Origin of the sequence: Actinoplanes sp. NPDC020271, from assembly GCF_044388125.1 — a bacterium.
Lineage (GTDB): Bacteria > Actinomycetota > Actinomycetes > Mycobacteriales > Micromonosporaceae > Actinoplanes.
The window spans coordinates 69,130-126,800 of sequence record NZ_JBIRWQ010000019.1 but is presented as its reverse complement, the minus strand read 5'-3'; the positions used below and the strand labels follow the sequence as shown (position 1 = coordinate 126,800).

Genomic DNA, 57,671 nt, shown 5'->3' with positions numbered 1-57,671 from the left:
CATTCGCGCGGTCCACCGTGTCGGCGAGCCGCTGCTGAGCCATGCGCCGGTTCGGGATCGCGGTGAGCTGGTCGGTCACGGCGAGGGCACGGTTCTCGCGCAGAGCCGCCAGCTGCCGTACGACCACCGCGCCGGTGACCACGACCGCGCCGATGATCAGCCCGCCCAGCGGGAACAGCGAGGTGTGCCGGGAAGCGACCAGCACCAGCACGTAAGCGGCGGCGACCGTCACATACGGCACCACGGTGACGCCCGAGGCCCGGGTGTCGGTCGTGGCCTCCCGCTCCTGCTCGTGGTCGGCGCCGGGCCCGGCGTTCCTCTGCTGCAGGTAGGCGCTGACCGCGAACAGCGTGTTGCCGGTCAGCCAGAACAGATCCGGCCAGTTCCCGCCGGCGAACGAGTTGTGCAGACCCTCATAGGCGTACGCGATGTCGGCGACCACGAAGACCAGCATTCCGGCGATCAGGACGCGCAGCGCCTGCCGGCTCGCCGGGACCGCCCCGCGCATCAGCACGATCGCCATCCCGCAGATCGCCATCAGATCCCCGCAGGGATAGGCGATCGACACCGCGGCCGCCAGCGGCTGCGCACCGGCGACGGCGATGGTCGGACCGAGCACGAAGTACCACATGATCATCGCGACGCTGACCGCCGTGACCACGATGTCGAGCATCAGCTTGGCCCGGCCACCACCGCTGCGCCGGTCGACCGGGGTCAGCATCAGCCCGGTCAGCAGCAGCGGGAAGAACGCGAGATAGCCGAGGTCGGCGAGCGACGGGTACGGACTGGTGTGCAGCACGGCCTCGATGACGAACCAGGCCGTGTTGGCGAAAGCCTCGCAGGCGAACGCCGCCGTGATGAACCACCACGCCCGCCGGGTCCGCCGACCCAGACTCCGGGAACGGCACACCCCGAAGCCCAGGACGACGCTCGCCAGGCTGATCGGCACGTACGTGAGATCGGTGACCCAGGTCCGCAGCTCCGCGCTGCCCAGCCCGGTCGCGTAGAAGACGAGGAACGCCACCAGCATCCCGCACGCGCCGAGGATCAGCGCCGTGCTCCCACGGGACAGCACGCCCGGCCGGGCACGACGCGGAGCGAGACGATTCGGCATGACCACGCCATCGTCACGCCGCCACCTCGGTCTGAGCGAAGCCGCGCGGGCGGGTGGGAGCAACCTGGTAGCGGTCCGCTGGTAGAAAGATCGGACGATCCGGCGGGAGGCACAAAGGTGGAGTCCGACTCACCGGGCCGGGCCGGAACCCGGACGACGGCGACCTGCTCGACGGCCTGACCGCGGTGCCGGTCGGGGACCGGGTCGCGCTGTTCGCCGCCGACAGGCACCACCTCTACCGCTTCGACACCGCCGACGGCGCTCCCTGGCCCGCCTCGGCCTGACCGGACAGCCTGCCGCGACCTCCGCGGCTTCCCACCTGACCAGCGCGGTATCAGCGGCAGATCCGTGCACCCGATCACGGCACGGCCACACGCGGCACGAGGCCGGTTCATCGCTACGCGCGTTCAACCGGCTGGTCGCGGTGACGCCCACACCAGGAGCGCGGGGGCGGCCAGGACGAGCAGGATGCCGGCGGCGGTCAACGCGACCGTGGAAGGTGAGGTGGCCGGCGTTCCGTATCCGTAGGCGCACGTCATGAACACGCCAGGCTCCGGCTCGGGAGACAGATGCTGCAACTGGACGATCGGGCCGGCGACCCGCTCGACGGCGAACAACGCGGGTACATAGGCGAGCGCACCGCCGGCCATGAGTGCTGTCATTCGTGCCCGACCGCCAGCAGTGCGGGTCATGCTCAGGACCGTCAGCGCGACCGCAGCAGCCAGAGTGAGTATCGCCGGCGTGGTGCGGTCCAGCAGCTCGGTACGGTCGTCGGCTGAGTAGATCGGGTAGAGGCCGATCAAGACCGCTGGGGTCGACACCAGCGTGACGAGCAGGGGCCGGTGCCAGCGATGCAGACCTGGTCGTGAGGGCAATGCTGACACCGCCAGAATCCCGCAGATCAGGGCGCCGAAGTGCAGTGCCGCCGCGAGCTGGCTCAGGCGCAGCCGGCCGGTCCAGTACTCGGTGACCGCCTCGTCTGCGACTGGGCAGCCGTCAGGAGCCGTGGGCGCCGGATTCGGATAGGTCATCCAGGTCGCGGCGAGATCGGCCAGAGCCGCGCCGGCCAGCAGCAGGCCGAGGAGGCTCAAGGCGCGGTGCCGGCCGGTCAGTGCTGCGCCTGCGGACAAAGCCAGCATCGCCACGATCTCGGCACCGTATCGGATCACCGGCAACTCCATGCCGGCGCCCGTTGCGGAGACGACAGCAGCTGTGCCGAAGACGGCGATCGCAGGGGTCGGTGAGTTCACGAACGAGGATTCTGCACCAGGCAGGTGTCCCGAAGCAGGGATCAGCCCTTCTCGGTTGGTTCGGTCAGCGGTGCCGCCGGGAGGGCCGGAGGCCAGAGACCACCATGCCAGATCAGCGCCCAGACGGTGTCGACCTGGCCGACGCCCAGGTGGCCGGGCCGGTGAGCGACGGCCCGGCCACCGGCTCACCGGTGGCCGGATCCCAGAGCTGCAGCTGGCCGTCGTTCTCGGCGACGGCCAGCAGGAGACGGCCGTCGCGGTCCGTGACGACGGCCGCCACCTCGGCGTCGACGTCGATCGTGAGGCGGGGCCGTAGCCTGCGCCCGGGCCGCGCCCACGAGTGGCGGACCCGGAGGTCGCCCGGCCGATCGATCTCCGCATCGTCCATACCGGCCGCCCCTCCCGATCCGCGCCGACCGCCAGGTCAACCAGTGGTCGCACCCCGACAGTTGCTCCGGTACCGGCCCGGCTGAGCGGCGCTCGGCGGCTCGGCGGGTTAATTTACGAGCATCTCTGGCCGAGATCCACCGACTCACTGGAGGACCCGTGTTCCGATCCCGTGCTCTGCGCGGCTTCCTGCTTTTCACCGCCGGCCTGCTCACCGTCACGGCCGCCGCACCCGTTCCGACCCTGGCCGCGATGCCGCACGAGACCGTGCCGACGGTCAAGGCCGTGGTGTCCGGGCCGGTCATCGACGAGAATTTCGCCGATCCGGACGTGATGAAGGTCGGGCGTACCTACTACGCCTACGCCACCAACAGCGACGGCCGGCACATCAAGTGGGCCACTTCCACCGATCTGGTCACCTGGACGGTGCAGGCCGGTGACGCGCTGCCGACGCTCGGTGCGTGGGCCGACTCCGACTGGACCTTCCCACCCGGCGGTACCGGTGATCACGGCGTCTGGGCGCCGGAGGTGTTCGCGACCGGGCCGAAGAGTTTCGTCATGTGGTACACGGCCCACGACCGTACCTCCGGAAAGCAGTGCATCGGGGCCGCGACCGCGACGTCGCCGGGCGGACCGTTCGTGCCGCGCGACGCCGCGCTGGTCTGCACCCCGGAGATCGGTGGCGCGATCGACGCCTCCTCGTTCAGCGAGAACGGGCGCCGCTACATCCTGTGGAAGAACGACGGCAACTGCTGCGCGCAGGACACCTGGCTGCATCTGCAGCAGGTCAGCGCGGACGGCCTGCGACGCACCGGCACCGAGTCGCAGCTGATCAAACAGAACAAGCCCTTCGAGGGTACGTTGGTGGAAGCGCCCACCCTGTGGAAGCACGGCCGGACGTACGTGTTGTTCTACTCGGCGAACTTCTTCGGCAACGGCAGCTATGTGAGCAGCTATGCGACGTCGCCGAGCTTGCGCGGGCCGTACACCAAATCGGATGTTCCGCTGATGACCACGGACGCGTTCGCGGGTGCGGTGCGCGGGCCCGGCGGGCAGGACGTGGTGACCGGGCCGGACGGGCGGGACCGGATCGTCTTCCACGGCTGGGATCCCACGTTCACCTACCGGGCGGTCTACTCGCAGCGGCTGGACTGGCAGGGCAGCCGTCCGATCGTGGCGGGCGCGCGGATCCGCTACGAGGCGGAGGACGCGGACTTCACGCGGGCCAACGCGCGGTACGCGGCCGGAGGTGCCAGTAACGGGGCCGTGGTCGGTGGCATCGACTTCGCCGACAGCCGGGTCACGTTCACCGTGTACGTGCCGCGGGCCGGGGTGTACCGGCTCTCGACGCGGTTCGCCAACGGCTCGGACGGCGGGGCGGCCGGCCACACCCTGGTCGTCAACGGCGTGGCGGCCGGCACCGTCGACTACCCGGTCACGGGGTGGGACAACTGGCAGACCAGTGAGCGGGACGTGACGCTCAAGGCCGGGACGAACACGATTTCGTACGGCAAGGGGGCGAATTACGCCGAGTTGGACGCCATCGACGTCGCCTGATCGTCCGCCGGTCACCGTCCTGCGGGGACGGTGACCGGCGTGACGCCGGGAGCCGGCTTCGTCACTGCAGTTGGGTGCGTTGGTAGAAGCCGCTGTCGATCAGCGCCTTCTCATAGTTGGCCTTGTTCACGATCGTGGTGTCGAGCAGCATCGACGGCACCACCTTCACCCCGTTGTCGTAGTCCTTGTCGTTGTTCGTGGCGGGCTTGCCGCCTTTCAGAATCGCGTCGGCCATCTGTGCACTGGTCTTCGCGAGATCGCGGTAGTCCTTGAAGATCGTGGAGTACTGCTCGCCGGCGATGATCGATTTCACCGAGGCGACCTCGGCGTCCTGGCCGGTGATCACCGGATAGGGCTGCCCGGCGGCGCCGTAGCCGTTGCTCTTGAGAGCGGAGACGATCCCGACCGACAGGCCGTCGTAGGGTGACAGCACCCCGTCCACCTTCAGGCCGGCCCGGTAGGTCGACGTCAGCAGGTTCTCCATGCGGTCCTGCGCGGTCCGGGCCTGCCACCGCAGGATCGCGATCGTCTTGAAATCGGTCTGCCTGCTCGGCACCTTGAGCGTGCCCTTGTCCAGGTACGGCTGGAGGACCGACATCGCACCGTTGTAGAAGAACGTGGCGTTGTTGTCGTCGGGCGAGCCGGCGAACAGTTCGATGTTGAACGGGCCCTTGGCGGATCCGGGCGTACCGTCGGCGTTGCGCAGTTTCAGGCCGACGAGCAGCGAGGTGGCCTGCTGCACGCCGACCTTGTAGTTGTCGAAGGTGGCGTAGTAGTCGACGTCGGGGGACTTGAGGATGAGCCGGTCGTAGGCGATGACCGGAATCTTCGCGGCCGCCGCGCTCTGCAGTTGCGAGGTCATCGCGGTGCCGTCGATCGATGCGATGATCAGCAGCTTGGCGCCCTTGGTGATCTGATTCTCCAGCTGGTTCACCTGGGTCGGGATGTCATCCTCGGCGTACTGGAGGTCGACCTTGTAGCCGAGCGCCTCGAGATCCTTCTTGACGTTCTCGCCGTCACCGTTCCACCGCTGCGACGCTCGCGTGGGCATGGTGACGCCGATCAGGGCTCCGGTATTGTCCGCGGCGCCGGCGGCCGCCTGTTTGTCGGCGTTCTTCTCGCTGGAGCCGCAAGCGGCGGGCGAGCAGGCCAGTAGGGCAGCCGCCGCCACGATGACGACGCGGGACAGTCGCATTCACAGCTCCTTGCTGTTCCGGGAGTTGCTGTTGTTCAGGGATGGAGAACGCCACCTCGGCGCGATCTACTGTGGAGAGGGGCGGCTTCCGACCTTAGGTAGCCGCGGGATGTTCAGCTTCGGCGCCGGGAACTGAACAACGAACACCGGACACGGCGCGGCGGTGCCGGCATGTGGTGGAGGTGACGTGCCCCGACAGGAACGCCCGCTGGAGTCCGAGGACACTCCGCTGCTCCGCTTCGCCGGTGACCTGCGCCGACTGCGCCTCGGGGCCGGCCGGCTCTCGTATCGGGAGCTGGGGAAGCGGACGAACTATTCGGCGGCGGCATTGTCCGACGCGTTGTCCGGCCGTCGTCTGCCCAGCCTGGCCATCACCCGTGCGGTCGTCCGGGCGTGCGGCGGCGACGCCGGCGCATGGACCGAGCGGTGGCGGCACCTCGCCGCGGCGCTACCGGGCAAGGACTCCGGCGCAGCCGCTCCGTACGTCGGGTTGGCCGCCTATCAGGTCGACGACGCCGATCGGTTCTTCGGCCGCGAGGCGGTCACCACGGCCCTCGTGACGCTGGTCGGTGAACGGCCGTTCGTCGGGGTCTTCGGCTCCTCCGGTTCAGGTAAGTCGTCGTTGCTCCGGGCCGGGCTGGTCGCCCGCACCGAGAGCACCCCGATAGTGGTCACACCGGGGGCGGATCCGATCACCGAGCTGGCGGCGGCCGTGGCGCAGCTCGCCGACGAGCCGGTGGCCCGGGTCCGCGGCGACCTGGCCGCCGGCCCCGAGGCGTTGCGCGGCTGGCTCGCGAAGGCCGGCGGCGACGTGCTGCTGGTGGTCGACCAGTTCGAGGAAGTGTTCACGGTCTGCGGTGAAGCCGGCCGGCTCTGGCTGATCCGGGCACTGACCGGGGCCGCCGGGCCGAAGGCTCGCATCGTGATCGGGGTGCGCGCCGACTTCTACGGCCATTGCGCACGGTATCCCGAGCTGGTGACCACGCTGCATCGCGCGCAGATCCTGCTCGGCCCCATGTCGACCGAGGAACTGCGGTCGGCGGTCACCGAGCCGGCCGCGCACGCCGGGGCGACGATCGAGACCGCGCTGGTCGCCCGCCTCATCGCTGATGTCGCCGGGCAGCCGAACGCGCTCCCGCTGGTGTCGCACGCGCTCGCCGAGACCTGGCAGCGCCGCCGGGGCGTGGTTCTCACCCTGACCGGTTACCAGGACGCGGGCGGTATCGACCACGCGCTCGCCCGGACCGCCGAGTCCACCTTCGAGCAGCTCACCCCGGACGAGCGGCAGGCTGCCCGGCTGTTGTTCACCCGTCTGGTGACGCCGGGCGACGGCGTCGAGGACACCAGACGACGGGCCCGGCGGGCCGACCTCGCCACGCCCGGCGCCCTGCTCGATCGCCTTGCCGCCGCCCGGCTGATCACCATCAACCGCGACAGTGTCGAGCTGATCCACGAGACACTGCTGAGCGCCTGGCCGCGGCTGGCCGGCTGGATCGCCGCCGACCGGGAGAACCTGCGCGTCCAGCATCGGCTCACCGAGGCGGCCCTGGCCTGGGAGGAACACAGCCGGGACCCCGACCTCCTCTACCGCGGAGCGGTCCTCGACCAGGCGGGTGCCCTGCGGGATCGGCTCAACCCGCACGAACGCGAGTTCCTCGACGCCGGCCTCCGCGCCGACCGGGCGCGGGCGCAGGCCGGCCGGCGCGCCGCCCGCCGCCTGCGCCGGCTCGCGGCCGGGCTGGCCGCCCTGGCGGTCCTGCTGGCCGGCACGACGGTGGCCGCGGTGGCCGCGCAGCAGCGGGCGACCCGGCAGCGCAACGAGGCGCTCTCCCTGCGGGCGTCCGCCACCGCCCGCGACATGATCGCCGGGCGGCCCCGTGAGGCCGCCGGACTGGCCCTGGCGGCCTATCGGCTCGCACCCACCACCGAGGCCCGTGACGCGCTGGTGCTGGCGAACGCGGCCGCCGGCGCCACCACCCTCGGGCGCGGATTCGTCGAGCCACCCGGCCGGTACGCGGCCACGTACGCCGCTGAGTCCGGCGACGAACAGCTCTGGCGGCGTGACGGCCGGGCGTGGCTACCCGCGGGCCGGCTGCCCACCGCGAGTAGCTACCGGTACCTGAGCAGCGGCGACGAGCAACGCGCGATCTATCGGAGCGGGCCGGACCACTCCGAGCTCTGGGATCTGACCGACCTCGACCACCCGCATCGGATCGCGGCGCCGGACGGCCTCGGGAGGTTGGACGGCATGGACCACCACGGCTCCCTGCTGAGCGCGGTCGGTGCCGACGGGTCGGCCCGGGTGTGGCGGCCGGCCGATCAGGTGGCACGCCGGCTGCCGGTCGTCGGCGTCGTCGGCACCGCCGTGCTCGCCGACGGCTCCGGCATCATCGTCAGCCGCCGCGACGGCGACCAGGACGTCATCGAGAACTGGACTCCGGACGGCCACCTGACCGCGACCGTGCTGCGCGTTCCGCACCCGGCCGTCGTCCGGGCCGGGCCGGGCCAACTGATCGCCGTCACCTCGTACCTGGGCAACGCCACCATGACGATGGTGAACGTCGCCGATCCGCTGGCGCCACGGGTCGTGGCTCGCGCCGACGGATTGGACGAGACCGCCGTCGCGGCCTTCGACGCCGGCGGGCAGACCGTCGCCGTCGTCGACGGTGCCGAGGCCCGGGTCTGGGACGCCCACAGCGGCCGGCGACTGCTTCTGCTGCGCGTGCAGGGCCTGCGCCTGAGCTCACCCCGCCTCGACGGCGACAGGCTCTCGCTGCTGGACGGCAAGTCGGGGCTGTGGCACATCGACAGTGACCTCGACGCCGTCATCCGGCGGGCCTGCACCGACCCGGTCAGCGTCGATTGGAGCCGGGACTTCCCCGGCGCGGAACCGGTGCCGGTGTGCACCCGGCGATGACCGATGCTGATCAGTCGCACGCGGTGCCGTCGCCGTCGGGGTCGAGGTGCTGGTCGTCCCGGCCGGCGACGAGCAGCTGGGTGAAGCCGTGCGCCGCCAGCCAGGCGCATCTGTCGGTGACGCCGGGTGGGAAGGTCAGCGGGACGCACTGGGTGGGCGTCCCGTAGTTGTGGTCGCAGCCGTCGACGAAGGCGGGCACGTCGACTGTCGCCGTCGGTGACTTCCGCCGGGGCAGCGGGCCGGCGGTGGCGCCACTGGCGAAGTGCTGCACGAACGGGGCCGGTGCGGCGGCGGGCACCGGGTTCGCCGGGGGAGTGGCCGCGGGGACCGGCTTCCCGGGTGGCGGAGGCGCCGGCTCCGACGGGACCGGTGCGGGTGGTGAGGAGGGCTCGGCGGCGGCGGCGAGCGGCGAGGGCGGGTCACCCGGTGTGAGGGCGGCCCGCCCGAGCAGCACCAGCACCGCCGCGGCGGCCGCGACCAGTGCGACCACCGCGGTGAGGGAGAAGAGGCGACGGGCGGTCATCCGAGGTGCACCCACTGGGCGACGGACGGGACGCCGTTCGTGCCGACGACGAACAGCATGTACCAGCCGGGCGGGGCGATGTTCGGGTTGCTGGTCACGTTGAGGCCGATGGTGGTGCCGTTCACCGACATGGGAAGGTCGACGAACCGTTGGTTGGGGTCGCTGGAGTGGGTCACGGCTTCGGGGCGGATCAGTTCGGCCTTGAGGACCGGGCCGTCGACGGTGATCGACTGCGTGGACCCGTACGCCCAATCGGTTGGTGGGATCGTCAAGATCTGCGGACGGGCGCCCTGGAACAGGTAGGGCGGTGAGTAGACCGACAGCCGCATGTCGAACGTGCCGTTGCCCGGGTTGTCGCCGACGGCCATGACCCGCCCGTCGGGCAGCAGGAACGCCGACGAGTGGTAGGTGCGGGGCACCGGGTCGGTGGCCATGCCGGCGATGAACGTGTTGGCCGCGGGGTCGTACATGGAGGCTTCGTAGACCGGGTCGGCGCGGTTGTGCAGGCCGCCGCCGGTCTCGAAGACCTTGCCGTCGGGCAGCAGCACCGCGGAGACGTACATCTTGGCGGCCGGCAGCGGCGGGCCGGCGATGTGGACCGGGTCGGGCTGTTTGAGGTCGATGATGTCGGTGAGCGGGTTGGCGTCGACGTTGGTGTTGATGTTGCCGCCGCCCATGGTGATCACCTTCTGGTCCTGGGCCGGTGGGAGCAGCACGCTCATCGACTGGTCGCGCTGGTCCTTGTTCTGCAGGCCGCGGACCGGGGTGATGGTGCCGGTGCCGTAGTCGTAGATCGACGAGCCGGTGCCGGGCAGTCCGTCGCCGAACACGTGGCTGCCGGAGTAGAACAGCCGCCCGTCCTGCATGAGGATCATCGACGGGTACAGGCCCCAGAAGTTCCACGTCTGGTGGGCCTCGTTCAGGCTGAGCCACCGTGACTCGCTGGTCTTGAAGTACTGGGTGGCGACCGTGCCGGACGAGTCCTCGCCGAGGCCGCCGAGCGAGATCACGTCGCCGTTGCCCAGCACCGTGGCCGACGGGTACCAGCTGCCCGCGGTCATGTCGTTGACCCGCGAATACGAGTTGGTCGCCGGGTCGAAGACGTAGGAGTTCTTCAGGCCTTCGTAGCCGTGGCTGCCGTCGGCGGCCGGGTACGCCTTGTTCCCGCCCATGATCAGCACCCGCCCGTCGGGCAGTTGCACGTGACCGGCGCAGAACAGGTCGGCCGGGGTCGGCACGGTGGTGAACGTCCCGGTCGACGGGTGGTAGACGGCGGTGGTGAACGTGCCGGCCGCGAACGCGTCGGGATCGTTGCCCGAGCCGGCCACGAGCAGCACGTCACCGTTCTTCAGCACGACCGTGTGGATGCCGCGGACCGGTGAGGTGAACGGCATCACCTGCCAGACGCCCTTGGTGCAGGCGTCCCCGGCACTGCACGAGGTGCCGGGGGCCGGGGCGGTGACGTCGTCCATGGCGTAGTCGTCGGTCCGCAGCGTGCCGACGCCGTAGACGGTGACGCCCCAGACGATCTGGTCGGTGCCGGCCGGGACCGGCGGGGTGCGGACGGTCTTCCGCGTCCACGTCGCGGTGACCGGCAGGGTGGCCAGGTCGGTCCAGTACACCCAGCCGTGCGCGACGTCGTGCCGGAACATGGTCATGACCGTGTTCGCGGTGGTGGTCGTGTACCAGGCGGAGAGGTCGTACTGGTGTCCCGGCGTGACGTTCGGTGCGCACGACGGGTTCTCCAGCATCATCGCCTTGCGGTCGCCGTTCGACGCGGTCACGAGCGTGATCTGCATGGCGTTGGCGCCGGTGTGCCCGGGGTGGGACAGGCCGAAAGTGAAGTTCTGGTCACCCCAGCCGGACCTCTCCCAGCAGACCGGGAACCCGTTGCCGGCGAGTCCTTCGACGCCCGGGTTGGCGACCAGGTTGGCGCCGGCGTGCGCCGCGGTCGGCACCAGAGCGGCGAGGAGGGCGACGACGAGAACCTGGGCGATGCGCTTGCGGTCCGTTCTGCTCACCCAGGGCCGTGGCGCCGTCATGCCGGCACTGGCTTCAGCGCTCGGGCCCGGTAGATGACCTTGTCGGAGACGGCGAACCGGGCTGCGAACGAGATCACCAGCGTGATCAGGTTCGCCCAGAGGACCCCGAGGTGGGCGCCGTCGACCAGCAGCGCCAGCAGCGGGATGCGCAGCAGCAGGTCGGCGTTGCCGAGCAGGAAGAAGCGGGTGAACCGGCCGGCGAAGGGCCGGTCGCGGCGACTGCGGTACAGGAGCCGGTCGACCAGCGCGAAGTTCCAGCCGACCGCCACCATGTTCGCGATCACCGCGGCCGGCAGGTAGTGCACGCCGGCCAGATGGGTGAGGGCCCAGAGCACCGCCTGGTTGGGCAGCAGCCCGGAGATGCCGATCAGCCCGAACAGCAGCATCCGGGCCCGCTGGGCGCCGAAGCGCAGCAACCCCAGGTGCTTGACGAAGCGCAGGCCCTCGGCCAGCGACGACTTCGACTCGCCGGCGTGCCGGGGCTGGAACGCGTACGGCACCTCGACGATCCGGCCGGGCCGGTTGCGGACCACCAGCTCCAGCAGGATCTTGTAGCCGAGCGGCCGCAGTTCCTCGACCTCCAGCGAGCTGGCGCGGATGGCGAACAGGCCGCTCATCGGGTCGCTCACCTGCAGCAGCGAGTTCCGGAAGATCAGCTTGGTGACGACCGTCGAGCCGCCGGAGACGATCCGCCGGTAGCCGCCGGCGAGGCCGTCGCGGTTGCCGCCACCGGCGTACCGGCTGCCGACGACCAGGTCGGCGCCGTCGCGGGCGCCGGCCCCGACCAGGCCCGGCACGATCTCCGGCGGATGCTGCAAGTCGGCGTCCATCACCACGATCCACTCGCCGCGGGCCAGGCGCATGCCCTCGACGACGGCGCCGCCGAGGCCGCCGGCGCCGTCCTCGCGGTGGTGCACGACGACCGGGATCGGGCAGTTGCGCGCCGCGGCCCGGATGACCTCGGGAGTGTCGTCGGTGCTGTCGTCGACGAACACGATCTCGGTCTCGCCGGCCGGCAGCGCCGCGGCGAGCCGGCCGAGCAGGGTGGCGATGTTGTCGCGCTCGTTGAAGGTCGGCACCACCACGGTCTGCCGCAGCGCGGTCCGTGCCGGCGGTTCGCCGATGGTTCCGCGCATCGTCGCGCGCACCTTGCTCCGGTCGGTGGTGACGGTCATGGCAGCTCCTTGTGCACGCGGCGGATCTCGATGCGACCGTCCTGCGGGCCGAACGAGGCGATCACGGTCGAATTCGTCAGCAGGGTCCGTACGGTCGGCAGGCTGTTCGGGTCCTGGCGCATGGCCGGGGTCGACACGACGTAGTCGACGTCGCGCCAGCCGTGAGGCAGCCGTTTCGCGACGGCCGAGTCCAGGTCGACCTTGTAGAACCAGAGGACTTCGTCGGGCGGGTAGCCGGCGTCCACGCAGTCGAGCCAGAGCACGTCGTCGACGACGACGGTTCCGCCCGACCGGCCCGGGAGCTGATCGTGGAGGTAGGCGGCGGCCTGCGCGTACGGGGCGTTGTCGTCGGTGGTCAGGGCGCGGCGGTCACCGACGTACCACTGCGGGGCGATCACCGCGACGGTCAGCGCGACCGCCGGCGTGAGCACGGCCCACCGCCACCGGACGTGCGCCGGGGGGAGGGCGGCGACGACGGCGGCGAGGACGCCGGCGATCGCGATCGCGAAGAACGGGAGGACCTGGACGACGTACATGGCCGGGAGGTAACCGCCCGGCCGCAGCGCGACCAGGACCAGGATCGTGCCGGCGAGGGCGACCGGCCGGACCTGGCGCAGCGCGAGCCCGGCGAAACCGGCCACCGCTCCGGCGATCAGGATCACCGGGTCGTAGTAGAGCCATGAGTGCAGCAGCGACGACGCGCCCGACCCGGCCGAGAAGACGCTGCCCGACCCGGACCGTGAGCCGAGCTGGAACTGCCAGGCGCCGATCAGCGACACGTGCCCGGCGCCGGGGAACAGCTCCCCGCGCAGCACCGCGTAGAGCGGGTAGAAGCAGCCGACCAGCACCAGGCCGCTGGTGAACGCGCCGAGCGCCCACGGCCGGGTCGAGCTGCGAGCCGTGCTCTGCCAGAGCGCCACCAGCACGGCCGGCAGGACGACGGCGATCGTCTCCTTCGACAGCACGGCCACCGCGGCCGCGCCGCCGGCCGCCGCGAAGTGCCACAGGTGTCTGCGCGGCGAGAGGGCCAGCGCGAGCGCCCCGAGCATCCACACCACCGCGAACGAGTCGAGGTAGATCTGCCGGCCCATGGTCAGATAGAGCGGCGACAGACCGTAAGTGATCAGGGCGAGCGACGCCGTCCAGCGCGACCGGCCGAGGCGCCGGGTCACCAGGTACACCAGCAGCAGGCCGGCCGCCTGGACGGGCAGCATCGCGATCCGTCCGGCGGCGACCGCGGTCAGGCCGGGGGCAAGCCACGCCGGGATCCACGCGAGGCCGGCCAGCTGGATCCAGGCCAGCGGCGGGTGGTCGTACCAGTAGGTGTAGTGCGCCAGGCCGCGGCCGTGCTGCACCGCCCAGGCCTGCGCCAGGTAGGTGCCCTCGTCGTCGCTGGCCGACGGGAATCCGGTGATGTTCCAGGCCAGCAGCGTCACGATCACCGCGGTCAGGCCCAGAGCAAGAACAAGATCCATTCTTGCGCGTACGTCGTGAGCCGCGGCCGGCACGACCGAGATCGGCTTGGCGAGTTCAACAGTGGTCATGCGGTGCCTCCCTCGGCATGCCCTTCTGGCCCTCGCCTGCGGCCATGCTGATCGGCGCGAGGTGGGTGCCGCTCGGTGCAGGCGGTCATGCTGTGCCCTCCTTGGCATGCCCTTCTGGCCCTCGCCTGCGGCCATGCTGATCGGCGCGAGGTGGGTGCCGCTCGGTGCAGGCGGTCATGCTGGGGCCACCTCGTTCAGATGCGCCCCGACGTGGGAGGTCAGTTCCCAGTTACGGCGGCCGGTGTACTCGCGCCAGACGGCTCGCAGTGCCGCCAGGGCCAGGACGATCGCGTACGGGAAAGCTCCGATGATCAAACGGGCGTAGTGATGCCACTTGATCGACAGCTGGTACTCCTGACCGAAGTCGCGCAGGCCGATCACCTGGAACAGCAGCGTGGCCACCATCGGCAGCACCGGCAGGAAGGTGAACAGGGCGACGAGCACCGGCAGGTCGGCCCAGAGCGCGATCGCCACTCCGACCGGGATGACCACCCCCGAGAACGCCTGCAGGAACGGGCTGGTCAGCGTGTAGCGGGCCAGGGTGCGCTGGCCCAGCGTGGGCAGCCGACGCCACTCGCCCTTGCGCAGCACCTGCAGGAAGCCCTGGTGCCAGCGGGTGCGCTGCTTGAGCAACCCGTGCAGTGAGTGCGGGGTCTCCTCGCGGGTGACGATCGTCGAGTCGTACGCCACGACCACCTTGGATCCGCGGCTCGACAGGCGCACGCCCAGGTCGCAGTCCTCGGCGAGGCAGGTGCCGTCCCAGCCGTTGGCGGCGCGCAGCACGTCCGTACGGACGAAGACGGTGTTGCCGCCGAGCGGGATGAACCCCTTCTTGGCGTGCAGGTGCAGCCGGCTGCGGAACCAGAAGAAGTATTCGAGGCAGTTGTGCAGGCTGTACCAGCTCGAGTGGAAGTTGATCAGCTGGACGCCGCCCTGCACGACGTCGGCGCCGGTCGCCCGGAACGCGTGGTCGACGTGTTCCAGCAGGTCGGGGTGGACCTGGTCCTCGGCGTCGAACACGCCGACGACGTCACCCCGCGCGTACGGCAGCGCGGTGTTCAGGGCTCGCGGCTTGTTCTTCACCTCGTTGTGGTCGGTGACCACGAGGATCCGTCCCGGTGCGGTCGCCGCGACCCGGTGCGCGACGGTGGCGGTGTCCGGGTCGTCGTGCCCGACGATGATGATGATCTCGAAGGCTTCGTGGGTGGACCGGAGCAGCCGCTCCACGGTGTGTTCCAGGACGGCCTGCTCGTGCCGGGCCGGGACCAGGAGCGAGAAGGTCAGGTGCTGTTCTCCGTCGGGCGGTGCGAACCGGGTGGCGGCCAGGGTTTCCGGCGTGCGCCAGGCGTGCATCGTCCACCACAGCGTGACTGCTGCGAATGCCGAGAGAACCACCGAGACGAAAACCATGACGGCGGCAGCCAATGTCTTATTCCTCTTCCCCGCAAATCGACGGGCTCTGGTCCCGCCGTTCCGAAAGACACTAACCGCCGGACGTCGATCCCTTTCAAGTCCGCTGTCGGCAATTTTGCAATGCGGGCCGAGACGTTTTCGAGGCGGAAACGCGGCCGCAACACCGATTCGGGCATGCCGGAAATGGCTGTCGAAAGGTGCAGGTGAACCGTGTTTTGGATAATGGATCACCGATGATGAACTGGGATCATGGGCCGAACGGATGATCGGGTGTGGACATTTCAGTGGATCCTGTGAGGGAGTCGTCGGGGCATTGATGTCAGGAATGTTGCGCGCGATGGCGCAGTCATTTACCACCGCAACATTCGATGAATACAAGTGGCAGAGACAAGTGAGCGATTCGGGATCATCCGGCCTCTCCGGCCGTGGTGGGGTGCGTCTGTGCGATTGGCGTAACGGCCAGTGCATACTTACCGCCGGCCATGACCGCGGTGATCAAGCGGTGTGGCGGTGACGCGACGAGTGGTGGAGACGCTGTGGGCGACGATCTGACGGTACGGTCCTCCGGAGCCGGTGCGGCGGTGGCCGACCGCGACCTGCGTCAGCTGCTGGCCGGGCTGACGGCGGTGCGCGACGGTGACTTCGGCACGCGGCTGCCCGACGACGGCGAGGGACTGCTCGGCGAGATCGCGACCGTCTTCAACGGCATGGTCGATCAGCTGTCGCTGTTCACCTCCGAGGTGACCCGGGTGGCCCGGGAGGTCGGCACCGAGGGGCAGCTCGGCGGTCAGGCGGAGGTGCCCGGGGTCTCCGGCACCTGGAAGGACCTGACCGACTCGGTGAACGCGATGGCCGGCAACCTGACCGACCAGGTCCGGGACATCGCCCAGGTGGCGACGGCGGTGGCCCGGGGTGACCTGTCGCAGAAGATCACCGTCGACGTGCGCGGCGAGATCCTGGAGCTCAAGAACACCATCAACACGATGGTCGACGAGCTGTCGTCGTTCGCCGACGAGGTGACCCGGGTCGCCCGTGAGGTCGGCAGCGAGGGCCGGCTGGGCGGGCAGGCCGAGGTCCCCGGCGTCGCCGGGACGTGGCGTGACCTGACCGACTCGGTGAACTTCATGGCCGGCAACCTGACCAACCAGGTCCGCAACATCGCCCAGGTGACCACGGCGGTCGCCCGCGGTGACCTGTCGCAGAAGATCACCGTCGACGCGCGCGGCGAGATCCTGGAGCTCAAGTCGACCATCAACACGATGGTGGATCAGCTGTCGAGCTTCGCCGACGAGGTGACCCGGGTCGCCCGGGAGGTCGGCACCGACGGCCGGCTGGGCGGTCAGGCGCAGGTCAGCGGCGTCGCCGGGACGTGGCGTGACTTGACCGACTCGGTGAACTTCATGGCCGGCAACCTGACCGACCAGGTACGCAGCATCGCCCAGGTGGCGACCGCGGTGGCCCGCGGTGACCTGTCGCAGAAGATCATCGTGACCGCCCGGGGCGAGATCCTGGAGCTGAAGAACACCATCAACACGATGGTGGATCAGCTGTCGAGCTTCGCCGACGAGGTGACCCGGGTCGCCCGGGAGGTCGGCACCGAAGGCCGGCTGGGCGGGCAGGCCGACGTCAAGGGTGTCTCCGGCACGTGGAAGGACCTCACCGAGTCGGTCAACGTCATGGGTGACAACCTGACCGCTCAGGTGCGCAGCATCGCCGAGGTGACCACCGCGGTGGCCCGCGGTGACCTGACGCAGAAGATCCGGGTCGACGCCCGCGGGGAGATCGCCGAACTGAAGGAGACCATCAACACGATGGTCGACCAGCTCTCCGCGTTCGCCGACGAGGTGACCCGGGTGGCCCGTGAGGTCGGCACCGAGGGCCGGCTCGGCGGGCAGGCCCGGGTGCTCAACGTCGGCGGGACCTGGAAGGACCTGACCGACAACGTCAACGTGATGGCGTCCAACCTGACCAACCAGGTGCGCTCGATCGCGCTGGTGGCGACCGCGGTGGCCCAGGGCGACCTGAGCCGCAAGATCACCGTCGAGGCCAAGGGCGAGGTCGCGGTCCTGGCGCAGACGATCAACACGATGGTCGACACGCTGTCCGCGTTCGCCGACGAGGTGACCCGGGTGGCCCGTGAGGTCGGCACCGAGGGCCGGCTCGGCGGGCAGGCCCGGGTCCCGAACGTCGCCGGCACGTGGAAGGACCTGACCGACAACGTCAACTCGATGGCGAACAACCTGACCGGTCAGGTGCGCAACATCGCCCAGGTGACCACCGCCGTCGCGCAGGGCGACCTGACCAAGAAGATCGACGTCGACGCACGCGGCGAGATCCTGGAACTCAAGACCACCATCAACACGATGGTCGACCAGCTCTCCAGTTTCGCCGCGGAGGTCACCCGGGTGGCCCGGGAGGTCGGCAGCGAGGGCCGGCTGGGCGGCCAGGCCGAGGTCGAAGGCGTCTCCGGTACGTGGAAGCGGCTGACCGAGAACGTCAACGAGCTCGCCGGGAACCTGACCCGGCAGGTCCGCGCGATCGCCGAGGTCACCAGCGCCGTGGCCACCGGCGACCTGACCCGGTCGATCACGGTGGACGCCTCCGGTGAGGTCGCCGAGCTCAAGGACAACATCAACTTCATGGTGGAGTCGCTGCGCGAGACCACCCGGGCCAACCAGGAACAGGACTGGCTCAAGACCAACCTGGCCCGCATCTCCTCGCTCATGCAGGGCCATCGGGACCTCGAGGTGGTCGCCTCCCTGGTGATGAACGAGCTGGTGCCGCTGGTCGGTGCCCAGCTGGGCACGTTCCTGCTGGTCGAGGAGGCCGGTGCGGGCGCGGACCTGAGAGTGGTCGGCAGCTACGGGCACAACGGCGCCGGCCGCCGCTACGCCCTGGGTGAGTCCCTGGTCGGGCAGGCCGCCGTCGGGAAACGGCGCATCGTCGTCGACGAGATGCCGGCCGAGTACTTCACCGTCTCGTCCAGCCTCGGCTCGGTCACCCCGATGCAGATCGTCGTGCTGCCCATCCTCGTCGAGGACCAGGCGCTCGGCGTCATCGAACTGGCCAGCATGACCCGGTTCACGCAGGTGCACCACGACTTCCTGGACCAGCTGATGGAGACCATCGGCGTCAACGTGAACACGATGGTGGCCAACGCCCGTACCGACGTGCTGCTGACCGAGTCGCAGCGGCTCGCCGCCGAGCTGCAGGCCCGCTCCGAGGAACTGCAGGCCCGCTCGGAGGAGCTGCAACGCTCGAACGCGGACCTGGAGGACAAGGCGTCGCTGCTGGCCCGGCAGAACCGCGACATCGAGACGAAGAACTCCGAGATCGAGCAGGCCCGCCAGGAACTCGAGGCCCGGGCCCAGCAGCTCGCGCTCGCCTCGAAGTACAAGTCGGAGTTCCTGGCCAACATGAGCCACGAACTGCGTACGCCGTTGAACTCGCTGTTGATCCTCGCGCAGCTGCTGGCGCAGAACCCGAACCGGAACCTGACCCCGAAGCAGGTGGAGTACGCGACCGTCATCCACTCGGCCGGCACCGACCTGCTGCAGCTGATCAACGACATCCTGGACCTGTCGAAGGTCGAGGCCGGCAAGATGGACATCGCACCGGAAGCGTTCGAGCTGCGCAACCTGCTGGACTACGTCGAGGCCACGTTCCGCCCGCTGACCACCTCCCGCGGCCTGGACTTCCAGGTGTCCACCGCGGCCGACGTACCGGCCGGGTTGTTCACCGACGAGCAGCGGCTGCGGCAGGTGCTGCGCAACCTGCTCTCCAACGCGGTCAAGTTCACCGAGCAGGGCGGGGTCCGGCTGCGCATCGACCGGGCCCGGCGCGACGAGCTGTCCCCGGCGCTGGCCGAGCAGGACACGGTGATCGCCTTCCGGGTGACCGACACCGGGATCGGCATCGCCGAGCAGCAGCTCACCGCGATCTTCGACGCCTTCCAGCAGGCCGACGGCACCACCAGCCGCCGCTACGGCGGCACCGGGCTCGGCCTGTCCATCAGCCGGGAGATCGCCTGGCTGCTCGGCGGCGAGATCCGGGCCCAGAGCGTGCTGGGGCAGGGCAGCACGTTCACCCTCTACATGCCGGTCCAGCGGGTCAGCGTGCCGGTCGCGCCGGTCGCGCCGACCCCGGTGATGACCGACCTGGTGATGCCGCTGCCGCCGGCCGGACCGGCCGCACCGCGCCGGCTGCTGGTCGTCGAGAACAGTCCCGAAGGGTTGCTGACACTGATCGCCCGGGGCGCCGCGATCGCCGTGGCCGAGACCCACGGGCCGATCGACGTGGTGACCGCGGTCGACCCGGACACGGCCGTCGCGGACCTGCGGGCGCAGCGCTTCCACGCGGTGGTGCTCGACCTGGCCATGCCGGCCGACAGCGGCCCGAACTTCCTCAAGGCCCTGCACGACGAGGCGGAGCTGCGCGACCTGCCGGTGCTGGTGTTCCGCACCCAGCACGCGCCGCTGGGCAACGACACCCTGCTGCAGGCCCTCGCCCAGACCCGGCCGCTGGAATCGCTGTCGAGCCTGGACGAACTGCGCGAGCGCATCACCCTGCACCTGTCGACCGAAGCCGGTCACCCGGTCCTGCCCCCGCCGATGCACGTCGACACGATCGCCGGTGTCTCCGGCATCGCGGAGAACCTGGCCGGCCGCAAGGTGCTGGTGGTCGACGACGACGCCCGCAACGTCTTCGCCCTGACCAACATCCTCGAACTGCACGGGATGGAGGTCGTCTACGCCGAGAACGGCCGCAAGGGCATCGAGGTGCTCGCCCGGCACGACGACATCGACCTGATCCTGATGGACGTCATGATGCCGGAGATGGACGGCTACGAGGCGACCGCGGCCATCCGCGCCATGCCCAAGTACGCCGACCTGCCGATCATCGCCGTCACCGCCAAGGCCATGCACGGCGACCGGGAGAAGAGCATCTCGTCCGGGGCCAGCGACTACGTCACCAAACCCGTCGACGCGGAGGACCTGCTCGCCTGCATCGAGCGCTGGCTCGACGCCCGCTGACCGGGAACGACCACACCGGCGCCCCGCCCGGCGTCCGTGCCCGGCCCGTCGGCACGACACCGGTCCTGGTGCCGTTCCGCTCGCGGGTCTGGGTCAGCCGGTGCGCGACGACGATCGCGGTGCGGCCGTCGTCGATCAGCGCGGCGGCCCCGGCCTCGAGGCCGGGGCCGCCGCGCTGATCGACGACGGCCGCACCGCGATCGTCGTCGCGCACCGGCTGACCCAGACCCGCGAGCGGAACGGCACCAGGACCGGTGTCGTGCCGACGGGCCGGGCACGGACGCCGGGCGGGGCGCCGGTGTGGTCGTTCCCGGTCAGCGGGCGTCGAGCCAGCGCTCGATGCAGGCGAGCAGGTCCTCCGCGTCGACGGGTTTGGTGACGTAGTCGCTGGCCCCGGACGAGATGCTCTTCTCCCGGTCGCCGTGCATGGCCTTGGCGGTGACGGCGATGATCGGCAGGTCGGCGTACTTGGGCATGGCGCGGATGGCCGCGGTCGCCTCGTAGCCGTCCATCTCCGGCATCATGACGTCCATCAGGATCAGGTCGATGTCGTCGTGCCGGGCGAGCACCTCGATGCCCTTGCGGCCGTTCTCGGCGTAGACGACCTCCATCCCGTGCAGTTCGAGGATGTTGGTCAGGGCGAAGACGTTGCGGGCGTCGTCGTCGACCACCAGCACCTTGCGGCCGGCCAGGTTCTCCGCGATGCCGGAGACACCGGCGATCGTGTCGACGTGCATCGGCGGGGGCAGGACCGGGTGACCGGCTTCGGTCGACAGGTGCAGGGTGATGCGCTCGCGCAGTTCGTCCAGGCTCGACAGCGATTCCAGCGGCCGGGTCTGGGCGAGGGCCTGCAGCAGGGTGTCGTTGCCCAGCGGCGCGTGCTGGGTGCGGAACACCAGCACCGGCAGGTCGCGCAGCTCCGCCTCGTCGTGCAGGGCCTTGAGGAAGTTCGGGCCGCTGTCGGCCGGCATGGCCAGGTCGAGCACCACCGCGTGGAAGCGCTGCGCCCGCAGGTCCGCGACGGCCGTGTCCGGGTCGACCGCGGTCACCACGTCGATCGGCCCGTGGGTCTCGGCCACGGCGATCGCGGCGCCCCGGGCGATCAGTGTCAGCAACCCTTCGGGACTGTTCTCGACGACCAGCAGCCGGCGCGGTGCGGCCGGTCCGGCCGGCGGCAGCGGCATCACCAGGTCGGTCATCACCGGGGTCGGCGCGACCGGCGCGACCGGCACGCTGACCCGCTGGACCGGCATGTAGAGGGTGAACGTGCTGCCCTGCCCCAGCACGCTCTGGGCCCGGATCTCGCCGCCGAGCAGCCAGGCGATCTCCCGGCTGATGGACAGGCCGAGCCCGGTGCCGCCGTAGCGGCGGCTGGTGGTGCCGTCGGCCTGCTGGAAGGCGTCGAAGATCGCGGTGAGCTGCTGCTCGGCGATGCCGATCCCGGTGTCGGTCACCCGGAAGGCGATCACCGTGTCCTGCTCGGCCAGCGCCGGGGACAGCTCGTCGCGCCGGGCCCGGTCGATGCGCAGCCGGACCCCGCCCTGCTCGGTGAACTTGACCGCGTTGGAGAGCAGGTTGCGCAGCACCTGCCGCAGCCGCTGCTCGTCGGTGAACAACCCGGCCGGTACGTCGGCCGCGGTGGACACCTGGAAGTCCAGGCCGCGGGAGGTGGTCAGCGGGCGGAACGTGGCCTCGACGTAGTCCAGCAGGTTGCGCAGCTCGAACGCTTCCGGTGCGATGTCCATCTTGCCGGCCTCGACCTTCGACAGGTCCAGGATGTCGTTGATCAGCTGCAGCAGGTCGGTGCCGGCCGAGTGGATGACGGTCGCGTACTCCACCTGCTTCGGGGTCAGGTTCCGGTTCGGGTTCTGCGCCAGCAGCTGCGCGAGGATCAACAGCGAGTTCAACGGCGTACGCAGTTCGTGGCTCATGTTGGCCAGGAACTCCGACTTGTACTTCGAGGCGAGCGCGAGCTGCTGGGCCCGGGCCTCGAGTTCCTGGCGGGCCTGCTCGATCTCGGAGTTCTTCGTCTCGATGTCGCGGTTCTGCCGGGCCAGCAGCGACGCCTTGTCCTCCAGGTCCGCGTTCGAGCGTTGCAGCTCCTCCGAGCGGGCCTGCAGTTCCTCGGAGCGGGCCTGCAGCTCGGCGGCGAGCCGCTGCGACTCGGTCAGCAGCACGTCGGTACGGGCGTTGGCCACCATCGTGTTCACGTTGACGCCGATGGTCTCCATCAGCTGGTCCAGGAAGTCGTGGTGCACCTGCGTGAACCGGGTCATGCTGGCCAGTTCGATGACGCCGAGCGCCTGGTCCTCGACGAGGATGGGCAGCACGACGATCTGCATCGGGGTGACCGAGCCGAGGCTGGACGAGACGGTGAAGTACTCGGCCGGCATCTCGTCGACGACGATGCGCCGTTTCCCGACGGCGGCCTGCCCGACCAGGGACTCACCCAGGGCGTAGCGGCGGCCGGCGCCGTTGTGCCCGTAGCTGCCGACCACTCTCAGGTCCGCGCCCGCACCGGCCTCCTCGACCAGCAGGAACGTGCCCAGCTGGGCACCGACCAGCGGCACCAGCTCGTTCATCACCAGGGAGGCGACCACCTCGAGGTCCCGATGGCCCTGCATGAGCGAGGAGATGCGGGCCAGGTTGGTCTTGAGCCAGTCCTGTTCCTGGTTGGCCCGGGTGGTCTCGCGCAGCGACTCCACCATGAAGTTGATGTTGTCCTTGAGCTCGGCGACCTCACCGGAGGCGTCCACCGTGATCGACCGGGTCAGGTCGCCGGTGGCCACGGCGCTGGTGACCTCGGCGATCGCGCGGACCTGCCGGGTCAGGTTCCCGGCGAGCTCGTTGACGTTCTCGGTCAGCCGCTTCCACGTACCGGAGACGCCTTCGACCTCGGCCTGGCCGCCCAGCCGGCCCTCGCTGCCGACCTCCCGGGCCACCCGGGTGACCTCCGCGGCGAAACTGGAGAGCTGGTCGACCATCGTGTTGATGGTGGTCTTGAGTTCCAGGATCTCGCCGCGTGCGTCGACGTCGATCTTCTTGGTCAGGTCGCCCTGCGCGACGGCGGTGGTCACCTGGGCGATGTTGCGCACCTGACCGGTCAGGTTGTTCGCCATCGAGTTGACGTTGTCGGTCAGGTCCTTCCACGTGCCGGCGACGTTCGGGACCCGGGCCTGCCCGCCGAGCCGGCCCTCGGTGCCGACCTCACGGGCCACCCGGGTCACCTCGTCGGCGAACGCGGACAGCGTGTCGACCATCGTGTTGATCGTCTGCGCCAGGACCGCGACCTCGCCCTTGGCCTCGACGGTGATCTTGCGGCTCAGGTCGCCCTGGGCCACCGCGGTCGCCACCAGCGCGATCGAGCGCACCTGGTTGGTCAGGTTGGACGCCATCACGTTGACGTTGTCGGTCAGGTCCTTCCAGGTCCCGCCGACGTTGAGCACCCGGGCCTGCCCGCCGAGCCGGCCCTCGGTGCCGACCTCACGGGCCACCCGGGTCACCTCGTCGGCGAACGCGGAGAGCTGGTCGACCATCGTGTTGATGGTCTCCTTCAGTTCGGCGATCTCCCCGCGGGCGTCGACCCGGATCTTCTGCGTCAGGTCACCGCGGGCCACCGCGGTGGTCACCTCGGCGATGCTGCGCACCTGAGCGGTCAGGTTGTCACCCATGACGTTGACCGACTCGGTGAGGTCCTTCCACGTGCCGGAGACACCCTTGACGTCGGCCTGCCCGCCCAGCCGGCCTTCGGTGCCGACCTCCCGGGCGACCCGGGTCACCTCGTCGGCGAAGCTCGACAGCTGATCCACCATCGTGTTGATGGTGTTCTTCAGCTCCAGGATCTCGCCCCGGGCGGTCACGATGATCTTCTGCGACAGGTCACCGCGGGCCACCGCGGTCGCCACCTGGGCGATGCTGCGTACCTGGTCGGTCAGGTTGCCGGCCATGAAGTTCACCGAGTCGGTCAAGTCACGCCACGTCCCGGCGACGCCGCTGACCTGCGCCTGACCGCCCAGCCGGCCGTCGGTGCCGACCTCCCGGGCGACCCGGGTCACCTCGTCGGCGAAGCTCGACAGCTGATCCACCATCGTGTTGATGGTCGACTTGAGCTCCAGGATCTCGCCGCGCGCGTCGACGGTGATCTTCTGCGACAGGTCACCGCGGGCGACCGCCGTGGTCACCTGGGCGATGTTGCGGACCTGGTTGGTCAGGTTGCCGGCCATGAAGTTCACCGAGTCGGTCAGGTCACGCCACGTCCCGGCGACGCCGGGGACCTCGGCCTGCCCGCCCAGCCGGCCCTCGCTGCCGACCTCACGGGCGACCCGGGTCACCTCGTCGGCGAACGACGACAGCTCGTCGACCATCGTGTTGATGGTGTTCTTGAGCTCCAGGATCTCGCCGCGCACGTCGACGGTGATCTTCTGCGACAGGTCACCCCGGGCCACCGCCGTCGCCACCTGGGCGATGTCCCGGACCTGGTCGGTCAGGTTGCCGGCCATCGCGTTCACCGAGTCGGTCAGGTCCTTCCAGGTGCCGGAGACCCCGGGCACCTCCGCCTGACCGCCGAGCTGCCCCTCGGTGCCGACCTCCCGGGCCACCCGGGTCACCTCGGAGGTGAACAGCGACAGCTGATCGACCATGCCGTTGAAGACGGTCGCGATCTCGCCGAGCAGTCCCTCGCCGTCGTCGGGCAGCCGCGTGCCGAAGTCACCGTCGCGCACCGCCGTCAGCCCGGCCAGCAGCTGACGCAGGTCGCGGTCGGCCACCGCCGCACCGGCTCCGGAGGACCGTACCGTCAGATCGTCGCCCACAGCGTCTCCACCACTCGTCGCGTCACCGCCACACCGCTTGATCACCGCGGTCATGGCCGGCGGTAAGTATGCACTGGCCGTTACGCCAATCGCACAGACGCACCCCACCACGGCCGGAGAGGCCGGATGATCCCGAATCGCTCACTTGTCTCTGCCACTTGTATTCATCGAATGTTGCGGTGGTAAATGACTGCGCCATCGCGCGCAACATTCCTGACATCAATGCCCCGACGACTCCCTCACAGGATCCACTGAAATGTCCACACCCGATCATCCGTTCGGCCCATGATCCCAGTTCATCATCGGTGATCCATTATCCAAAACACGGTTCACCTGCACCTTTCGACAGCCATTTCCGGCATGCCCGAATCGGTGTTGCGGCCGCGTTTCCGCCTCGAAAACGTCTCGGCCCGCATTGCAAAATTGCCGACAGCGGACTTGAAAGGGATCGACGTCCGGCGGTTAGTGTCTTTCGGAACGGCGGGACCAGAGCCCGTCGATTTGCGGGGAAGAGGAATAAGACATTGGCTGCCGCCGTCATGGTTTTCGTCTCGGTGGTTCTCTCGGCATTCGCAGCAGTCACGCTGTGGTGGACGATGCACGCCTGGCGCACGCCGGAAACCCTGGCCGCCACCCGGTTCGCACCGCCCGACGGAGAACAGCACCTGACCTTCTCGCTCCTGGTCCCGGCCCGGCACGAGCAGGCCGTCCTGGAACACACCGTGGAGCGGCTGCTCCGGTCCACCCACGAAGCCTTCGAGATCATCATCATCGTCGGGCACGACGACCCGGACACCGCCACCGTCGCGCACCGGGTCGCGGCGACCGCACCGGGACGGATCCTCGTGGTCACCGACCACAACGAGGTGAAGAACAAGCCGCGAGCCCTGAACACCGCGCTGCCGTACGCGCGGGGTGACGTCGTCGGCGTGTTCGACGCCGAGGACCAGGTCCACCCCGACCTGCTGGAACACGTCGACCACGCGTTCCGGGCGACCGGCGCCGACGTCGTGCAGGGCGGCGTCCAGCTGATCAACTTCCACTCGAGCTGGTACAGCCTGCACAACTGCCTCGAATACTTCTTCTGGTTCCGCAGCCGGCTGCACCTGCACGCCAAGAAGGGGTTCATCCCGCTCGGCGGCAACACCGTCTTCGTCCGTACGGACGTGCTGCGCGCCGCCAACGGCTGGGACGGCACCTGCCTCGCCGAGGACTGCGACCTGGGCGTGCGCCTGTCGAGCCGCGGATCCAAGGTGGTCGTGGCGTACGACTCGACGATCGTCACCCGCGAGGAGACCCCGCACTCACTGCACGGGTTGCTCAAGCAGCGCACCCGCTGGCACCAGGGCTTCCTGCAGGTGCTGCGCAAGGGCGAGTGGCGTCGGCTGCCCACGCTGGGCCAGCGCACCCTGGCCCGCTACACGCTGACCAGCCCGTTCCTGCAGGCGTTCTCGGGGGTGGTCATCCCGGTCGGAGTGGCGATCGCGCTCTGGGCCGACCTGCCGGTGCTCGTCGCCCTGTTCACCTTCCTGCCGGTGCTGCCGATGGTGGCCACGCTGCTGTTCCAGGTGATCGGCCTGCGCGACTTCGGTCAGGAGTACCAGCTGTCGATCAAGTGGCATCACTACGCCCGTTTGATCATCGGAGCTTTCCCGTACGCGATCGTCCTGGCCCTGGCGGCACTGCGAGCCGTCTGGCGCGAGTACACCGGCCGCCGTAACTGGGAACTGACCTCCCACGTCGGGGCGCATCTGAACGAGGTGGCCCCAGCATGACCGCCTGCACCGAGCGGCACCCACCTCGCGCCGATCAGCATGGCCGCAGGCGAGGGCCAGAAGGGCATGCCAAGGAGGGCACAGCATGACCGCCTGCACCGAGCGGCACCCACCTCGCGCCGATCAGCATGGCCGCAGGCGAGGGCCAGAAGGGCATGCCGAGGGAGGCACCGCATGACCACTGTTGAACTCGCCAAGCCGATCTCGGTCGTGCCGGCCGCGGCTCACGACGTACGCGCAAGAATGGATCTTGTTCTTGCTCTGGGCCTGACCGCGGTGATCGTGACGCTGCTGGCCTGGAACATCACCGGATTCCCGTCGGCCAGCGACGACGAGGGCACCTACCTGGCGCAGGCCTGGGCGGTGCAGCACGGCCGCGGCCTGGCGCACTACACCTACTGGTACGACCACCCGCCGCTGGCCTGGATCCAGCTGGCCGGCCTCGCGTGGATCCCGGCGTGGCTTGCCCCCGGCCTGACCGCGGTCGCCGCCGGACGGATCGCGATGCTGCCCGTCCAGGCGGCCGGCCTGCTGCTGGTGTACCTGGTGACCCGGCGCCTCGGCCGGTCGCGCTGGACGGCGTCGCTCGCCCTGATCACTTACGGTCTGTCGCCGCTCTATCTGACCATGGGCCGGCAGATCTACCTCGACTCGTTCGCGGTGGTGTGGATGCTCGGGGCGCTCGCGCTGGCCCTCTCGCCGCGCAGACACCTGTGGCACTTCGCGGCGGCCGGCGGCGCGGCCGCGGTGGCCGTGCTGTCGAAGGAGACGATCGCCGTCGTCCTGCCGGCCGTGCTGGTGGCGCTCTGGCAGAGCACGGCTCGCAGCTCGACCCGGCCGTGGGCGCTCGGCGCGTTCACCAGCGGCCTGGTGCTGGTCGGCTGCTTCTACCCGCTCTACGCGGTGCTGCGCGGGGAGCTGTTCCCCGGCGCCGGGCACGTGTCGCTGATCGGCGCCTGGCAGTTCCAGCTCGGCTCACGGTCCGGGTCGGGCAGCGTCTTCTCGGCCGGGTCGGGCGCGTCGTCGCTGCTGCACTCATGGCTCTACTACGACCCGGTGATCCTGATCGCCGGAGCGGTGGCCGGTTTCGCCGGGCTCGCGCTGCGCCAGGTCCGGCCGGTCGCCCTCGCCGGCACGATCCTGGTCCTGGTCGCGCTGCGGCCGGGCGGTTACCTCCCGGCCATGTACGTCGTCCAGGTCCTCCCGTTCTTCGCGATCGCGATCGCCGGCGTCCTCGCCGCCGTCGTCGCCGCCCTCCCCCCGGCGCACGTCCGGTGGCGGTGGGCCGTGCTCACGCCGGCGGTCGCGCTGACCGTCGCGGTGATCGCCCCGCAGTGGTACGTCGGTGACCGCCGCGCCCTGACCACCGACGACAACGCCCCGTACGCGCAGGCCGCCGCCTACCTCCACGATCAGCTCCCGGGCCGGTCGGGCGGAACCGTCGTCGTCGACGACGTGCTCTGGCTCGACTGCGTGGACGCCGGCTACCCGCCCGACGAAGTCCTCTGGTTCTACAAGGTCGACCTGGACTCGGCCGTCGCGAAACGGCTGCCTCACGGCTGGCGCGACGTCGACTACGTCGTGTCGACCCCGGCCATGCGCCAGGACCCGAACAGCCTGCCGACCGTACGGACCCTGCTGACGAATTCGACCGTGATCGCCTCGTTCGGCCCGCAGGACGGTCGCATCGAGATCCGCCGCGTGCACAAGGAGCTGCCATGACCGTCACCACCGACCGGAGCAAGGTGCGCGCGACGATGCGCGGAACCATCGGCGAACCGCCGGCACGGACCGCGCTGCGGCAGACCGTGGTGGTGCCGACCTTCAACGAGCGCGACAACATCGCCACCCTGCTCGGCCGGCTCGCCGCGGCGCTGCCGGCCGGCGAGACCGAGATCGTGTTCGTCGACGACAGCACCGACGACACTCCCGAGGTCATCCGGGCCGCGGCGCGCAACTGCCCGATCCCGGTCGTCGTGCACCACCGCGAGGACGGCGCCGGCGGCCTCGGCGGCGCCGTCGTCGAGGGCATGCGCCTGGCCCGCGGCGAGTGGATCGTGGTGATGGACGCCGACTTGCAGCATCCGCCGGAGATCGTGCCGGGCCTGGTCGGGGCCGGCGCCCGCGACGGCGCCGACCTGGTCGTCGGCAGCCGGTACGCCGGTGGCGGCAACCGCGACGGCCTCGCCGGCGGCTACCGGCGGATCGTCTCCGGCGGCTCGACGGTCGTCACCAAGCTGATCTTCCGGAACTCGCTGCTGCAGGTGAGCGACCCGATGAGCGGCCTGTTCGCCATCCGCGCCAGCTCGCTGGAGGTCGAGGAACTGCGGCCGCTCGGCTACAAGATCCTGCTGGAGCTGGTGGTCCGCAACCGGCCCGGCCGGATCGTCGAGGTGCCGTACGCGTTCCAGCCCCGGCACGCCGGCGAGTCGAAGTCGTCGCTGGCCGAGGGCCTGCGCTTCGTCAAGCACCTGGGGTTGCTGCGCTTCGGCGCCCAGCGGGCCCGGATGCTGCTGTTCGGGCTGATCGGCATCTCCGGGCTGCTGCCCAACCAGGCGGTGCTCTGGGCCCTCACCCATCTGGCCGGCGTGCACTACCTGCCGGCCGCGGTGATCGCGAACATGGTGGCGGTCGGCTGGAACTTCGCGCTGGTCGACCGGCTCCTGTACCGCAGTCGCCGCGACCGGCCCTTCGCCGGCCGGTTCACCCGCTTCTTCCTGCTCGGCAACGCCGACCTGCTGCTGCGCATCCCGCTGCTGGCGCTGCTGGTCGACGGCGCCCACCTCGGGGTCCTCTGGGCGAACCTGATCACGCTGGTGATCTCGTTCGCAGCCCGGTTCGCCGTCTCCGACAAGGTCATCTACCGGGCCCGAGCGCTGAAGCCAGTGCCGGCATGACGGCGCCACGGCCCTGGGTGAGCAGAACGGACCGCAAGCGCATCGCCCAGGTTCTCGTCGTCGCCCTCCTCGCCGCTCTGGTGCCGACCGCGGCGCACGCCGGCGCCAACCTGGTCGCCAACCCGGGCGTCGAAGGACTCGCCGGCAACGGGTTCCCGGTCTGCTGGGAGAGGTCCGGCTGGGGTGACCAGAACTTCACTTTCGGCCTGTCCCACCCCGGGCACACCGGCGCCAACGCCATGCAGATCACGCTCGTGACCGCGTCGAACGGCGACCGCAAGGCGATGATGCTGGAGAACCCGTCGTGCGCACCGAACGTCACGCCGGGACACCAGTACGACCTCTCCGCCTGGTACACGACCACCACCGCGAACACGGTCATGACCATGTTCCGGCACGACGTCGCGCACGGCTGGGTGTACTGGACCGACCTGGCCACCCTGCCGGTCACCGCGACGTGGACGCGGAAGACCGTCCGCACCCCGCCGGTCCCGGCCGGCACCGACCAGATCGTCTGGGGCGTCACCGTCTACGGCGTCGGCACGCTGCGGACCGACGACTACGCCATGGACGACGTCACCGCCCCGGCCCCCGGCACCTCGTGCAGTGCCGGGGACGCCTGCACCAAGGGCGTCTGGCAGGTGATGCCGTTCACCTCACCGGTCCGCGGCATCCACACGGTCGTGCTGAAGAACGGTGACGTGCTGCTCGTGGCCGGCTCGGGCAACGATCCCGACGCGTTCGCGGCCGGCACGTTCACCACCGCCGTCTACCACCCGTCGACCGGGACGTTCACCACCGTGCCGACCCCGGCCGACCTGTTCTGCGCCGGTCACGTGCAACTGCCCGACGGGCGGGTGCTGATCATGGGCGGGAACAAGGCGTACCCGGCCGCCGACGGCAGCCACGGCTACGAAGGCCTGAAGAACTCCTACGTCTTCGACCCGGCGACCAACTCGTATTCGCGGGTCAACGACATGACCGCGGGCAGCTGGTACCCGTCGGCCACGGTGCTGGGCAACGGCGACGTGATCTCGCTCGGCGGCCTCGGCGAGGACTCGTCCGGCACGGTCGCCACCCAGTACTTCAAGACCAGCGAGTCACGGTGGCTCAGCCTGAACGAGGCCCACCAGACGTGGAACTTCTGGGGCCTGTACCCGTCGATGATCCTCATGCAGGACGGGCGGCTGTTCTACTCCGGCAGCCACGTGTTCGGCGACGGACTGCCCGGCACCGGCTCGTCGATCTACGACTACGGCACCGGCACCATCACCCCGGTCCGCGGCCTGCAGAACAAGGACCAGCGCGACCAGTCGATGAGCGTGCTGCTCCCACCGGCCCAGGACCAGAAGGTGATCACCATGGGCGGCGGCAACATCAACACCAACGTCGACGCCAACCCGCTCACCGACATCATCGACCTCAAACAGCCCGACCCGGTCCACATCGCCGGCCCGCCGCTGCCGGCCGCCAAGATGTACGTCTCCGCGGTGCTGCTGCCCGACGGCAAGGTCTTCGAGACCGGCGGCGGCCTGCACAACCGCGCCGACCCGGTCTACGAAGCCTCCATGTACGACCCCGCGGCCAACACGTTCATCGCCGGCATGGCCACCGACCCGGTGCCCCGCACCTACCACTCGTCGGCGTTCCTGCTGCCCGACGGGCGGGTCATGGCCGTCGGCGACAACCCGGGCAACGGCACGTTCGACATGCGGCTGTCGGTCTACTCACCGCCCTACCTGTTCCAGGGCGCCCGTCCGCAGATCTTGACGATCCCACCAACCGATTGGGCGTACGGGTCCACGCAGTCGATCACCGTCGACGGCCCGGTCCTCAAGGCCGAACTGATCCGCCCCGAAGCCGTGACCCACTCCAGCGACCCCAACCAACGGTTCGTCGACCTTCCCATGTCGGTGAACGGCACCACCATCGGCCTCAACGTGACCAGCAACCCGAACATCGCCCCGCCCGGCTGGTACATGCTGTTCGTCGTCGGCACGAACGGCGTCCCGTCCGTCGCCCAGTGGGTGCACCTCGGATGACCGCCCGTCGCCTCTTCTCCCTCACCGCGGTGGTCGCACTGGTCGCGGCCGCCGCGGCGGTGCTGGTGCTGCTCGGGCGGGCCGCCCTCACACCGGGTGACCCGCCCTCGCCGCTCGCCGCCGCCGCCGAGCCCTCCTCACCACCCGCACCGGTCCCGTCGGAGCCGGCGCCTCCGCCACCCGGGAAGCCGGTCCCCGCGGCCACTCCCCCGGCGAACCCGGTGCCCGCCGCCGCACCGGCCCCGTTCGTGCAGCACTTCGCCAGTGGCGCCACCGCCGGCCCGCTGCCCCGGCGGAAGTCACCGACGGCGACAGTCGACGTGCCCGCCTTCGTCGACGGCTGCGACCACAACTACGGGACGCCCACCCAGTGCGTCCCGCTGACCTTCCCACCCGGCGTCACCGACAGATGCGCCTGGCTGGCGGCGCACGGCTTCACCCAGCTGCTCGTCGCCGGCCGGGACGACCAGCACCTCGACCCCGACGGCGACGGCACCGCGTGCGACTGATCAGCATCGGTCATCGCCGGGTGCACACCGGCACCGGTTCCGCGCCGGGGAAGTCCCGGCTCCAATCGACGCTGACCGGGTCGGTGCAGGCCCGCCGGATGACGGCGTCGAGGTCACTGTCGATGTGCCACAGCCCCGACTTGCCGTCCAGCAGCGAGAGCCTGTCGCCGTCGAGGCGGGGTGAGCTCAGGCGCAGGCCCTGCACGCGCAGCAGAAGCAGTCGCCGGCCGCTGTGGGCGTCCCAGACCCGGGCCTCGGCACCGTCGACGACGGCGACGGTCTGCCCGCCGGCGTCGAAGGCCGCGACGGCGGTCTCGTCCAATCCGTCGGCGCGAGCCACGACCCGTGGCGCCAGCGGATCGGCGACGTTCACCATCGTCATGGTGGCGTTGCCCAGGTACGAGGTGACGGCGATCAGTTGGCCCGGCCCGGCCCGGACGACGGCCGGGTGCGGAACGCGCAGCACGGTCGCGGTCAGGTGGCCGTCCGGAGTCCAGTTCTCGATGACGTCCTGGTCGCCGTCGCGGCGGCTGACGATGATGCCGGAGCCGTCGGCGAGCACGGCGGTGCCGACGACGCCGACGACCGGCAGCCGGCGTGCCACCTGATCGGCCGGCCGCCACACCCGGGCCGACCCGTCGGCACCGACCGCGCTCAGCAGGGAGCCGTGGTGGTCCATGCCGTCCAACCTCCCGAGGCCGTCCGGCGCCGCGATCCGATGCGGGTGGTCGAGGTCGGTCAGATCCCAGAGCTCGGAGTGGTCCGGCCCGCTCCGATAGATCGCGCGTTGCTCGTCGCCGCTGCTCAGGTACCGGTAGCTACTCGCGGTGGGCAGCCGGCCCGCGGGTAGCCACGCCCGGCCGTCACGCCGCCAGAGCTGTTCGTCGCCGGACTCAGCGGCGTACGTGGCCGCGTACCGGCCGGGTGGCTCGACGAATCCGCGCCCGAGGGTGGTGGCGCCGGCGGCCGCGTTCGCCAGCACCAGCGCGTCACGGGCCTCGGTGGTGGGTGCGAGCCGATAGGCCGCCAGGGCCAGTCCGGCGGCCTCACGGGGCCGCCCGGCGATCATGTCGCGGGCGGTGGCGGACGCCCGCAGGGAGAGCGCCTCGTTGCGCTGCCGGGTCGCCCGCTGCTGCGCGGCCACCGCGGCCACCGTCGTGCCGGCCAGCAGGACCGCCAGGGCGGCCAGCCCGGCCGCGAGCCGGCGCAGGCGGCGGGCGGCGCGCCGGCCGGCCTGCGCCCGCGCCCGGTCGGCGCGGAGGCCGGCGTCGAGGAACTCGCGTTCGTGCGGGTTGAGCCGATCCCGCAGGGCACCCGCCTGGTCGAGGACCGCTCCGCGGTAGAGGAGGTCGGGGTCCCGGCTGTGTTCCTCCCAGGCCAGGGCCGCCTCGGTGAGCCGATGCTGGACGCGCAGGTTCTCCCGGTCGGCGGCGATCCAGCCGGCCAGCCGCGGCCAGGCGCTCAGCAGTGTCTCGTGGATCAGCTCGACACTGTCGCGGTTGATGGTGATCAGCCGGGCGGCGGCAAGGCGATCGAGCAGGGCGCCGGGCGTGGCGAGGTCGGCCCGCCGGGCCCGTCGTCTGGTGTCCTCGACGCCGTCGCCCGGCGTCACCAGACGGGTGAACAACAGCCGGGCAGCCTGCCGCTCGTCCGGGGTGAGCTGCTCGAAGGTGGACTCGGCGGTCCGGGCGAGCGCGTGGTCGATACCGCCCGCGTCCTGGTAACCGGTCAGGGTGAGAACCACGCCCCGGCGGCGCTGCCAGGTCTCGGCGAGCGCGTGCGACACCAGCGGGAGCGCGTTCGGCTGCCCGGCGACATCAGCGATGAGGCGGGCGACCAGCGCGGTCTCGATCGTCGCCCCGGCGTGCGCGGCCGGCTCGGTGACCGCCGACCGCAGTTCCTCGGTCGACATGGGGCCGAGCAGGATCTGCGCGCGATGCAGCGTGGTCACCAGCTCGGGATACCGTGCGCAATGGCCGTAGAAGTCGGCGCGCACCCCGATCACGATGCGAGCCTTCGGCCCGGCGGCCCCGGTCAGTGCCCGGATCAGCCAGAGCCGGCCGGCTTCACCGCAGACCGTGAACACTTCCTCGAACTGGTCGACCACCAGCAGCACGTCGCCGCCGGCCTTCGCGAGCCAGCCGCGCAACGCCTCGGGGCCGGCGGCCAGGTCGCCGCGGACCCGGGCCACCGGCTCGTCGGCGAGCTGCGCCACGGCCGCCGCCAGCTCGGTGATCGGATCCGCCCCCGGTGTGACCACTATCGGGGTGCTCTCGGTGCGGGCGACCAGCCCGGCCCGGAGCAACGACGACTTACCTGAACCGGAGGAGCCGAAGACCCCGACGAACGGCCGTTCACCGACCAGCGTCACGAGGGCCGTGGTGACCGCCTCGCGGCCGAAGAACCGATCGGCGTCGTCGACCTGATAGGCGGCCAACCCGACGTACGGAGCGGCTGCGCCGGAGTCCTTGCCCGGTAGCGCCGCGGCGAGGTGCCGCCACCGCTCGGTCCATGCGCCGGCGTCGCCGCCGCACGCCCGGACGACCGCACGGGTGATGGCCAGGCTGGGCAGACGACGGCCGGACAACGCGTCGGACAATGCCGCCGCCGAATAGTTCGTCCGCTTCCCCAGCTCCCGATACGAGAGCCGGCCGGCCCCGAGGCGCAGTCGGCGCAGGTCACCGGCGAAGCGGAGCAGCGGAGTGTCCTCGGACTCCAGCGGGCGTTCCTGTCGGGGCACGTCACCTCCACCACATGCCGGCACCGCCGCGCCGTGTCCGGTGTTCGTTGTTCAGTTCCCGGCGCCGAAGCTGAACATCCCGCGGCTACCTAAGGTCGGAAGCCGCCCCTCTCCACAGTAGATCGCGCCGAGGTGGCGTTCTCCATCCCTGAACAACAGCAACTCCCGGAACAGCAAGGAGCTGTGAATGCGACTGTCCCGCGTCGTCATCGTGGCGGCGGCTGCCCTACTGGCCTGCTCGCCCGCCGCTTGCGGCTCCAGCGAGAAGAACGCCGACAAACAGGCGGCCGCCGGCGCCGCGGACAATACCGGAGCCCTGATCGGCGTCACCATGCCCACGCGAGCGTCGCAGCGGTGGAACGGTGACGGCGAGAACGTCAAGAAGGATCTCGAGGCGCTCGGCTACAAGGTCGACCTCCAGTACGCCGAGGATGACATCCCGACCCAGGTGAACCAGCTGGAGAATCAGATCACCAAGGGCGCCAAGCTGCTGATCATCGCATCGATCGACGGCACCGCGATGACCTCGCAACTGCAGAGCGCGGCGGCCGCGAAGATTCCGGTCATCGCCTACGACCGGCTCATCCTCAAGTCCCCCGACGTCGACTACTACGCCACCTTCGACAACTACAAGGTCGGCGTGCAGCAGGCCACCTCGCTGCTCGTCGGCCTGAAACTGCGCAACGCCGACGGTACGCCCGGATCCGCCAAGGGCCCGTTCAACATCGAACTGTTCGCCGGCTCGCCCGACGACAACAACGCCACGTTCTTCTACAACGGTGCGATGTCGGTCCTCCAGCCGTACCTGGACAAGGGCACGCTCAAGGTGCCGAGCAGGCAGACCGATTTCAAGACGATCGCGATCCTGCGGTGGCAGGCCCGGACCGCGCAGGACCGCATGGAGAACCTGCTGACGTCGACCTACCGGGCCGGCCTGAAGGTGGACGGGGTGCTGTCACCCTACGACGGCCTGTCGGTCGGGATCGTCTCCGCTCTCAAGAGCAACGGCTACGGCGCCGCCGGGCAGCCCTATCCGGTGATCACCGGCCAGGACGCCGAGGTCGCCTCGGTGAAATCGATCATCGCCGGCGAGCAGTACTCCACGATCTTCAAGGACTACCGCGATCTCGCGAAGACCAGTGCACAGATGGCCGACGCGATTCTGAAAGGCGGCAAGCCCGCCACGAACAACGACAAGGACTACGACAACGGGGTGAAGGTGGTGCCGTCGATGCTGCTCGACACCACGATCGTGAACAAGGCCAACTATGAGAAGGCGCTGATCGACAGCGGCTTCTACCAACGCACCCAACTGCAGTGACGAAGCCGGCTCCCGGCGTCACGCCGGTCACCGTCCCCGCAGGACGGTGACCGGCGGACGATCAGGCGACGTCGATGGCGTCCAACTCGGCGTAATTCGCCCCCTTGCCGTACGAAATCGTGTTCGTCCCGGCCTTGAGCGTCACGTCCCGCTCACTGGTCTGCCAGTTGTCCCACCCCGTGACCGGGTAGTCGACGGTGCCGGCCGCCACGCCGTTGACGACCAGGGTGTGGCCGGCCGCCCCGCCGTCCGAGCCGTTGGCGAACCGCGTCGAGAGCCGGTACACCCCGGCCCGCGGCACGTACACGGTGAACGTGACCCGGCTGTCGGCGAAGTCGATGCCACCGACCACGGCCCCGTTACTGGCACCTCCGGCCGCGTACCGCGCGTTGGCCCGCGTGAAGTCCGCGTCCTCCGCCTCGTAGCGGATCCGCGCGCCCGCCACGATCGGACGGCTGCCCTGCCAGTCCAGCCGCTGCGAGTAGACCGCCCGGTAGGTGAACGTGGGATCCCAGCCGTGGAAGACGATCCGGTCCCGCCCGTCCGGCCCGGTCACCACGTCCTGCCCGCCGGGCCCGCGCACCGCACCCGCGAACGCGTCCGTGGTCATCAGCGGAACATCCGATTTGGTGTACGGCCCGCGCAAGCTCGGCGACGTCGCATAGCTGCTCACATAGCTGCCGTTGCCGAAGAAGTTCGCCGAGTAGAACAACACGTACGTCCGGCCGTGCTTCCACAGGGTGGGCGCTTCCACCAACGTACCCTCGAAGGGCTTGTTCTGTTTGATCAGCTGCGACTCGGTGCCGGTGCGTCGCAGGCCGTCCGCGCTGACCTGCTGCAGATGCAGCCAGGTGTCCTGCGCGCAGCAGTTGCCGTCGTTCTTCCACAGGATGTAGCGGCGCCCGTTCTCGCTGAACGAGGAGGCGTCGATCGCGCCACCGATCTCCGGGGTGCAGACCAGCGCGGCGTCGCGCGGCACGAACGGTCCGCCCGGCGACGTCGCGGTCGCGGCCCCGATGCACTGCTTTCCGGAGGTACGGTCGTGGGCCGTGTACCACATGACGAAACTCTTCGGCCCGGTCGCGAACACCTCCGGCGCCCAGACGCCGTGATCACCGGTACCGCCGGGTGGGAAGGTCCAGTCGGAGTCGGCCCACGCACCGAGCGTCGGCAGCGCGTCACCGGCCTGCACCGTCCAGGTGACCAGATCGGTGGAAGTGGCCCACTTGATGTGCCGGCCGTCGCTGTTGGTGGCGTAGGCGTAGTAGGTACGCCCGACCTTCATCACGTCCGGATCGGCGAAATTCTCGTCGATGACCGGCCCGGACACCACGGCCTTGACCGTCGGCACGGTCTCGTGCGGCATCGCGGCCAGGGTCGGAACGGGTGCGGCGGCCGTGACGGTGAGCAGGCCGGCGGTGAAAAGCAGGAAGCCGCGCAGAGCACGGGATCGGAACACGGGTCCTCCAGTGAGTCGGTGGATCTCGGCCAGAGATGCTCGTAAATTAACCCGCCGAGCCGCCGAGCGCCGCTCAGCCGGGCCGGTACCGGAGCAACTGTCGGGGTGCGACCACTGGTTGACCTGGCGGTCGGCGCGGATCGGGAGGGGCGGCCGGTATGGACGATGCGGAGATCGATCGGCCGGGCGACCTCCGGGTCCGCCACTCGTGGGCGCGGCCCGGGCGCAGGCTACGGCCCCGCCTCACGATCGACGTCGACGCCGAGGTGGCGGCCGTCGTCACGGACCGCGACGGCCGTCTCCTGCTGGCCGTCGCCGAGAACGACGGCCAGCTGCAGCTCTGGGATCCGGCCACCGGTGAGCCGGTGGCCGGGCCGTCGCTCACCGGCCCGGCCACCTGGGCGTCGGCCAGGTCGACACCGTCTGGGCGCTGATCTGGCATGGTGGTCTCTGGCCTCCGGCCCTCCCGGCGGCACCGCTGACCGAACCAACCGAGAAGGGCTGATCCCTGCTTCGGGACACCTGCCTGGTGCAGAATCCTCGTTCGTGAACTCACCGACCCCTGCGATCGCCGTCTTCGGCACAGCTGCTGTCGTCTCCGCAACGGGCGCCGGCATGGAGTTGCCGGTGATCCGATACGGTGCCGAGATCGTGGCGATGCTGGCTTTGTCCGCAGGCGCAGCACTGACCGGCCGGCACCGCGCCTTGAGCCTCCTCGGCCTGCTGCTGGCCGGCGCGGCTCTGGCCGATCTCGCCGCGACCTGGATGACCTATCCGAATCCGGCGCCCACGGCTCCTGACGGCTGCCCAGTCGCAGACGAGGCGGTCACCGAGTACTGGACCGGCCGGCTGCGCCTGAGCCAGCTCGCGGCGGCACTGCACTTCGGCGCCCTGATCTGCGGGATTCTGGCGGTGTCAGCATTGCCCTCACGACCAGGTCTGCATCGCTGGCACCGGCCCCTGCTCGTCACGCTGGTGTCGACCCCAGCGGTCTTGATCGGCCTCTACCCGATCTACTCAGCCGACGACCGTACCGAGCTGCTGGACCGCACCACGCCGGCGATACTCACTCTGGCTGCTGCGGTCGCGCTGACGGTCCTGAGCATGACCCGCACTGCTGGCGGTCGGGCACGAATGACAGCACTCATGGCCGGCGGTGCGCTCGCCTATGTACCCGCGTTGTTCGCCGTCGAGCGGGTCGCCGGCCCGATCGTCCAGTTGCAGCATCTGTCTCCCGAGCCGGAGCCTGGCGTGTTCATGACGTGCGCCTACGGATACGGAACGCCGGCCACCTCACCTTCCACGGTCGCGTTGACCGCCGCCGGCATCCTGCTCGTCCTGGCCGCCCCCGCGCTCCTGGTGTGGGCGTCACCGCGACCAGCCGGTTGAACGCGCGTAGCGATGAACCGGCCTCGTGCCGCGTGTGGCCGTGCCGTGATCGGGTGCACGGATCTGCCGCTGATACCGCGCTGGTCAGGTGGGAAGCCGCGGAGGTCGCGGCAGGCTGTCCGGTCAGGCCGAGGCGGGCCAGGGAGCGCCGTCGGCGGTGTCGAAGCGGTAGAGGTGGTGCCTGTCGGCGGCGAACAGCGCGACCCGGTCCCCGACCGGCACCGCGGTCAGGCCGTCGAGCAGGTCGCCGTCGTCCGGGTTCCGGCCCGGCCCGGTGAGTCGGACTCCACCTTTGTGCCTCCCGCCGGATCGTCCGATCTTTCTACCAGCGGACCGCTACCAGGTTGCTCCCACCCGCCCGCGCGGCTTCGCTCAGACCGAGGTGGCGGCGTGACGATGGCGTGGTCATGCCGAATCGTCTCGCTCCGCGTCGTGCCCGGCCGGGCGTGCTGTCCCGTGGGAGCACGGCGCTGATCCTCGGCGCGTGCGGGATGCTGGTGGCGTTCCTCGTCTTCTACGCGACCGGGCTGGGCAGCGCGGAGCTGCGGACCTGGGTCACCGATCTCACGTACGTGCCGATCAGCCTGGCGAGCGTCGTCCTGGGCTTCGGGGTGTGCCGTTCCCGGAGTCTGGGTCGGCGGACCCGGCGGGCGTGGTGGTTCATCACGGCGGCGTTCGCCTGCGAGGCTTTCGCCAACACGGCCTGGTTCGTCATCGAGGCCGTGCTGCACACCAGTCCGTACCCGTCGCTCGCCGACCTCGGCTATCTCGCGTTCTTCCCGCTGCTGCTGACCGGGCTGATGCTGACCCCGGTCGACCGGCGCAGCGGTGGTGGCCGGGCCAAGCTGATGCTCGACATCGTGGTCACGGCGGTCAGCGTCGCGATGATCATGTGGTACTTCGTGCTCGGTCCGACCATCGCCGTCGCCGGTGCGCAGCCGCTGGCGGCCGCGGTGTCGATCGCCTATCCCTGCGGGGATCTGATGGCGATCTGCGGGATGGCGATCGTGCTGATGCGCGGGGCGGTCCCGGCGAGCCGGCAGGCGCTGCGCGTCCTGATCGCCGGAATGCTGGTCTTCGTGGTCGCCGACATCGCGTACGCCTATGAGGGTCTGCACAACTCGTTCGCCGGCGGGAACTGGCCGGATCTGTTCTGGCTGACCGGCAACACGCTGTTCGCGGTCAGCGCCTACCTGCAGCAGAGGAACGCCGGGCCCGGCGCCGACCACGAGCAGGAGCGGGAGGCCACGACCGACACCCGGGCCTCGGGCGTCACCGTGGTGCCGTATGTGACGGTCGCCGCCGCTTACGTGCTGGTGCTGGTCGCTTCCCGGCACACCTCGCTGTTCCCGCTGGGCGGGCTGATCATCGGCGCGGTCGTGGTCACCGGCGCGGTGGTCGTACGGCAGCTGGCGGCTCTGCGCGAGAACCGTGCCCTCGCCGTGACCGACCAGCTCACCGCGATCCCGAACCGGCGCATGGCTCAGCAGCGGCTCGCCGACACGGTGGACCGCGCGAATGCCACCGGCCGTGGCGCGGCGGTGCTGCTGCTGGACCTGGACCGGTTCAAGGAGATCAACGACGTGATCGGCCACGACGCCGGGGACGCGCTGCTGGTCGCCATCGCCCAGCGGCTCGACCGGGTGGCGAGCGGCCTGGGTCTGGCCGGCCGGCTCGGCGGCGACGAGTTCATCCTCGTGCTCGACGAGGTCACCGGCGCGGAGGACGCCGTGCGCATCGCGCGGGTCCTGCTCGGCGCGCTGAGCGAGCCGGTGGTCTACGGCGAGCACCACTTGCACACGTCGGCCAGCATCGGGGTCGCTCTCACCGGCACCGCCGGTTCGGCCGACGAGTTGCTGCAGCAGGCCGACGCCGCGATGTTCGCGGCCAAGCGGGCCGGTGCGAGCCGCTACGAGGTCTACCACCCCGGGCTGGACGTGCGGGCCCAGGAGGCGGAGCTGCGCCACGCCATCGAGAACGACCAGCTGGTCCTGCACTATCAGCCGGTCGTCGACCTGCGGACCGGGGCGACCGACGGCGTCGAGGCCCTGGTGCGCTGGGCCCACCCGAAGCGCGGGCTGCTCAGCCCCGGCGCGTTCATCCCGCTGGCCGAGCAGAGCGGCCTGGTCGTCGCCCTCGGCGCCTGGGTGCTGCGCCGGGCCTGCACCCAGAGCCAGGGCTGGCGGACGGACGAGGTGACCGTCGCCGTCAACGTGTCGGCCACCCAGCTGCGCCGGCCGGGGTTCGTCACCGAGGTCACCGGCATCCTCGCCGAGACCGGCTTCCCGGCCGACCGGCTCGTCCTGGAGCTGACCGAACACGTGCTGATCCACGACGACACCGTGACCCTGAGCAAGATCAATGCGTTGCGTGGTCTCGGCATCCGGATCGCCGTCGACGACTTCGGCACCGGGTACTCCAACCTCAGCTACCTCGGTCTGCTGCCCATCGACATCCTCAAGATCGACCAGTCGTTCGTCGCCCGCATCGCCGGGACCGGCGCCGACCGTACCGTCGGCGAGGCCGTCGTGAACCTCGGGCATGCCCTCGACCTCGACCTCATCGCCGAGGGCATCGAGACCGGCGACCAGCTCCAGATTCTGCGTGACCTGGGTTGCCGGCACGGCCAGGGCTTCCGCCTCGCCCGGCCGATGGCGGCCGAGCAGATCGCCGCCCACCTGGCCGCTCAGGACACCACGGCGGTGGCGAGCGGGGTGGCCTGAGCGGGCCGGGGACCGTGGCCGCCTTCACACGTCGCGCCGGCCGGTGGCCGGCTCGGTCAGCGCGCGGGCTACGACCGACGGCGCCTGACGTCATATCGCCCAGCCGGCCGATACTTCGAACACGCCATTTCTTACATCAATGGCAGCGAATGGACAATCAGCTCGCCGTTCAGAGTTTCGGACCATTCGCATCAGTTTGACGACACTTTCGTGTGGCATTCACCTGCGCTCGCGTCAAGGTTCCACCAAAGAGCTTTCGTTCGCTTTGCGGGAAAGCTCGCGAGCCGGCGCTTCTCCGCTTGAAAAGCGATAAATGCCGACAAGTCTCCGCGCACAGCATTGCCCGGACAACTTGTCACGGGTCCGCTTGCAGACCGTTACGGATCAAACACGGAAACGGCATGTCAGGGTGTGGACCGGCGACCACAGAAATGTTGACGAATCGACCCGGGACGATCTCAAAAGAGGACCGCTAGCATTGCCCCGCGCCCGGGTCAACGCTTCGCGACAGCAAACAAAATGCGGTCGAGCACCCGCCGGAAAATCCTTAAATCTTGCTTAGACTCGCCGTCGGCCCATCCCTCCGGACGTCTGAGCCGGCCCACCGCACACGCTCGCAGGGCCCCGCTCACTCGTCTGCCCGTCCTGGAGGTCGCCCGATGACTCCTGCCCTTCGCACGTCCCGAAGGCCGTTGCGCACGCTGCTGGCCGCCCTCTGCGCCGCTCTGCTGGTGGCCGCCGTCGCCACGCCGGCCGCCGCCCAGCCCGCCGCGCCGAAGCCCGCACCAGCCGCCCCGCACGTACCCGGGTTCGGTGCCGTGGCCCGTCCAGCGGCCACCCGGCCGGCCCCGCTGCCACGGCGCTCCGGCAAGGTGGCGGTGCAGACCGCGAACACGCTGGGCGCGCGGGCCGCCGCCGTGGCCGGCAACGATCGGGTGGCGCTACGGGCGCTGGTCGTGGCGACCAACGCCGACGACTTCGGCGTGCCCACCTGGAAAACCACCCTGGACCGGGTCGGTGCGGCCTACGACGTGCTCTACAGCGCCGACACCGCGGTCACCACCAACACCCTGGTGCGCGCGGACGGCACCGGTAAGTACAACGCGATCCTGCTGACCAACAGCATGCTGCTCTATGCCTCGGGCGGCGCCTACCTCAACGGCCTGGACAGCACCGAGTGGAACCTGCTCTGGGCCTACGAGCGCAACTTCGGTGTCCGCCAAGCCGCGCTCTACACCAGCTACGGCTCCTGGCCCGAGGACTACTGCCTGCGCTCGGCCGGCGAGACGTCGGTCGGTGACACCCCGCTGAACCTGAACCTGACGACGGCCGGTGCCGGGGTCTTCGACTACCTGCGGGCGGACGTCACCGTCCCGATCACCCAGTCGTACGTCTACCGCACCTCGATCGCCACCGGGTGCGCCGCCGACGCGATCGCGACCAGCGGCAGTGACGTGCTGGGCGTGCGCACCACCTCGGCCGACGGCCGCGAGCGGATCGCGCTGACGTTCACCTCGAACCAGTACCTGGTGCAGTCCGACCTGCTGGTCTACGGCCTGTTCCGGTGGACGACCAAGGGCCTGTTCCTCGGTGAGCAGCGGCATCACCTCAACGTCGACGTCGACGACTGGTTCAACACCGCCGACCACTACTACCCGGACGGGCACGTCGAGTACACCCCCGGCTACCAGGTCTCCGGGCACGAGGCGGTCAACCTCAACTCCCAGCAGGCGGCGCTGCGCACGACGTACCCGCTGGCCTCGGGGTTCACGTACAACCTGGCGTTCAACGGCGCCGACATCGACCCGTTCGCCGGGAACACGTGCAGCCCGGACGGCGGGATCGACCAGCTCACCGCGACGACCAAGTGCCTGGCCGGGAACTTCCGGTGGCTGAACCACACGCTCAACCACCCGGAACTCAACCAGACGGACTACGCCACGACGTACGCGGAAATCCTCGACAATCGCAACGCCGGTGCGGCAATCGGGCTGGCCGCGCCCGACGACGTGCTGAAGACCCCGGAGTACTCGGGGCTGGGCGTCTACACCGTGGACCCGAACGACGACACCGGGGTCCCGGTCGATCACGGGCTGGCCGGGTCGAACCCGAACCTGCTGCAGGCGGCCAAGGACCTGGGCGTGAAGTATCTGCACGGCAACATGTCGTTCGCCAGTCACCAGCCGCCGCACCTGAACGCCGGGATCGTGCACCCGCTGGAGCCGAGCCTGTCGGTGGTGCCGGACTGGCCGACGAACATCGCCTACTTCGTGACCACCCCGGAGGAGGAGACCGCGTTCTACAACTCCTTCTACGGGCCGAACGGCAGGTTCCCGTACTGGCCGACCGACCGCACGTACGCGCAGATCGTCGACTACGAGGCCGGGGTCGGCCTGCAGCACGTGGCCGCGGGCGGGATCAATACGCACACGTTCCACATCGCCAACGTGCACGACTACGGCAGTGGGCAGAGCCTGGTCAACGACTGGGTGACGACGGTGGCCGCCAAGTACAGCTCGTACTACGCGGTGCCGCTGCTCAACGAGACGTGGTCGCAGATCGGGGCGTACACCAGCGTGCGCACCGCCCACTTCGCGCAGCTCGCGGCCGGTGCCGACGCGGTCTACGACCGGGTGGCGGGCACGGTGACGGTCAGCTCGCCGCTGGCCGGAACGCTGCAGGCCGGCGGTGTGCAGACGACGAACACGACGACGTACGGCAGTGACCGCACCACCGAGGTCACCCTGACCGCCGGAACTCCGGTGACACTGCCCGCGGCGCCGCGGGTCTGATCGGCGGCCGGCGCGGGAACGGGGGCCGCACGTGCGCATCGCACTGGTGTCGGAGGGGACCTACCCGTTCGCCATGGGTGGCGTCAGCATCTGGTGTGAGCAGCTCATCCGGGGCATGCCGGACTACCGCTGGCAGGTAGTGGCGCTGACCGTGGACGGCACCGAGGAGCCGGTCTTCCCGGTGCCGGGCAACCTCGACCGGGTGCAGTCGATCCCGCTGTGGGGTGGTGGTCCCGACGACCACCGCCCCCGGCGGGCCGGGCGGGGGCGGCCCGGTGCCGCGTTCACCGACTCGTACGAGGTCTTCCTGCGCGCACTCGTCACGCCGCTGGAGACCACCTCGCCCGAGGAGGGCGCCACCAACCGGGGCCTGTTCCTGCTGGCGCTGCGCGGGTTCTACGAGTACGCCGCCGCCGGTGGTGACCTCGGTGCGGCGCTGATGTCCAACGAGGCGCTCGGCATGATGATCGACGCCTGGGGCGACCTGCGCGTCTCCGACAGCGAGCCGGCGCCGACACTCGCCGACGCGCTGCAGGCGACGTGGCTGATCGAGCACATGTTGCGGCCGCTGAGCGCGCCGGTGGTCGAGGCCGACATCGTGCACTGCTCGATGAACGGGCTGTCCACGCTGGTCGCGATGACCGCCAAGTGGCGTTACGAAACCCCGTCGGTGATGAGCGAGCACGGCATCTACCTGCGGGAACGGTACATGTCGTATCTGGAGGGCGACGCGTCGCACGCGGTCCGGGTGCTGGTCCTCAGCTTCTTCCGGTCGCTGGCCGGGGCGGCGTATCTGACCTCGGACGTGCTGGCGCCGCACTCGGCGTACAACCGGCGGTGGCAGTTGCAGAACGGCGCCGAACCGGAACGCATGTGGACCATGTACAACGGCGTCGAACCGGCCGAGTTCCCGGCGGCCATCGGCGAGCCGGAGACGCCGACGATCGCGTTCATGGGCCGGATCGACCCGCTCAAGGACCTGCACACGCTGATCCGCGCGTTCGCCCTGGTACGCGCGGAGATGCCGGAGGCCCGCCTGCGGATCTTCGGCGGCACGCCGGCCGTCAACCGGTTCTACCACGAGTCGTGCGTGCAGCTGATCGACGAGCTCGGGCTCACCGGCGCCGCGGTGCTGGAGGGGCGGATCGGCAACGCCGTCGACGCCTACCACGCGGGCAGCATCGTGGCGCTGACCAGCATCTCCGAGGGCTTCCCGTACACCGTGGTGGAGGCCATGGCGTGCGGGCGGCCGACCGTGTGCACCAACGTCGGCGGGGTGGCCGAGGCGGTCGGCGACACCGGGATCGTGGTGGCGCCGCGCGATCACGCCGCGGTCGCCCAGGCCTGCCTGACGCTGCTGCGCGACGACGAGCGGCGGCGCAACCTCGGGATCGCGGCCCGGCAGCGGGTCCTCGACCACTTCACGCTCAGCCAGTCACTGCAGATGTACCGCAACGTCTATGAGGGCCTGGTCGTCCCGCTGACCGCCGGGGCAGAAGCGCGGCACCTGCGCGGGCTCGGCGAGGTGTCGCGATGAGCGGACTCGCGAGCCGGTCCCCACGGCGACACCACAGCGAAACAGAGGTGTCGCGATGAGCGGACTCGCCAACCGGTCCCCACGGCGACACCACAGCGAAACAGAGGTGTCGCGATGAGCGGCGGAGATGTGGAAACTCCGCAGGTCACCGCGGGGAAGAAGCCACCGCGGCAGCATCCGGCCGGGAAGCGGTTCACGGCCGGGGAGCACCCGGCGCCGGTCCTGCACCCGGTGGTGCTGCCCCAGATCTCCACCGACCCGCTCGACGAACTGGTCGACCGGCTGCGGCCCCGGCTGCGCCGCGCGGTCGACGGGCTGCAGGTGGCCGCCGCGCTGGAGGCGGACGGCTGCACCGACCGGATCGCCCGGGTCGAGTACGGCTTCACCGACGTGTTCGTGCTGGCCGACGAGGTTTTCCGGCGCCTCGGCCCGCAGGCCCTGGAGGATTCCGGGCCGCCCGCCCGAGCCCGCGGCCGGTGGGAGACCCTGCGGGTGCTGGCCCACGGCCCGCTCTACGCCCTGCCCAGTGTGGTCTTCCCGGCCGTGCTGGCGGTGCTCGGGCAGCGGTCGCTGGTGCTCGCCCTCGCGCTGGCCGGCGGGCTGGGCTGGATGTACTCCGGCACCGCGGCGTACGCGGCCTACAAGCTGCTCGGCGCGTACCGGCCACGCGCGGCGGCCGTGCTGCTGGCCCGGACCACCCTGGCCGGGCCGCTGATCGGCGCGGCGGCCGGTGCCACGGTCGTCGCCGTCACGGGCGGCGGGACCGCGCTGATCCTGCTCACCGCCGGTCAGCTCGCGTATCAGATGGCCGGGACCGTGCTGGTCTTCTACCGCCAGGAGGGCCGGCTGGCCGCGACCATGCTGCCCGCGGTCGTGGGCGGCGGCGTCTACCTGATCGCCGGCGCACCGGCGCGTCCGGCGGCGATCGCGTCCGCGGTGGCCGGGGTGCTCGCGGCGTACGTCGTCGCGCTCGCGTCGACCCGCGGCCGGGGCGAGCGCGACGAGCTGCCCGGCGGTCCGGTCCTCACCACCTGGCGGCGAGGGATCACCGGGGTGACCTGCTACGGGCTGTGCTCGGCGACGCTGCTGCTGCACGCGCAGGCGCCGTACCTGCTGACGCGTTTCGACGTGGCGGCCGCGGCGGCACCGCTGATCCTGGTGATGGGCTTCGTCGAGTGGCGGGCCGAGCACTTCCGCGGCGCGGTCGTCGGGCTGACCCATCGGATCGGACGGCCGGCCGATTTCCGGGCGGCGGTCTGGCGGCGCATCCTCGGCGACACCCTCGCCTGCCTCGCCGTGACCGTGGTGCCGGCCATCGCGCTGCTGGGCTCGCTGGCCGCGATCGGGAAGCTCACCGCCGCCGGGATCCTCATGACGGCGGCCCACGTCGTGCTCGGCGGCGCCTATCTGACGGCGTTCCTGCTGGCCGGCTTCGAACGGCACCTGTGGCTGTGCCTGTCCCTGCTGGCCGCGATCGCGGTGCACGTCGGCGGAGGTGTGCTGCTCGGCGCCGGCCCGATCGTCGACCCGCCGGGTTCGGCCACCGTCGACACGGCGCTCTACCTGGGCAGCGTCCTCGGGCTGCAGGCCCTGTTCCTGATCGGCCTGGCCCCGCTGGTGAGCCAGGCACGCCACTACCGGTAGATCGACGACTGGGAGGTAGATCTGCGATGCACGCGGTCATTCTCGCGGGCGGCAAAGGGGTACGGCTGCGGCCGTACACCACCACGCTGCCGAAGCCACTGATGCCGATCGGCGACAACCACGCGATCCTCGAGATCGTGCTGAACCAGCTGGCCGACTGCGGTTTCCGCTCGGTCACGCTGGCCATCAACCATCTCGGCCCGCTGATCCGGGCGTACGTCGGTGACGGCGCCCGCTGGGGGTTGCGCGTCGACTACGTCGAGGAGGACCGGCCGCTCTCGACGGTCGGGCCGCTGTTCAACATCCGGGACAGTCTGCCCGAGCACTTCCTGGTGATGAACGGCGACGTGCTGACCGATCTCGACTACGGGGATCTGCTGCACCGGCACGAGCTCGCCCGCACCGGGCTGACCGTCGCGGTCGCCGAACGAACCCACAAGATCGACTTCGGGGTGCTGGACGTGGAGTCGACCCGGATCGTCGGCTTCCGGGAGAAGCCGCACCTGCGCTATCAGGTCAGCATGGGCGTGTACGGCATGTCGCGGCGCACCCTCGCGCCGTACCAGCCCGGCCGCGCGTTCGGCTTCGACCAGCTGGTGCTGGATCTGCTCGCCCGCGGCGAGTACCCGGACACCTACCCGTTCACCGGGTTCTGGCTCGACATCGGCCGCCCCGAGGACTACGACGAGGCCAACCGACGGCTGGCCGAGCTCAGACCAGTGTTGTTCCGCCAGCGCCAAGAGGAGCCCGTCTGATGTCACGAGTGCTGTTGTTCGGATCGTCCGGTTTCATCGGCGCACACGTGCGGGCCGCTCTGGAGGCCGATCCCGGCGTGCGGGAGCTGATCAGCCCGGGCCGCGCCCGCTACGACCTGGTCGAGGGCGACCGCGACGGGCTGACCGGGCTGTTGCGCGAGACCGCGCCGGACTCGGTGATCTGCTGCGTCGGCCGGCTCGGCGGCACCAACGAGGAACTGATCCGCGCCAACACGCTGGTCGCGGCGAAGCTGCTGGACGCGGTGGAGGCGGCCGCGCCGGGCACCCGGCTGGTGCGGCTCGGCTCGGCCGGTGAGTACGGCGTGGTCGCCCACGGCCACGCGGTGACCGAGAACGATCCCACCGAACCGATCGGCGCGTACGGCATCAGCCACCTCGCCGGCACGCGACTGTTCGAGCTGGCCGCCCGTACCGGCCGGGTCGACGCCGTGTCGGTGCGCGTGTTCAACCCGATCGGGCCCGGACAGTCCGCGGAGAACGTGCTCGGCCGGGCGCAACTGCGGCTGCGGGAGGCGGCACAGTTGGGTGCGTCCGAGATCGTGCTCGGGCCGTTGGGCGCGTACCGCGACTTCGTCGACGTCCGGGATCTCGCCGCGCTGCTCTGCTCGGTGGTGCTGACGCCGAGCCTGCCGAGCCGGATCTACAACGCCGGCAGCGGTGCGGCGGCCCCGGTCCGTACCGCCGTGCAGTTGCTGGCCGAGCAGGCCGGGTTCACCGGGGAGATCCGTGAGCACGGCAGCGGTCCACAACGCTCGGCCGCCGTCGACTGGATCCAGGCCGACATCAGCCGGGCCCGCACCGAGCTCGGCTGGACGCCGGCCGTCGACCTGGCCACCACGATCAAGGACATCTGGGCCGCGGGGGCACCGGGGTGATCCCGGCCCGGGTCGCGTGGCTGCTCGCCGCGGTCGTCACGATGGTGGCGATTGCCGTGGTGGCGCTCTTCGCTGTCCGGCCGGCGACGCGGGCGGGCCGGGGCCGCGGGACTCCCACGGTCGTACCGTCGCCATCGTCTTCGCCTCCGAACGTGCAGTCCTGGGCTTATCAATTGCAGGACTACCCCGGTGGCCGCCTCGACGAACTCGCCGCCGGTCCGTTCCAGACGGTCGTCGTCGACCTCGCTCGCGACGCCGGAAGCGACTATTTCTCCGCTGCCGAAATCACCCGGTTGCGTGCCACCGGGAAACGGGTCCTGGCGTATTTCGAGATCGGCAGCATCGAGGATTTCCGGCCGGAGTACCCGGTGCTGCGGCGGGAGGCGCCCGGCCTGATCGCCAACGAGTGGTCCGAGTGGCCCGGGGAATTCTTCGTCCAGTACTGGGATCAGCGCTGGTGGGACCGGGTCGTGCGGCCGCGGGTGGACCAGGCGTTGAAGGCCGGCTTCGACGGGGTCTACCTGGACACTCCGCTGGCCTACGAGGAGCTGGACCTGTCCGCCGCCCAGGGTCGTGACCGCGACCAGCTGGCCCGGGCGATGGCCGACCTGGTGGAGAGGATCAGCCGGTACGCCAAGCAGCGCCGGCCCGGTTTCCTGATCGTGCCGCAGAACTCCCCCGAGCTGCGCCGGCAGCCCGGGTACACCGCCGCGGTCGACGGCATCGGCATGGAAGAACTCTTCTTCGAAGCCACCGACGAGCGCTGCACCGCCGACTACTGCGCCGAGAACCTCGCCGAGACCCGCGCGCTGCGCGACAGCGGCAAGTTCGTGCTCAGCGTCGACTACGCCACCCGGCCCGCCGACGTGCGCGCCGCCTGCGCCCGCTACCGGGCCGAACACTTCACCGGGACGGTCACCGTCGTCGACCTCGACCGCACCGCCCCGCCCTGCACGTGACCGCCACTCTCTGGAGGAGAACCACATGCCCATGACGATCGGGGTCGTCGGCCTCGGCTACGTCGGCCTGACGCTCACCGCCGCTCTCGCCGACAAAGGCTTCACGGTGTACGGCGCGGACGCGTCACCGCAGGTCATCGACACCCTGTCCCAGGGCCGCTCGCACATCTTCGAACCCGGGGTGGAGGACATCTTCGCCGCCGGGATCGGAGTGCGGATCCACGTCGCCGCGCAACTCCCCCAGGGTGTCGTCGACGTCGCCGTGATCAGCGTGTCCACCCCCGTCGACGACGCCACCCGCCGCCCCGACCTGACCAACCTGGCCGCCGCCGCGCGCGCCGTCGCGGCCACCTGCCGACCGGGCACGCTGGTGGTGGTCCGCAGCACCGTCCCGGTCGGCACCAGCCGCAAGATCGTGCTGCCCGCACTGCGCGCGGCCTGGGGCGACGACGTGAAACTCGTGATGGCGCCCGAACGCACCATCCAAGGGCAAGCGCTGCGCGAACTCGTCGAGCTGCCGCAGGTGATCGGCGGACTCGACCCGGCATCCCGGCGGGCGGGCGTGGAGTTCTTCGCCGGGCTCGCACAGAGCATCGTCGAGGTGTCCAGCCTGGAAGCGGCCGAACTGGTGAAGCTCTCCAACAACTGCCACACCGACCTCATCTACTCGTACGGCAATGAGGTTGCTCTGATCGCCGAGCAGCACGGCCTCGACCCGTTGGAGGTGCTGCGCGCGACCAACGTCGACTATCCGCGGCCCGACCTGGCCAAACCCGGGTACGTCGGCGGTGGCTGCCTGTCCAAGGACCCGTACATCATGCTGGACAGCGCCGGCGACTACCGACCGTTTCTGATCAGCCGGGCGCGCGAACTCAACGAGTTCCTGCCGGTCCACGTCGCCGACACCGTCGTGCGGCTGCTGCGCGAAGCCCGCGGCGACACGCACGGCACCCGGCTGGCCGTGCTCGGCTGGGCCTACAAGGGCTGGCCGCCCACCGACGACATGCGCGGCACCCCGATCGCCGCCATGATGCCCGCCCTCACCGCCGCCGGCATCACGGTCACCGGCCATGACCCCATGGTCAAACCCGAGACCATCCGGCAGTACGGCGGGGAACCGGTCAGTCTCGACAAGGCGTTCACCGACAGCGACGCGATCCTGGTCATCAACGACCACCCGGACTACCGCGCGATCGACGTGACCCGGATGCTCGGCGACGCCCGACCGGCGCTCATCTTCGACTCGTGGCGGATCCTCGACGGTGCGGCGATCCGCGCGGCCGGCATCCGCTACGCCGGCCTCGGCTACCTGCCGCGCGTCCAGGAGGCGGCCGCGTGAGCGCCCTGCTGCTCGGTGGTGCCGGGTTCATCGGACTGCACCTGGCCCGGCGACTGCTCGGCGACGGCCACGAGGTCACCGTCGTCGACGACTTCTCCCGCGGCCGGCACGACACCGACCTCGACGAGGTGCGCGCCCACCCGGACGCACGGATCGTCTCCGCCGACCTGACCGACCCGGCCACGTACGCCGCCCTGCCGCACCGCTGGGACCAGATCTATCTGCTCGCCGCCGTCGTCGGCGTCCGCAACGTCGAACAGGACCCGGCCCGCGTCGTCCGCGTCAACACGCTCGTCGCGATGCACCTGCTCGACTGGGTGGCACCGGGCGAACGGGTCTTCTTCGCCTCGACCAGCGAGGTCTACGCCGGGGGTGTCGACGCCGGTGTGGTCGACGTGCCCACCGCCGAGACCGTGCCGACGATGATCTCCGACATCACGGCACCCCGATTCGCGTACGCGGTCAGCAAGCTCCTCGGCGAAGCCGCGTTCCTGCACACCGCCCGGGCGCGCGGCTTCGACGCGGTCGTGGGCCGCTTCCACAACGTCTACGGGCCGCGGATGGGGGCCGACCACGTCGTACCGGAGATGTCGCTGCGCGCGGCCGGTGGCGAGGACCCGTTCCGGGTGCCCGGCGCCGACCAGTTCCGGGCGTTCTGCCACGTCGACGACGCGGTCGAGGCGATGGTCCGGCTGATGGCCGTCCCCGACGCGGCCGGGCAGATCGTGCACATCGGCAACGACCGCGAGGAGACCAACATCGGTGATCTGGCCAAACTGGTGCTGCGGGTGGCACAGGTCAGCCCGGCCATCGAGACCAGCCCGGCGCCGCCCGGCTCGGTGCACCGGCGCTGCCCCGACCTGAGCCGGCTGCGGCGGCTGACCGGCTACGAACCGACGGTCACCCTGGAGGAAGGCGTCCGGTCCACGTTCGCCTGGTACCGCGACCACGGGCGGCCGGCATGACCGAGCGGCCGCCGATCTGGTTCTACTACGGTGAGGGGCGGCTCGTCGACCTGGCCAAGTACTCCAAGGTCGTACTGCAGCCGGAGTTCTACAACCCGGGCGAGCTCACCTATCTGAGCGGGCAGGGCGTGCGGACCCTCGGCTACCTGTCACTGTCCGAGGATCACGGGCCGCCCGCGCCGTGGCACCGCGCCGAGCGCAACCCGGACTGGGGCGGGGCGTACGTCCACGTCGGCCACCCGCAGTGGGTGGAGCAGGTGGTCGGCAAGGCGCGAGCCGCCGTCGACGCCGGGTTCGGCGGGCTGTTCCTGGACCAGCTCAACGTCGAACTGACCTTTCCGGAGGACGTGCCGCACCTGCTCACGCTGATCGCCGCGATCCGCAACGAGGCCAAACCCGGATACCTGCTGGCCAACCGCGGGTTCGGCATGCTGCCGCAGCTCGGTGAACTCGTCGACGGGGTGCTGTTCGAGTCGTTCTCGGCACGCTGGACCGACGACGGGTATGCGCCGTGGCCACCGGACGTGCTGGAATTCCATGCACAGATCGCCGAGCAACTGCTGCAGTTGCAGGTCGACCTGTACGCCCTCGACTACGCCGACAGCCCCGGTCTGACCGACTGGGCGGTGCGGCGGGCACGGCAGTTCGGGATGCACTGCGCGGTCAGCGACCGGGCCCTGTCCCGGGTGTAAGAAGCGGTCGGTACCAGGAGGACACGCATGCTCGCTCGGGTACGTGCGCTGTTGGCCATGGTCGTTGTCCTCGTGATCGTCGGCGGCGGCCCGGCCACGCCTCCCATGGCCGTGGCCGGGGCCGCCGATTCCGCCACCGGCCCGCCCGTGGTGCTGCCGAGGATCGACTGCGCGGCCCTCGCCGGGCAGGACCTCTCCGGAACGGCCGGGGCCCCGGCCGTCATCGCGTCCGCGACGGAGACGACCTCGCCCGACGGATCGGCGTCCTGCGAGGTCAAGGGCACCGTGGCGCCGCAGATCCAGTTCGACGTGTTCCTGCCGGCCACGACGTGGCGGCAACGCTATCTGCAGCTCGGGTGCGCGTCACTCTGCGGGAACATCGACTTCTACGCCGACGCGTCCGACGGGTGCGTGCCGCTGAACCGGGGCGACTTCGTGCTGGCCACCAACAACCAGGGACACGTCGGGGTTTCCGGATTCGACGCGACGTTCGGGGCCGACCCGCAACTGCGGGTCGACTTCGGCTACCGGGCCGACCACGTCGTCGCGGTCGTCGCCAAACGGGTCATCGCGCTCTACTACGGGCAGGGGCCGCGGTACTCGTACTTCGACGGCTGCTCGCAAGGCGGCCACGAAGGGCTGACCGAGGCGCAGCGCTACCCGCACGACTTCGACGGCATCGTCGCCGGCGCCCCGGCGTCGATTCTGACCTCGCTCATCGTGTGGTCCACGGGCTGGCACGCCACGGCCAACACCGACGCCCACGGCCGGCCGGTCCTGACCGCGGCCGAACTGCCCGTGTTGCACGCCGCGGTCCTGCGCGAATGCGACGCCCGCGACGGACTGGCCGACGGGCAGATCGACGACCCACGGGCCTGCGCGTTCGACCCGGGGAGCCTGCGCTGCGCGACCGGGACCGACAGCGCCGGCTGCCTCACCGGGGCGCAGGTCGAGGCCGTACGCAAGCTGTATGACGGACCACGCGACGAGCGCGGCCGGCTGATGTACCCGGGCGGCGAACCCGTCGGCTCGGAGGCGAACTGGGCCCGGTGGGTCACCCCGACCGCCGACGGCGCCCCGGCCGTGGCCGCGAACAACGCGACGAACGCGCTGAGATACCTCGCCTATCCGGGCGCCCGGCCGTCGCTGACACTGCGCGACCTGCGCTACGACTCGGCGACGTTCCGCGAGATCTACCAGCGGGCCGGCATCTACGACGCCACCGACCCCGACCTGACCGCCTTCCGCGCCGCGGGCGGGAAACTCCTGCTCTGGCACGGCTGGGCCGACCCGGCGATCACCCCCTACGGGACGATCGCCTACTACCACGCCGTGGTCGAACGCATGGGCGGGACGGCGGCGACGCAGAAGTTCGCCCGCCTGTTCATGCTCCCGGGCGTCGCCCACTGCGGTGGCGGTCAAGGGCCGGACGCGATCGACGCGCTCACACCCACCCTGGACTGGGTCGAGAAGGGCATCGCCCCCGACCGGCTCGTCGCCACGCAACGCCAGGACGACGACACCGTGGTACGGACCCGGCCGGTCTACCCCTATCCGGCCGTCGCCCGTTACGACGGCAGCGGCAGCACCGACGACGCGGTGAACTTCGCACCGGCGGCGCCGCCCACCCGGTACCGGGACGACATCGCGTGGCGGGGATCGTTCCGCTCCGGCTACGAACAGACCTGCGAATGGCGCGACGGCCACTGGATCTGCACCCCGGCCCGGAAACCGAGCTGACCGCCCGCCACGGCTCGCCCGGCCGGACCAGTCCGGAGCCGGCCGCGGAGCCGTACCTACGGCTCCTGACCAGTGGTGACGGCGAGCGGGAACCGTACGCCGGTCAGCTTTTCCGACATCGACCACAGCCGAGCCGCGAGTTGTTCGTCGCGCGCGGTCGCGGAGCGGTTGATCAGCTCCGGGTCGCCGATCATGTGGGCGAACCGGCTCGGCCCGGTGAAGCTGTCCCCGGGCAGGTCGGCGGCAGCGGCGTAGAGGACGGGCAGTGCACCCTGCTCGGGGCTCTGCCCCAGCGAGCGGGCGATGAACCGGCTGACCGCGCCGGCCTGGGCGTAGATCTCGGTACGCACCAGCCCGGGGTGGGCGGCCATCGCACGCACCGGAGAGCCGGCCCCGTCCAGGCGGCGTTGCAGTTCCGCGACGAACAGCATGTTCGCCAGCTTGGACCGGTTGTAGGCCGGCGACTGCTTGTAGGGGCGACGCTCGCTGTTCAGGTCGTCCAGGTCGAGGCGGCCCATCCGCTCGGCCTGCGACGCCAGGCTCACCACCCGGCCGGTGACCTGCGGCAGCAGCAGGTTGGTCAGAGCGAACGGCCCGAGGTGGTTGGTGCCGAACTGCAATTCGAACCCGTCGACGGTACGTCGTAGCTCCGGGGCGGTGATCCCGGCGTTGTTGATCAGCAGGTCGATCGGACCGGTCCAGCCGTCGGCGAACGCCCGCACGGACGACAGGTCGGCCAGGTCGAGGCGGCGCACCTCGGTGGCGCCGGTGATGGTGCGGGCGGCGGCCTCGCCCTTGTCGGTGTTGCGCACGGCGAGCACGACCCGGGCACCGGCGGCGGCCAGGGCGCGGGACGTGGCCAGGCCGACACCGGAGTTGGCGCCGGTGACGATCGCGGTCCGCCCGGTCAGATCGGGGAGGGTGAATGTGGCCATGGGAGGACTCCGTTCAGTGCGTGATTGCACTCAGTGGCATCACGATAGAACGATGATGCCACTGAGTGCAATCACGTAAACTGTGATCCATGGCGAGATGGGAACCCGGCACGTTCGAGCGCCTGCGCGCCGCGGCGCTGACGCTCTACGACGAGCAGGGCTTCGAGAAGACGACGGTCGCGCAGATCACCGAACGAGCCGGGATGAACCGGCGCACGTTCTTCCACCACTTCGCCGACAAACGCGAGGTGGTCTTCGCCGGCCAGGACCAGTCGGAGGAGTTCATCGCCGCCGAGATCCGCAACCAGCCCGAAGGAACCGACCCGCTGCACGCGGCCGTGGCCGGCCTGGCCGCCGCCGCCGACCAGATCTACGAACAGTTCCGCGACGGCGCGGTCCTGCTGGGCCGGGTCATCGCCGCCAGCCCCGAGCTGCAGGAACGCGAGCTGGTCAAACGATCCACGCTCGCGGCCCGGATCGCCGCCGCGCTACGCGAACGCGGCACCGCCGAGACCGCCGCGACCGTCGCCGGCTGGACCGCGGTGGCGATCTTCTTCGTCGCCCGCAACCAGTGGAACCAGCCCGGAAACGAGCACACGCTGGCCGACCTCATCACCACGACCCTGCAGGAATTCTTGAGCGCCACCCGGTCCACACCCTCAAGAACTCCCTGATGCCCTCAGCCCCGGACGCGGCGCAACGCCCGGCAGCGAGCACCGATCCACGGCCTGCCGCGCCGCCTGCTCCGGCCCTTCCGGCACCCTCGGGAGGTGACCTCGCTCTCCTACGTGATGTAGGTTTGCCGGGGTTCACGGCGGGCACTTCGGCTGGGCCGGACGCCGCTGGAGAGGATCCCCCGCCGATGACCTTCCTCGACCCGGAGTGGCTGATCTCGACGTTCGGCCTGGTCGGCATCCTCGGGATCGTGTTCGCCGAGTCCGGTCTGCTGATCGGTTTCTTCCTGCCCGGCGACTCGCTGCTGTTCACCGCCGGTCTGCTGATCGCCGGTGGGACGTACCTGCACCAGTCGCTCTGGCTGATGTGCCTGCTGGTGTCGATCGCGGCGGTCGCCGGTGACCAGTGCGGCTACCTGTTCGGGCGCCGGTTCGGGCCCAGCCTGTTCCACCGGCCCGACTCGCGGCTGTTCAAGCAGGAGAATCTGAGCCGGGCGCGGGACTTCTTCGCCAAGTACGGCGCGCGGTCGATCGTCCTCGCGCGCTTCGTACCGATCGTGCGAACGTTCACGCCGATCGTGGCCGGGGCGAGCCACATGCGTTACCGCAGGTTTCTGCTCTTCAACGTCATCGGTGGCACGCTGTGGGCCTGCGGCGTGACGATTCTCGGCTATTTCCTCGGGCAGATCGCCTTCGTCAAGTCGAACATCGAATTCATCCTGATCGGGATCGTCGCCGTGTCGGTCATCCCGATCGCCGTCGAGTTCCTGCGCAGCCGCAAGCGGACCGCCAGGCGGTGACAGCCGTCGCGCGAGGTCTGGTCGCCGCGCTGGGGGCGGTCGCGCGAAGGCGGTGACAGCCGTCGCGCCAGGTCTGGTCGCCGCGCTGGGGGCGGTCGCGCGAAGGCGGTGACAGCCGTCGCGCCAT

Annotated in this window: 37 protein-coding genes (1 of these 37 running past the window's edge); 24 read left to right on the top strand and 13 right to left on the bottom strand. The window is 70.3% G+C overall.

Translation table 11 applies throughout. From position 1 onward, the window contains the following. The 3 genes from ACH442_RS33125 to ACH442_RS33115 all read right to left on the bottom strand — a co-directional run. Positions 1-1,114 carry the 5' end (the start) of a putative bifunctional diguanylate cyclase/phosphodiesterase gene (locus ACH442_RS33125; protein WP_396342059.1) on the bottom strand. 1,202 nt of this gene lie to the left of the window's left edge, so only the first 1,114 of its 2,316 coding nucleotides appear in the window; its start codon is at positions 1,112-1,114; the stop codon falls past the left edge of the window. A 407-nt stretch (positions 1,115-1,521) separates the two neighbouring features. After that, on the bottom strand, positions 1,522-2,364 hold the full coding sequence (locus tag ACH442_RS33120; protein WP_396342060.1) for a hypothetical protein: 843 nt from the start codon (positions 2,362-2,364) through the stop codon (positions 1,522-1,524). A gap of 112 nt (positions 2,365-2,476) precedes the next feature. Further along, complete coding sequence (locus ACH442_RS33115; RefSeq protein WP_396342061.1) at positions 2,477-2,752, bottom strand: hypothetical protein; 276 nt, start codon at positions 2,750-2,752, stop codon at positions 2,477-2,479. Positions 2,753-2,910: 158 nt separating this feature from the next. On the opposite strand from ACH442_RS33115, the gene ACH442_RS33110 reads away from it, so the two are divergent. Beyond that, positions 2,911-4,308, top strand: a complete 1,398-nt coding sequence (locus tag ACH442_RS33110; RefSeq protein ID WP_396342062.1) for a family 43 glycosylhydrolase — start codon at positions 2,911-2,913, stop codon at positions 4,306-4,308. 61 nt (positions 4,309-4,369) lie between these two features. Here ACH442_RS33110 and chvE (ACH442_RS33105) read toward each other — a convergent pair whose 3' ends face one another. After that, on the bottom strand, positions 4,370-5,503 hold the full coding sequence (gene chvE, locus ACH442_RS33105; RefSeq protein ID WP_396342063.1) for a multiple monosaccharide ABC transporter substrate-binding protein: 1,134 nt from the start codon (positions 5,501-5,503) through the stop codon (positions 4,370-4,372). A 187-nt stretch (positions 5,504-5,690) separates the two neighbouring features. On the opposite strand from chvE (ACH442_RS33105), the gene ACH442_RS33100 reads away from it, so the two are divergent. Beyond that, positions 5,691-8,420 (top strand): hypothetical protein, encoded by a 2,730-nt coding sequence (locus ACH442_RS33100; RefSeq protein ID WP_396342064.1) that lies wholly within the window; start codon positions 5,691-5,693, stop codon positions 8,418-8,420. Positions 8,421-8,430: 10 nt separating this feature from the next. Here the strand turns inward: ACH442_RS33100 and ACH442_RS33095 are convergent, their stop codons facing one another. The 5 genes from ACH442_RS33095 to ACH442_RS33075 all read right to left on the bottom strand — a co-directional run bounded on the left by ACH442_RS33095 (position 8,431) and on the right by ACH442_RS33075 (position 15,129). Then, the gene (locus ACH442_RS33095) at positions 8,431-8,943 is read right to left on the bottom strand and encodes a hypothetical protein (protein ID WP_396342065.1); all 513 of its coding nucleotides are present in this window, start codon (positions 8,941-8,943) and stop codon (positions 8,431-8,433) included. Then, positions 8,940-10,964 carry a galactose oxidase-like domain-containing protein gene (locus tag ACH442_RS33090; RefSeq protein ID WP_396342066.1) on the bottom strand — a complete coding sequence of 675 codons (2,025 nt, stop codon included), beginning with the start codon at positions 10,962-10,964 and terminating at the stop codon, positions 8,940-8,942. The genes ACH442_RS33095 and ACH442_RS33090 overlap by 4 nt, the downstream gene beginning before the upstream one ends. Before the next feature lie 17 nt (positions 10,965-10,981). Next, a complete protein-coding gene (locus tag ACH442_RS33085) occupies positions 10,982-12,160 on the bottom strand; it encodes a glycosyltransferase (protein ID WP_396342067.1) in 1,179 nt (392 codons plus the stop codon). Then, complete coding sequence (locus ACH442_RS33080) at positions 12,157-13,704, bottom strand: ArnT family glycosyltransferase (RefSeq protein ID WP_396342068.1); 1,548 nt, start codon at positions 13,702-13,704, stop codon at positions 12,157-12,159. The genes ACH442_RS33085 and ACH442_RS33080 overlap by 4 nt, the downstream gene beginning before the upstream one ends. A 174-nt stretch (positions 13,705-13,878) precedes the next feature. Continuing rightward, positions 13,879-15,129, bottom strand: coding sequence for a glycosyltransferase (locus ACH442_RS33075; RefSeq protein ID WP_396342069.1), 1,251 nt, complete (start codon positions 15,127-15,129; stop codon positions 13,879-13,881). A gap of 524 nt (positions 15,130-15,653) precedes the next feature. On the opposite strand from ACH442_RS33075, the gene ACH442_RS33070 reads away from it, so the two are divergent. Further along, a complete protein-coding gene (locus ACH442_RS33070; protein ID WP_396342071.1) occupies positions 15,654-20,150 on the top strand; it encodes a HAMP domain-containing protein in 4,497 nt (1,498 codons plus the stop codon). Positions 20,151-20,464: 314 nt separating this feature from the next. On the opposite strand, the gene ACH442_RS33065 is transcribed toward ACH442_RS33070, so the two are convergent. Next, positions 20,465-25,015 carry a HAMP domain-containing protein gene (locus ACH442_RS33065; protein ID WP_396342070.1) on the bottom strand — a complete coding sequence of 1,517 codons (4,551 nt, stop codon included), beginning with the start codon at positions 25,013-25,015 and terminating at the stop codon, positions 20,465-20,467. Between the two features lie 470 nt (positions 25,016-25,485). Between ACH442_RS33065 and ACH442_RS33060 the strand changes: the two genes are divergently transcribed. The 5 genes from ACH442_RS33060 to ACH442_RS33040 all read left to right on the top strand — a co-directional run bounded on the left by ACH442_RS33060 (position 25,486) and on the right by ACH442_RS33040 (position 32,184). After that, entirely contained in the window at positions 25,486-26,736 is a 1,251-nt protein-coding gene (locus ACH442_RS33060) for a glycosyltransferase (RefSeq protein ID WP_396342069.1), read from the top strand. Between the two features lie 174 nt (positions 26,737-26,910). After that, positions 26,911-28,458 (top strand): ArnT family glycosyltransferase, encoded by a 1,548-nt coding sequence (locus ACH442_RS33055; protein ID WP_396342068.1) that lies wholly within the window; start codon positions 26,911-26,913, stop codon positions 28,456-28,458. Next, on the top strand, positions 28,455-29,633 hold the full coding sequence (locus ACH442_RS33050) for a glycosyltransferase (RefSeq protein WP_396342067.1): 1,179 nt from the start codon (positions 28,455-28,457) through the stop codon (positions 29,631-29,633). Before ACH442_RS33055 ends, ACH442_RS33050 begins: the two co-directional genes overlap by 4 nt. A gap of 17 nt (positions 29,634-29,650) precedes the next feature. Further along, positions 29,651-31,675, top strand: coding sequence for a galactose oxidase-like domain-containing protein (locus tag ACH442_RS33045; RefSeq protein ID WP_396342066.1), 2,025 nt, complete (start codon positions 29,651-29,653; stop codon positions 31,673-31,675). After that, a complete protein-coding gene (locus ACH442_RS33040) occupies positions 31,672-32,184 on the top strand; it encodes a hypothetical protein (protein WP_396342065.1) in 513 nt (170 codons plus the stop codon). The genes ACH442_RS33045 and ACH442_RS33040 overlap by 4 nt, the downstream gene beginning before the upstream one ends. A 10-nt stretch (positions 32,185-32,194) precedes the next feature. Here the strand turns inward: ACH442_RS33040 and ACH442_RS33035 are convergent, their stop codons facing one another. Beyond that, positions 32,195-34,924: a hypothetical protein gene (locus ACH442_RS33035; protein WP_396342064.1), complete on the bottom strand. Its 2,730-nt coding sequence runs from the start codon at positions 34,922-34,924 to the stop codon at positions 32,195-32,197. A gap of 187 nt (positions 34,925-35,111) precedes the next feature. Here ACH442_RS33035 and chvE (ACH442_RS33030) point away from each other — a divergent pair, with 187 nt between their 5' ends. Then, positions 35,112-36,245 (top strand): multiple monosaccharide ABC transporter substrate-binding protein, encoded by a 1,134-nt coding sequence (chvE, locus tag ACH442_RS33030; protein WP_396342063.1) that lies wholly within the window; start codon positions 35,112-35,114, stop codon positions 36,243-36,245. A 61-nt stretch (positions 36,246-36,306) separates the two neighbouring features. On the opposite strand, the gene ACH442_RS33025 is transcribed toward chvE (ACH442_RS33030), so the two are convergent. Further along, positions 36,307-37,704 carry a family 43 glycosylhydrolase gene (locus tag ACH442_RS33025; protein WP_396342062.1) on the bottom strand — a complete coding sequence of 466 codons (1,398 nt, stop codon included), beginning with the start codon at positions 37,702-37,704 and terminating at the stop codon, positions 36,307-36,309. Positions 37,705-37,862: 158 nt separating this feature from the next. On the opposite strand from ACH442_RS33025, the gene ACH442_RS33020 reads away from it, so the two are divergent. The 13 genes from ACH442_RS33020 (at position 37,863) to ACH442_RS32960 (ending at position 55,135) form a co-directional block, all read left to right on the top strand. Beyond that, positions 37,863-38,138 (top strand): hypothetical protein, encoded by a 276-nt coding sequence (locus ACH442_RS33020; protein WP_396342061.1) that lies wholly within the window; start codon positions 37,863-37,865, stop codon positions 38,136-38,138. A 112-nt stretch (positions 38,139-38,250) separates the two neighbouring features. Beyond that, positions 38,251-39,093 (top strand): hypothetical protein, encoded by an 843-nt coding sequence (locus ACH442_RS33015; protein ID WP_396342060.1) that lies wholly within the window; start codon positions 38,251-38,253, stop codon positions 39,091-39,093. 407 nt (positions 39,094-39,500) lie between these two features. After that, positions 39,501-41,816 carry a putative bifunctional diguanylate cyclase/phosphodiesterase gene (locus ACH442_RS33010; RefSeq protein WP_396342059.1) on the top strand — a complete coding sequence of 772 codons (2,316 nt, stop codon included), beginning with the start codon at positions 39,501-39,503 and terminating at the stop codon, positions 41,814-41,816. A gap of 659 nt (positions 41,817-42,475) precedes the next feature. Further along, the gene (locus ACH442_RS33005; RefSeq protein WP_396342058.1) at positions 42,476-44,608 is read left to right on the top strand and encodes a hypothetical protein; all 2,133 of its coding nucleotides are present in this window, start codon (positions 42,476-42,478) and stop codon (positions 44,606-44,608) included. Positions 44,609-44,639: 31 nt separating this feature from the next. Beyond that, positions 44,640-46,145: a GT4 family glycosyltransferase PelF gene (pelF, locus tag ACH442_RS33000; RefSeq protein ID WP_396342057.1), complete on the top strand. Its 1,506-nt coding sequence runs from the start codon at positions 44,640-44,642 to the stop codon at positions 46,143-46,145. A gap of 114 nt (positions 46,146-46,259) precedes the next feature. Further along, the gene (locus tag ACH442_RS32995) at positions 46,260-47,789 is read left to right on the top strand and encodes a hypothetical protein (protein ID WP_396342056.1); all 1,530 of its coding nucleotides are present in this window, start codon (positions 46,260-46,262) and stop codon (positions 47,787-47,789) included. Positions 47,790-47,815: 26 nt separating this feature from the next. Continuing rightward, on the top strand, positions 47,816-48,544 hold the full coding sequence (locus ACH442_RS32990) for a sugar phosphate nucleotidyltransferase (RefSeq protein WP_396342055.1): 729 nt from the start codon (positions 47,816-47,818) through the stop codon (positions 48,542-48,544). Next, positions 48,544-49,440 carry an NAD-dependent epimerase/dehydratase family protein gene (locus ACH442_RS32985; protein ID WP_396342054.1) on the top strand — a complete coding sequence of 299 codons (897 nt, stop codon included), beginning with the start codon at positions 48,544-48,546 and terminating at the stop codon, positions 49,438-49,440. Before ACH442_RS32990 ends, ACH442_RS32985 begins: the two co-directional genes overlap by 1 nt. A 152-nt stretch (positions 49,441-49,592) precedes the next feature. Further along, positions 49,593-50,399, top strand: a complete 807-nt coding sequence (locus ACH442_RS32980; RefSeq protein ID WP_396342053.1) for an endo alpha-1,4 polygalactosaminidase — start codon at positions 49,593-49,595, stop codon at positions 50,397-50,399. 25 nt (positions 50,400-50,424) lie between these two features. Further along, positions 50,425-51,738 carry a nucleotide sugar dehydrogenase gene (locus ACH442_RS32975; protein WP_396342052.1) on the top strand — a complete coding sequence of 438 codons (1,314 nt, stop codon included), beginning with the start codon at positions 50,425-50,427 and terminating at the stop codon, positions 51,736-51,738. Continuing rightward, on the top strand, positions 51,735-52,703 hold the full coding sequence (locus tag ACH442_RS32970) for an NAD-dependent epimerase/dehydratase family protein (protein ID WP_396342051.1): 969 nt from the start codon (positions 51,735-51,737) through the stop codon (positions 52,701-52,703). Before ACH442_RS32975 ends, ACH442_RS32970 begins: the two co-directional genes overlap by 4 nt. After that, positions 52,700-53,395: a hypothetical protein gene (locus ACH442_RS32965; protein WP_396342050.1), complete on the top strand. Its 696-nt coding sequence runs from the start codon at positions 52,700-52,702 to the stop codon at positions 53,393-53,395. The genes ACH442_RS32970 and ACH442_RS32965 overlap by 4 nt, the downstream gene beginning before the upstream one ends. A 27-nt stretch (positions 53,396-53,422) precedes the next feature. Continuing rightward, on the top strand, positions 53,423-55,135 hold the full coding sequence (locus tag ACH442_RS32960) for a tannase/feruloyl esterase family alpha/beta hydrolase (RefSeq protein WP_396342049.1): 1,713 nt from the start codon (positions 53,423-53,425) through the stop codon (positions 55,133-55,135). Between the two features lie 56 nt (positions 55,136-55,191). Here ACH442_RS32960 and ACH442_RS32955 read toward each other — a convergent pair whose 3' ends face one another. Continuing rightward, entirely contained in the window at positions 55,192-56,070 is an 879-nt protein-coding gene (locus ACH442_RS32955; RefSeq protein WP_396342048.1) for an oxidoreductase, read from the bottom strand. A gap of 89 nt (positions 56,071-56,159) precedes the next feature. Between ACH442_RS32955 and ACH442_RS32950 the strand changes: the two genes are divergently transcribed. Then, the gene (locus ACH442_RS32950; protein ID WP_396342047.1) at positions 56,160-56,744 is read left to right on the top strand and encodes a TetR/AcrR family transcriptional regulator; all 585 of its coding nucleotides are present in this window, start codon (positions 56,160-56,162) and stop codon (positions 56,742-56,744) included. Between the two features lie 125 nt (positions 56,745-56,869). Continuing rightward, positions 56,870-57,544 carry a DedA family protein gene (locus tag ACH442_RS32945; protein WP_396342046.1) on the top strand — a complete coding sequence of 225 codons (675 nt, stop codon included), beginning with the start codon at positions 56,870-56,872 and terminating at the stop codon, positions 57,542-57,544. Positions 57,545-57,671 lie beyond the last annotated feature (127 nt).

Bases quoted from the DNA above. Each gene is read 5' to 3' on its own strand.
- ACH442_RS32975 (WP_396342052.1), top strand. From the start codon at position 50,425: ATGCCCATGACGATCGGGGTCGTCGGCCTCGGCTACGTCGGCCTGACG.
- ACH442_RS33005 (WP_396342058.1), top strand. From the start codon at position 42,476: ATGACTCCTGCCCTTCGCACGTCCCGAAGGCCGTTGCGCACGCTGCTG.
- ACH442_RS32960 (WP_396342049.1), top strand. From the start codon at position 53,423: ATGCTCGCTCGGGTACGTGCGCTGTTGGCCATGGTCGTTGTCCTCGTG.
- ACH442_RS32990 (WP_396342055.1), top strand. From the start codon at position 47,816: ATGCACGCGGTCATTCTCGCGGGCGGCAAAGGGGTACGGCTGCGGCCG.
- ACH442_RS33040 (WP_396342065.1), top strand. From the start codon at position 31,672: ATGACCGCCCGTCGCCTCTTCTCCCTCACCGCGGTGGTCGCACTGGTC.
- ACH442_RS33055 (WP_396342068.1), top strand. From the start codon at position 26,911: ATGACCACTGTTGAACTCGCCAAGCCGATCTCGGTCGTGCCGGCCGCG.
- ACH442_RS33085 (WP_396342067.1), bottom strand. From the start codon at position 12,160: ATGACCGTCACCACCGACCGGAGCAAGGTGCGCGCGACGATGCGCGGA.
- ACH442_RS32965 (WP_396342050.1), top strand. From the start codon at position 52,700: ATGACCGAGCGGCCGCCGATCTGGTTCTACTACGGTGAGGGGCGGCTC.
- ACH442_RS33010 (WP_396342059.1), top strand. From the start codon at position 39,501: ATGCCGAATCGTCTCGCTCCGCGTCGTGCCCGGCCGGGCGTGCTGTCC.
- ACH442_RS33050 (WP_396342067.1), top strand. From the start codon at position 28,455: ATGACCGTCACCACCGACCGGAGCAAGGTGCGCGCGACGATGCGCGGA.
- ACH442_RS33065 (WP_396342070.1), bottom strand. From the start codon at position 25,015: ATGACCGCGGTGATCAAGCGGTGTGGCGGTGACGCGACGAGTGGTGGA.
- ACH442_RS32995 (WP_396342056.1), top strand. From the start codon at position 46,260: ATGAGCGGCGGAGATGTGGAAACTCCGCAGGTCACCGCGGGGAAGAAG.
- ACH442_RS33115 (WP_396342061.1), bottom strand. From the start codon at position 2,752: ATGGACGATGCGGAGATCGATCGGCCGGGCGACCTCCGGGTCCGCCAC.
- ACH442_RS32955 (WP_396342048.1), bottom strand. From the start codon at position 56,070: ATGGCCACATTCACCCTCCCCGATCTGACCGGGCGGACCGCGATCGTC.
- ACH442_RS32950 (WP_396342047.1), top strand. From the start codon at position 56,160: ATGGCGAGATGGGAACCCGGCACGTTCGAGCGCCTGCGCGCCGCGGCG.
- ACH442_RS33095 (WP_396342065.1), bottom strand. From the start codon at position 8,943: ATGACCGCCCGTCGCCTCTTCTCCCTCACCGCGGTGGTCGCACTGGTC.
- ACH442_RS33020 (WP_396342061.1), top strand. From the start codon at position 37,863: ATGGACGATGCGGAGATCGATCGGCCGGGCGACCTCCGGGTCCGCCAC.
- ACH442_RS32985 (WP_396342054.1), top strand. From the start codon at position 48,544: ATGTCACGAGTGCTGTTGTTCGGATCGTCCGGTTTCATCGGCGCACAC.
- chvE (WP_396342063.1), top strand. From the start codon at position 35,112: ATGCGACTGTCCCGCGTCGTCATCGTGGCGGCGGCTGCCCTACTGGCC.
- chvE (WP_396342063.1), bottom strand. From the start codon at position 5,503: ATGCGACTGTCCCGCGTCGTCATCGTGGCGGCGGCTGCCCTACTGGCC.
- ACH442_RS33080 (WP_396342068.1), bottom strand. From the start codon at position 13,704: ATGACCACTGTTGAACTCGCCAAGCCGATCTCGGTCGTGCCGGCCGCG.